47 protein-coding genes and 4 pseudogenes (1 of these 51 only partly in view) are annotated in these 57254 nt (G+C 71.1%); 30 read left to right on the forward strand and 21 right to left on the reverse strand.

Annotated elements, in window-relative coordinates; all coding sequences use genetic code 11:
- The 8 genes from B1L07_00450 to B1L07_00485 all read right to left on the reverse strand — a co-directional run.
- Nucleotides 1-158: the start of a hypothetical protein gene (locus tag B1L07_00450; GenBank protein AUZ53850.1), read on the reverse strand. The gene continues 1975 nt to the left of window position 1, outside the view; only the first 158 of its 2133 coding nucleotides appear in the window; its start codon is at nucleotides 156-158; its stop codon lies beyond the left edge, outside the window.
- Entirely contained in the window at nucleotides 155-1306 is a 1152-nt protein-coding gene (locus tag B1L07_00455; GenBank protein AUZ53851.1) for a hypothetical protein, read from the reverse strand. Before B1L07_00455 ends, B1L07_00450 begins: the two co-directional genes overlap by 4 nt.
- Nucleotides 1303-2205, reverse strand: coding sequence for a hypothetical protein (locus B1L07_00460; protein ID AUZ53852.1), 903 nt, complete (start codon nucleotides 2203-2205; stop codon nucleotides 1303-1305). The genes B1L07_00455 and B1L07_00460 overlap by 4 nt, the downstream gene beginning before the upstream one ends.
- Nucleotides 2206-2239: 34 nt before the next feature.
- Nucleotides 2240-3229: an AAA family ATPase gene (locus tag B1L07_00465; GenBank protein ID AUZ53853.1), complete on the reverse strand. Its 990-nt coding sequence runs from the start codon at nucleotides 3227-3229 to the stop codon at nucleotides 2240-2242.
- Between the two features lie 16 nt (nucleotides 3230-3245).
- A complete protein-coding gene (locus B1L07_00470) occupies nucleotides 3246-3974 on the reverse strand; it encodes a twin-arginine translocation pathway signal (protein ID AUZ53854.1) in 729 nt (242 codons plus the stop codon).
- Between the two features lie 136 nt (nucleotides 3975-4110).
- Nucleotides 4111-5445, reverse strand: coding sequence for a peptidase C69 (locus B1L07_00475; protein ID AUZ53855.1), 1335 nt, complete (start codon nucleotides 5443-5445; stop codon nucleotides 4111-4113).
- Between the two features lie 22 nt (nucleotides 5446-5467).
- Nucleotides 5468-7102, reverse strand: a complete 1635-nt coding sequence (locus B1L07_00480; GenBank protein AUZ53856.1) for a TldD protein — start codon at nucleotides 7100-7102, stop codon at nucleotides 5468-5470.
- Nucleotides 7103-7279: 177 nt separating this feature from the next.
- Nucleotides 7280-8908 (reverse strand): TldD protein, encoded by a 1629-nt coding sequence (locus B1L07_00485; GenBank protein ID AUZ53857.1) that lies wholly within the window; start codon nucleotides 8906-8908, stop codon nucleotides 7280-7282.
- Nucleotides 8909-9061: 153 nt separating this feature from the next.
- Here B1L07_00485 and B1L07_00490 point away from each other — a divergent pair, with 153 nt between their 5' ends.
- The gene (locus B1L07_00490) at nucleotides 9062-9706 is read left to right on the forward strand and encodes a hypothetical protein (GenBank protein AUZ53858.1); all 645 of its coding nucleotides are present in this window, start codon (nucleotides 9062-9064) and stop codon (nucleotides 9704-9706) included.
- Between the two features lie 61 nt (nucleotides 9707-9767).
- A complete protein-coding gene (locus B1L07_00495; protein AUZ56379.1) occupies nucleotides 9768-11639 on the forward strand; it encodes a peptidase M61 in 1872 nt (623 codons plus the stop codon).
- 51 nt (nucleotides 11640-11690) lie between these two features.
- Here B1L07_00495 and B1L07_00500 read toward each other — a convergent pair whose 3' ends face one another.
- From B1L07_00500 to B1L07_00510, 3 genes are all read right to left on the reverse strand, one after another.
- Complete coding sequence (locus B1L07_00500) at nucleotides 11691-13010, reverse strand: toxin HipA (protein ID AUZ53859.1); 1320 nt, start codon at nucleotides 13008-13010, stop codon at nucleotides 11691-11693.
- Between the two features lie 3 nt (nucleotides 13011-13013).
- Nucleotides 13014-13271: a transcriptional regulator gene (locus B1L07_00505; GenBank protein ID AUZ56380.1), complete on the reverse strand. Its 258-nt coding sequence runs from the start codon at nucleotides 13269-13271 to the stop codon at nucleotides 13014-13016.
- Nucleotides 13272-13406: 135 nt separating this feature from the next.
- The gene (locus tag B1L07_00510; GenBank protein AUZ53860.1) at nucleotides 13407-17117 is read right to left on the reverse strand and encodes an indolepyruvate ferredoxin oxidoreductase; all 3711 of its coding nucleotides are present in this window, start codon (nucleotides 17115-17117) and stop codon (nucleotides 13407-13409) included.
- Between the two features lie 223 nt (nucleotides 17118-17340).
- On the opposite strand from B1L07_00510, the gene B1L07_00515 reads away from it, so the two are divergent.
- Together B1L07_00515 and B1L07_00520 are read left to right on the forward strand one after the other, a co-directional pair.
- A complete protein-coding gene (locus B1L07_00515; GenBank protein ID AUZ53861.1) occupies nucleotides 17341-17979 on the forward strand; it encodes a hypothetical protein in 639 nt (212 codons plus the stop codon).
- A gap of 147 nt (nucleotides 17980-18126) precedes the next feature.
- Nucleotides 18127-19248: a hypothetical protein gene (locus tag B1L07_00520; protein ID AUZ53862.1), complete on the forward strand. Its 1122-nt coding sequence runs from the start codon at nucleotides 18127-18129 to the stop codon at nucleotides 19246-19248.
- 12 nt (nucleotides 19249-19260) lie between these two features.
- On the opposite strand, the gene B1L07_00525 is transcribed toward B1L07_00520, so the two are convergent.
- Entirely contained in the window at nucleotides 19261-20742 is a 1482-nt protein-coding gene (locus B1L07_00525; protein AUZ53863.1) for an ATPase, read from the reverse strand.
- 130 nt (nucleotides 20743-20872) lie between these two features.
- Here B1L07_00525 and B1L07_00530 point away from each other — a divergent pair, with 130 nt between their 5' ends.
- The 6 genes from B1L07_00530 to B1L07_00555 all read left to right on the forward strand — a co-directional run bounded on the left by B1L07_00530 (nucleotide 20873) and on the right by B1L07_00555 (nucleotide 25876).
- The gene (locus B1L07_00530; protein ID AUZ53864.1) at nucleotides 20873-21505 is read left to right on the forward strand and encodes a CMP-binding protein; all 633 of its coding nucleotides are present in this window, start codon (nucleotides 20873-20875) and stop codon (nucleotides 21503-21505) included.
- Nucleotides 21506-21525: 20 nt separating this feature from the next.
- Nucleotides 21526-22002, forward strand: a complete 477-nt coding sequence (locus B1L07_00535) for a phosphoglycerate mutase (protein ID AUZ53865.1) — start codon at nucleotides 21526-21528, stop codon at nucleotides 22000-22002.
- Between the two features lie 143 nt (nucleotides 22003-22145).
- Nucleotides 22146-22715: a hypothetical protein gene (locus B1L07_00540; protein ID AUZ53866.1), complete on the forward strand. Its 570-nt coding sequence runs from the start codon at nucleotides 22146-22148 to the stop codon at nucleotides 22713-22715.
- On the forward strand, nucleotides 22712-24670 hold the full coding sequence (locus tag B1L07_00545) for a phospholipase D family protein (GenBank protein ID AUZ53867.1): 1959 nt from the start codon (nucleotides 22712-22714) through the stop codon (nucleotides 24668-24670). Before B1L07_00540 ends, B1L07_00545 begins: the two co-directional genes overlap by 4 nt.
- Nucleotides 24671-24856: 186 nt before the next feature.
- Complete coding sequence (locus B1L07_00550) at nucleotides 24857-25402, forward strand: hypothetical protein (protein AUZ53868.1); 546 nt, start codon at nucleotides 24857-24859, stop codon at nucleotides 25400-25402.
- Between the two features lie 54 nt (nucleotides 25403-25456).
- The gene (locus B1L07_00555) at nucleotides 25457-25876 is read left to right on the forward strand and encodes a thioesterase (GenBank protein ID AUZ53869.1); all 420 of its coding nucleotides are present in this window, start codon (nucleotides 25457-25459) and stop codon (nucleotides 25874-25876) included.
- A 33-nt stretch (nucleotides 25877-25909) separates the two neighbouring features.
- Here B1L07_00555 and B1L07_00560 read toward each other — a convergent pair whose 3' ends face one another.
- Nucleotides 25910-28453, reverse strand: coding sequence for a bifunctional diguanylate cyclase/phosphodiesterase (locus B1L07_00560; protein ID AUZ53870.1), 2544 nt, complete (start codon nucleotides 28451-28453; stop codon nucleotides 25910-25912).
- 156 nt (nucleotides 28454-28609) lie between these two features.
- Between B1L07_00560 and B1L07_00565 the strand changes: the two genes are divergently transcribed.
- From B1L07_00565 to B1L07_00580, 4 genes are all read left to right on the forward strand, one after another.
- The gene (locus B1L07_00565) at nucleotides 28610-29401 is read left to right on the forward strand and encodes a 1-acyl-sn-glycerol-3-phosphate acyltransferase (GenBank protein ID AUZ53871.1); all 792 of its coding nucleotides are present in this window, start codon (nucleotides 28610-28612) and stop codon (nucleotides 29399-29401) included.
- Nucleotides 29402-29511: 110 nt separating this feature from the next.
- Nucleotides 29512-30546: an alpha/beta hydrolase gene (locus B1L07_00570; GenBank protein ID AUZ56381.1), complete on the forward strand. Its 1035-nt coding sequence runs from the start codon at nucleotides 29512-29514 to the stop codon at nucleotides 30544-30546.
- A 75-nt stretch (nucleotides 30547-30621) separates the two neighbouring features.
- Complete coding sequence (locus B1L07_00575) at nucleotides 30622-32691, forward strand: adenylate cyclase (GenBank protein ID AUZ53872.1); 2070 nt, start codon at nucleotides 30622-30624, stop codon at nucleotides 32689-32691.
- Nucleotides 32692-32756: 65 nt separating this feature from the next.
- A complete protein-coding gene (locus B1L07_00580; protein AUZ53873.1) occupies nucleotides 32757-33368 on the forward strand; it encodes a phosphatidylethanolamine-binding protein in 612 nt (203 codons plus the stop codon).
- 69 nt (nucleotides 33369-33437) lie between these two features.
- Here B1L07_00580 and B1L07_00585 read toward each other — a convergent pair whose 3' ends face one another.
- The gene (locus B1L07_00585; protein ID AUZ53874.1) at nucleotides 33438-34259 is read right to left on the reverse strand and encodes a hypothetical protein; all 822 of its coding nucleotides are present in this window, start codon (nucleotides 34257-34259) and stop codon (nucleotides 33438-33440) included.
- An 86-nt stretch (nucleotides 34260-34345) separates the two neighbouring features.
- Nucleotides 34346-35140, reverse strand: a complete 795-nt coding sequence (locus tag B1L07_00590) for an undecaprenyl-diphosphatase (GenBank protein ID AUZ53875.1) — start codon at nucleotides 35138-35140, stop codon at nucleotides 34346-34348.
- Nucleotides 35141-35351: 211 nt separating this feature from the next.
- Between B1L07_00590 and B1L07_00595 the strand changes: the two genes are divergently transcribed.
- The 8 genes and pseudogenes from B1L07_00595 (at nucleotide 35352) to B1L07_00630 (ending at nucleotide 45369) form a co-directional block, all read left to right on the forward strand.
- Nucleotides 35352-36761, forward strand: a complete 1410-nt coding sequence (locus B1L07_00595; protein AUZ53876.1) for a type I glutamate--ammonia ligase — start codon at nucleotides 35352-35354, stop codon at nucleotides 36759-36761.
- Between the two features lie 275 nt (nucleotides 36762-37036).
- Nucleotides 37037-37375 carry a transcriptional regulator gene (locus B1L07_00600; protein ID AUZ53877.1) on the forward strand — a complete coding sequence of 113 codons (339 nt, stop codon included), beginning with the start codon at nucleotides 37037-37039 and terminating at the stop codon, nucleotides 37373-37375.
- An 85-nt stretch (nucleotides 37376-37460) separates the two neighbouring features.
- Nucleotides 37461-38799, forward strand: a pseudogene (locus B1L07_00605) (ammonia channel protein).
- Between the two features lie 79 nt (nucleotides 38800-38878).
- Nucleotides 38879-39940, forward strand: coding sequence for a PAS domain-containing sensor histidine kinase (locus B1L07_00610; protein AUZ53878.1), 1062 nt, complete (start codon nucleotides 38879-38881; stop codon nucleotides 39938-39940).
- 21 nt (nucleotides 39941-39961) lie between these two features.
- The gene (locus tag B1L07_00615; protein ID AUZ53879.1) at nucleotides 39962-41371 is read left to right on the forward strand and encodes a nitrogen regulation protein NR(I); all 1410 of its coding nucleotides are present in this window, start codon (nucleotides 39962-39964) and stop codon (nucleotides 41369-41371) included.
- A 173-nt stretch (nucleotides 41372-41544) separates the two neighbouring features.
- Nucleotides 41545-44006, forward strand: a pseudogene (locus tag B1L07_00620) (hypothetical protein).
- A gap of 137 nt (nucleotides 44007-44143) precedes the next feature.
- Nucleotides 44144-44707: a superoxide dismutase gene (locus B1L07_00625; protein AUZ53880.1), complete on the forward strand. Its 564-nt coding sequence runs from the start codon at nucleotides 44144-44146 to the stop codon at nucleotides 44705-44707.
- Nucleotides 44708-44751: 44 nt separating this feature from the next.
- On the forward strand, nucleotides 44752-45369 hold the full coding sequence (locus B1L07_00630; protein ID AUZ53881.1) for a superoxide dismutase: 618 nt from the start codon (nucleotides 44752-44754) through the stop codon (nucleotides 45367-45369).
- Between the two features lie 74 nt (nucleotides 45370-45443).
- Here the strand turns inward: B1L07_00630 and B1L07_00635 are convergent, their stop codons facing one another.
- Nucleotides 45444-46331 carry a hypothetical protein gene (locus B1L07_00635; GenBank protein ID AUZ53882.1) on the reverse strand — a complete coding sequence of 296 codons (888 nt, stop codon included), beginning with the start codon at nucleotides 46329-46331 and terminating at the stop codon, nucleotides 45444-45446.
- A gap of 106 nt (nucleotides 46332-46437) precedes the next feature.
- Here B1L07_00635 and B1L07_00640 point away from each other — a divergent pair, with 106 nt between their 5' ends.
- The 3 genes from B1L07_00640 (at nucleotide 46438) to B1L07_00650 (ending at nucleotide 49624) form a co-directional block, all read left to right on the forward strand.
- Nucleotides 46438-47718: an acetyl-CoA acetyltransferase gene (locus B1L07_00640; GenBank protein ID AUZ53883.1), complete on the forward strand. Its 1281-nt coding sequence runs from the start codon at nucleotides 46438-46440 to the stop codon at nucleotides 47716-47718.
- A 406-nt stretch (nucleotides 47719-48124) separates the two neighbouring features.
- Nucleotides 48125-49012 carry a hypothetical protein gene (locus B1L07_00645; protein AUZ53884.1) on the forward strand — a complete coding sequence of 296 codons (888 nt, stop codon included), beginning with the start codon at nucleotides 48125-48127 and terminating at the stop codon, nucleotides 49010-49012.
- A gap of 51 nt (nucleotides 49013-49063) precedes the next feature.
- Complete coding sequence (locus tag B1L07_00650; protein AUZ53885.1) at nucleotides 49064-49624, forward strand: hypothetical protein; 561 nt, start codon at nucleotides 49064-49066, stop codon at nucleotides 49622-49624.
- Nucleotides 49625-49643: 19 nt separating this feature from the next.
- Here the strand turns inward: B1L07_00650 and B1L07_00655 are convergent, their stop codons facing one another.
- From B1L07_00655 to B1L07_00670, 4 genes and pseudogenes are all read right to left on the reverse strand, one after another.
- A complete protein-coding gene (locus tag B1L07_00655) occupies nucleotides 49644-50081 on the reverse strand; it encodes a hypothetical protein (protein ID AUZ53886.1) in 438 nt (145 codons plus the stop codon).
- Nucleotides 50082-50123: 42 nt separating this feature from the next.
- Nucleotides 50124-51385 (reverse strand): annotated as a pseudogene (locus B1L07_00660) (porphyrin biosynthesis protein).
- Nucleotides 51382-52362: a hypothetical protein gene (locus B1L07_00665; GenBank protein AUZ53887.1), complete on the reverse strand. Its 981-nt coding sequence runs from the start codon at nucleotides 52360-52362 to the stop codon at nucleotides 51382-51384. The pseudogene B1L07_00660 and the gene B1L07_00665 overlap by 4 nt, the downstream one beginning before the upstream one ends.
- 96 nt (nucleotides 52363-52458) lie before the next feature.
- Entirely contained in the window at nucleotides 52459-53244 is a 786-nt protein-coding gene (locus tag B1L07_00670) for a hypothetical protein (protein ID AUZ53888.1), read from the reverse strand.
- 10 nt (nucleotides 53245-53254) lie between these two features.
- Here B1L07_00670 and B1L07_00675 point away from each other — a divergent pair, with 10 nt between their 5' ends.
- From B1L07_00675 to B1L07_00695, 5 genes are all read left to right on the forward strand, one after another.
- Nucleotides 53255-53749 carry a thioesterase gene (locus B1L07_00675; protein ID AUZ53889.1) on the forward strand — a complete coding sequence of 165 codons (495 nt, stop codon included), beginning with the start codon at nucleotides 53255-53257 and terminating at the stop codon, nucleotides 53747-53749.
- 25 nt (nucleotides 53750-53774) lie between these two features.
- A complete protein-coding gene (locus tag B1L07_00680) occupies nucleotides 53775-54203 on the forward strand; it encodes a hypothetical protein (protein AUZ53890.1) in 429 nt (142 codons plus the stop codon).
- Between the two features lie 64 nt (nucleotides 54204-54267).
- Entirely contained in the window at nucleotides 54268-54705 is a 438-nt protein-coding gene (locus tag B1L07_00685; protein ID AUZ53891.1) for a hypothetical protein, read from the forward strand.
- 104 nt (nucleotides 54706-54809) lie between these two features.
- Nucleotides 54810-55322, forward strand: a complete 513-nt coding sequence (locus B1L07_00690; GenBank protein ID AUZ53892.1) for a protein-export chaperone SecB — start codon at nucleotides 54810-54812, stop codon at nucleotides 55320-55322.
- 19 nt (nucleotides 55323-55341) lie between these two features.
- A complete protein-coding gene (locus B1L07_00695) occupies nucleotides 55342-56370 on the forward strand; it encodes a glycerol-3-phosphate dehydrogenase (protein AUZ53893.1) in 1029 nt (342 codons plus the stop codon).
- Nucleotides 56371-56598: 228 nt separating this feature from the next.
- Here the strand turns inward: B1L07_00695 and B1L07_00700 are convergent.
- Nucleotides 56599-57170: pseudogene (locus B1L07_00700) on the reverse strand (Ax21 family protein).
- Nucleotides 57171-57254 lie beyond the last annotated feature (84 nt).

A 57254-nucleotide genomic window follows, 5' to 3' on the forward strand; every position in this document is an offset into this window, starting at 1 on the left:
ACGGCGAGCAGCGCCAGGGTGAGGGCCACGCTGCCGGCGTCGAAACCGGCCAGGCGCATCGCGAGCGCGCCCGCCGCCAGTGCCAGCGGCACGCCGCCGGCCAGAACGATCAGCAATACCCGGCGCCGCGCGCCATGCAGCAGGGCCTGCGGGTTCATGGCGGCCCCTGGCGCCGGCGCGCGCTGGCGAGCCAGCGTTCCAGCAGGAACAGCAGGGCGATGGCGGCGGCCAGCCACGGCACGGGTTCGTAGGCCGGCTGCGGCCAGGCGGCCGCGCCGCGGCCCGGCGCCATGGCCGCGGCCAGCGCCCGCGTCGGTGCCGGCGGCGCCTGCAGCACGTCGCGCAGGTGCTGCGGGAACCCGGCGTCCAGCAGCACCGGCAGGGTGGCCGGCTGCAGCGGCGCGGCCCAGCGCAGCCAGCGTCCCCCGCCGCCGGCCACCTGTTCGATCACCGGCGCGCCGCTGTCGTCGTGCCAGACCGGCAGGCGCTGGGTGTCGGCCGGCACCGGCGTGCGCGCATCGACCAGCAACCGGCCGCCCGCGCGCGCCCATGCCTGCACGGCGGCGGGAACCGGTCTGGCCGACAGCCAGACGCGCACGCCCGCGTCGTCGGCGAAGGGCTGCTCGTCGCCGTTGATGTCCACCGGCGTGGCGGCGTTCCATGCCTGGCCGACGGCCCGCAGCCACGGCAGGGCGCTGGCGCCGGCGGGGTCATGGCGGATGTGCAGGCGCGGTGGCGGCGCGGCGGTGGCTGCGGCGGCGGGCGGCGCGGCCGCGACGACCTGCCAGCGCACCGCGCGTGACAACCGCGGCAGCTGCGCGTCCAGTCCGTCCAGCACCGACGGCACGACCACGGCGAGCGGCGCGCCGGCCGGCAGCGTCGCATCCAGTTCGCGCAGCAGGCTGGCGAGCGGCTGCGCGGGCGGGGGCGCGGCGCCCGCATCGACCGCGGGGAAGCCCGGCGACAGCCACAGCCAGCGCGCGTCACCGCTGCCCGTCGCGCCGCGCGCGGCGGCGATGTCCACGCCGGGCGCCACGGCGACGCGCGGCGCATCGTCCTCGACACCTTGCAGCGCCGGCCGCGCCAGCAGCACCGCCAGCAGCGCAAGCAGCAGCAGCCGCACCAGCAGCAGCGGCCAGTCGTCGAAGCGGATGCGCCGGCGCGGGCGTGGCCTGGCCGACAGCCAGCGCAGCGCGGCAAAATCGATCAGCCGCTGCTCGTCGCGCCGCGCCAGGTGGATCAGCACCGGCAGCAGCAGCGCCGCCAGTGCGACCAGCCCCGCGGGGAACAGCCACACCAGGCTCATGCGCCGCTGCCTCCGCGGCCACCGGCCAGGCGTTGCAGCGGGGCGTCGATGGGCTCGTCGAGGAAGCCGGTGTCATGGCGGATGCCCGCGGCCTGCAGCCGTGCATCCAGCGTGCGCCGCGCCTCGGCGAAGCGCGCCAGGTAACCGGCACGCAGCAGGGCGCCGTCGCCGAGCAGTTCATCGCCGGTTTCCGGGTCGCGGAAACGATGGCCGTCGCGGAACGGGAAGTCGCGCTCCTCGGCGGTCAGCAGCTGCAGGTGCACGACATCGCGGCCGGCCCGGGCCAGGCGTTCGGCCAGGGCGATGGCGGTGTCGTCGAAGCCGTCGCCGATCATCACCACCAGGTCGTTGCCGGCGATGCGTTCCCACACCGGCGCCAGCGTTGCGTGCGCCGGCCACCGGCCCTGCGCGCGCAGGGCATGCAGCTGCAGGTGCACCCGGTCGCGCTGGCGCAGGCCATGGCCGGCCGGGACCAGGCGCACGCCGTCGCCGCCGATGGCGATCAGGCCGAAGGCGTCGCCCTGCTGCAGCGCCAGTTGCGCCACGCACGCGGCCAGGGCGCAGGCGGCCTGCAGGCGGGTCCAGTCGCGGCGTGCGTGGTCGGCCTGCGCCATCGAGGCGCTGGTATCGAGCAGCAGCCATACCGTGAGCGGGCTTTCGCGTTCGGATTCGCGCACGAAAAAGCGGTCCGAGCGCGCGTAGAGCTTCCAGTCGATCTGGCGCGGCTCGTCGCCGGGCTCATAGGCACGGTACTGCGCGAACTCGAGCCCGGCGCCGCGGCTGCGGCTGGCGTGCACCCCGATACCGCGGCTGCCGCTGGCCCGTTGCGGCAGCAGCCGCAGGCCGCGCAGGCGGCTGCGCACGTCGGCGGGAATCAGCGGGGGCGCGGTGGCGGCCAAGGTGGGTGCGGGCGGGGGTTCGGGCCGGTCCGGATCAGGTGGACAACGGCACCGCGCGCAGCAGCGCGGCGATCACGTCGTCGGCGCTCTTCTGCTCGGCCTCGGCGGCGAAGGACAGCAGCAGGCGGTGGCGCATCACCGGCGCGGCCAGTGCCTGCACGTCCTCGCGGGTGGCGGCGAAGCGCCCATGCAGCAGCGCGCGCGCCTTGGACGCCAGCACCAGCGACTGCCCGGCGCGCGGGCCGGCGCCCCATTTGATCCAGTTGTTCACTTCGGCCGGCGCGCCGTCGCCCGGGCGGCTGGCGCGCACCAGCCGGGTGATCCAGGTCAGCAGGTCGGCGCCGACATGCACGTCGCGCACCGCCGACTGCAGCGCCAGCACCGCGTCGGCATCCATCACCTTGGGCACCGCGCCGCCACCGCGGCCGGTGGTCTGCGCCAGGATGTCGCGCTCCTCGGCCTCGCTCGGGTAATCCACGCGCACGTGCAGCAGGAAGCGGTCCAGCTGCGCTTCCGGCAGCGGATAGGTGCCGGCCTGCTCGATCGGGTTCTGGGTGGCCAGCACGAAGAACGGCGCGGGCAACGCGTAGGTGGTGCCGGCGTAACTGACGGTGTGCTCCTGCATCGCCTCCAGCAGTGCGGCCTGGGTCTTGGGCGGCGTGCGGTTGAGCTCGTCGGCCAGCAGCAGGTTGGTGAACACCGGCCCGCGCTGGAAGCGGAACGCACGCTTGCCGGTGCCGTGGTCTTCCTCCAGCAGTTCGGTGCCGAGGATGTCGCTGGGCATCAGGTCGGGGGTGAACTGCACGCGCCGGAACTGCAGTTCCAGGGCCTGGCCGAGCGAGCGCACCAGCAGCGTCTTGCCCAGCCCGGGCGCGCCCTCGAGCAGGCAATGGCCGCCGGCGAGCAGGCCGATCAGCAGCTGCTCGACCACTTCCTGCTGGCCGACCACCGCCTGCGCCAGCGCGCCGCGCAGTTCGCCCAGGCGGGGCAGCAGGGAGTCGAGATCGTGGACGGGGGTGTTCATGCGGTCACCAATGGAGTCAGTGCGTCAGTGCGTACATCACGATGTTCACGCCGAATTTGGTGTTGTCTTCGGCCAGGAAGCGTTTGTTGCGCCAGTCGTAGTCCCATTCGCAGCCGTAGTCCTTGTTGCTGTAGAGCACGCCCAGGCGGCCGTCGATCTCGATGCCCTTCAGGTAGTCGTGCACCAGGTCGTCGCCCCAGCCGTTCAGTTCGAACGTGGTCGCCGGCGGGCCGTCGGGAAAGCGGAAGAAGCTGCGGTACAGCGGGTGGCTGTTGGGCAGCTTGGCCAGCGCGCCGGTACCGAAGATGGCGCGCATCTGCGCCTCGAACGAAGTGGCGAACAGGCCGTCGATGTCGTGGTTGCAGTCGTCCACCAGCACGAAGCCGCCGTTGCGCACGTAGCGCTCGAAGTTGCGGCGCTCGTCCGGATTGAACTCGACCAGCTTGTGCCCGGCCAGGTAGCAGAACGGCGCGCGCAGCATCTTCGGGTCGGACAGCGCGATGACATGCTCGACAGGGTCGACGCGCAGCGTGGTGTAGTCGATCAGCGAGGTGATCAGGTTGGACGGCATGCGCGCGTCCACGTCCCAGTCGCCGGAGTCGTACTTGAGCCGCGTGAACCAGAAATCGTAGCGGCTGGCCTGCGCGCGCGCCCTGCCGGGCAACGTGGCCGCCACCGCGCCGCCGAGCAGCAGGTGGAGGAATTGCGCACGCGTTAGCCGGGACGGTGACAAAGGCGGGAACATCTCGGGACAGGGCCCCCCTTCCGGGTAAAGGGGGGCGCGGCGACAGCCGCGGGGGAGCCGGCAGGAGCGGGGCGCGGGACCCCCGGTTTCGCGCCAGCGCGACCGGGGGCGGGCAAGGCCCGCGAAGCGGGCCTGCCTAGACCGCGTCGGACAGCGAGGTGAAGGTGAAATCGCGCAGCCGCATCGGCGGGATCATCATCACGAAGCTGGACTCGTCGCCGGCCACGCGCACCGGCTTGCCCAGCTCGTCGATGTTGTTGAGCATGATCACCGGCGATTCGTTGAAGCGGAAATTCTTCACCGGGTGCTTGATCTGGCCGTTCTCGATGTAGAACGTGCCGTCGCGGGTCAGGCCGGTCAGCAGCACGGTCTGCGGGTCGACCAGGCGGATGTACCAGGTGCGGGTGAGCAGGATGCCCTTCTGCGTGCCCTTGACCAGCTCGGCGATCGACTTGCTGCCGCCGCTCATCAGCAGGTTGCCCGGCCGCGCGTTGGCGGTCTTGCCCTGCTTCTGCGCCCAGTAGCGCGAGTAGTTCAGATTGGCGACCTTGCCGTTCTCGATGATCGCCATGCGCTCGCGCGGCATGCCTTCGCCGTCCCACGGCAGCACCGGCGCGTCCGGGTGCCACGGGTCGGCGAACATGTTCACCTGCGGGTCGTAGACCTGCTCGCCGAGCTTGTTGCCGCCGCCCTTCCTGGACAGGAAGCTGCGGCCCTCGTCGGCCGAACGCGCGTCGAAGAAGTTCATCATGAAGCTGATCAGGCCGGCGGCCGCGGCCGGCTCCAGGATCACCGTGTACTTGCCCGGTTCCAGCGCCTTGGCTTCGGCCGATTCGATCGCCTTGCGCTTGGCGATCTCGATCTCCTGGTCGGCGTGGAAGTCGGCCGCGTCCTTCAGGTTGCGCCCGACCCAGCCCGAGCCGCGGCCGTCCTCGGTGCGCACCGTGCAGGTGTAGTCGAACGAGGTGGTGCGCTGGTAGCCGAAGTTGCCCTTGCTGTTGGCGATGGCGACGAAGCCGCGGCTGTCCTCGAGGAAGCCGGCGGCGACCAGGCCGTGGCCGCGGCACGGCGCGATGGAATCGGCGGCAACCCTGGCGCGGAACTCCGGGTCGATGGCGGCGGTGGACTCGCTGAAGGTCGGGCTCGGCCTGTAGTCCTGCCTGTCGATGATGGGCATGAACTCCGGGTTCTCCGGCGCCAGCCGCGCCAGGTCCTCGGCGCGGCGCACCACGCGCTCCAGCGAGGCGTCGTCGAACTCATTGATCGAAGCGGTGCCCACGCGCTTGCCGAAGGCCACCTGCACGGCCAGCTCGGCGTTGGTGACCATGCCGCTGGTGGAGACATTGTTCAGCGCGAAGCGGATGTTGCCGTCGATGGAGCCGGCCAGGGTCGCGGTGCATTCGTCGGCCTTGGACAGCGCGATGACCTTGTCCAGGATGGCCTTGGCCTGCTGTTCGGTGAAGATGCTCATTGCTCAGGAACTCCTTGGACGGTCAGCCGAGGCTGCGCGCGGTATTGATGACGTTGATGCCGTCGAAACGGGCGGTGGACGAGCCGTGCGACACCGCCGAGACCTGTCCCGGCTGGCCCTTGCCGTCGAAGAACGAACCGCCCAGGCGGTAGTCGCGCTCGTCGGCCACCGCGCTGCAGGCGTTCCAGAACTCCGGCGTGCGGATCTGGTAGGCCACGTCCTCCAACATGCGGGTGATCTGGCCGTTCTTGATCTCGTAGAACAGCTGGCCACCGAACTGCGCGTTGTAGCGCTGCTGGTCGATCGAGAACGAGCCGTCGCCGATGATGTAGATGCCGTTCTCCACGTCCTTGATCAGGTCGGCCACGCTCAGCGGCGTCTTGCCCGGCGCCAGCGACACGTTGGCCATGCGCTGGAACTGCACGCTCGACCACGAATCGGCGTAGCAGCAGCCGTCGGACTCGGTCTTGCCGAGGATGTGCGCCTGGTCGCGGATGGTCTGGTAGTCGACCAGCTTGCCCTCGCGGATCAGGTCCCACTTCTTGCACTTCACGCCTTCGTCGTCGTAACCGACCGCGCCGAGGCTGCCGGGCTGGGTCTTGTCGGCGAAGATGTCGACCTTGTCGCTGCCGTACTGGAAATGCTGTTCGCGCTTGTCCAGGGTGGCGAAGCTGGTGCCGGCGTAGTTGGCCTCGTAGCCGAGCACGCGGTCCAGTTCCAGCGGGTGGCCGACCGACTCGTGGATGGTCAGCCAGGTGTGCGACGGGTCCAGCACCAGGTCGTACTTGCCCGGCTTGACCGACGGCGCCTTGAGCTTCTCCTGCGCCTGGCGGGCGGCCGCGACCGCGTCTTCGCGCATGTCGTAGGACAGCCCGTAGTTGACCACGCCGTTGGGCGACACGAACTTCTGGCCGGCGTCGCCGTCCAGGTACTCGAAGCCCATGCCCATCGGCGAGGACAGGCCGTCGCGGGTGCGGAACTTGCCGGTGGACTTGTCGATGGCGGTCACCGACATCGGCGCCCAGATGCGGTGCACGTCCTGGTCGATGTAGGAGCCGTCGGTGGAGGCGAAGTACTTCTGTTCGTTGACCAGGAACAGCATCGAGTTGACGAAGCTGGCGCCGGCGGCAAGCGCGGCGGCGTTGACCCCCAGCAGCAGGTCGGCCTTGTCCTTGATCGGCACTTCCATCGCGTTCTTGCGGATCGGCGTGCGCCAGCTCACCTCGCCGAAGCCCGGCGCCTTGGCGAACTGCACCGGCGCGGTCTGTACCCGGGCGTTGGCCTTGGCGATGGCGGCGGCCTGCTGCGCGGCCTTGACCACGCCGGCCGGGCTTAGGTCGTTGGTCGCGGCGAAACCCCAGGCGCCGTTGGCGATCACGCGGATGCCGGCGCCGGTGGATTCGGTGTTGACCACGTTCTGCACCTTGTCCTCGCGGGTGATCACGAACTGGCGCAGGTAGCGGCCGATGCGCACGTCGCAGTAGCTGGCGCCGGCGGCGCGCGCCGCGTTCATGGCATCGTCGGCCAGGCGCTTCTTCAACGCCGGGTCGATCGCGGTGAGCAGTTGTTCGGCGGCGATCGCCTTGCCGAAGAACGACGGCACCAGCAGGCCGCCGGCGGTGAGCCCGGTCAGGGCGAGGAAGTCACGTCTTTGCAAGGCAGTTCTCCGGTTGCGGTACGGCAACGAACGACAGTGGCTCCGCGGTGCTCTGCGAACCGTTTGATTCTTGCGGGACGCGGCTGGCCGCGGTAGTGACTTTAGACATAGGAACCAGTACCGCCTTCACCGCTGTGGCCGCCGCCCCCGGGCCCCCGCAAGCCAGCGCGCCGGGGCTCAGCCCAGGCTGCGCGCGGTATTGATGATGTTGATGCCGTCGAAGCGGGTCGTCGCCGAACCGTGCGATACCGCCGAGACCTGGCCCGGCTGGCCCTTGCCGTCGAAGAACGAGCCGCCGAGGCGGAAATCGCGCGCATCGCAGATCGCCGAGCAGGCGTTCCAGAACTCCGGCGTGCGGATCTGGTAGGCCGCATCCTCGACCATGCCGGTGATCTCGCCGTTGCGGATCTGGTAGCAGAGCTGGCCGCCGAACTGCGCGTTGTAGCGCTGCTGGTCGATGGAATAGGAGCCACGGCCGTGGATGTAGATGCCGTTCTCCACGTCCTTGACCATCTGCGCCGGGGTCAGCGGCACCTTGCCCGGCGCCAGCGAGACATTGGCCATGCGCTGGAACTGCACGCTCTTCCACGAATCGGCATAGCTGCAGCCGTGCGAGGCGTTCTCGCCAAGGATATGCACCTCGTCGCGGGTGGCCTGGTAGTTGACCAGGATGCCGTCCTTCACCAGGTCCCAGCGCCGGCACTTCACGCCCTCGTCGTCGTAGCCCACCGCGCCCAGGCTGTAGGGCTCGGTCTTGTCGGCGGTGAAGTTGACGATGTCGCTGCCCCAGCGGAAGCCGGCCTCGCGCTTGTCCAGGGTGGCGAAGCTGGTGCCGGCGTAGTTGGCTTCGTAGCCGAGCACGCGGTCCAGCTCCAGCGGGTGGCCGACGTTCTCATGGATGGTCAGGAACAGGTTGGACGGGTCCAGCACCAGGTCGTACTTGCCCGGCTTCACCGACGGCGCGGTCAGCTTCTGGCGCGCCTGCCTGGCCGCGGCGATGGCGTCCTCCACCGGGTCGTAGGAGTGGCCATAGCCGATCACGCCGCCCGGCAGGTGGTACTTGCCGGTGGCGTCGCCGTCGAGGAACTCCCAGCCCATCCCGGCCGGCGCCGACAGCCCGTTGCGGGTGCGGAACCTGCCGCTGGCCTTGTCGATCGCGGTGGCGGTGAACGGCAGCCAGATGCGGTGCACGTCCTGGTCGATCCACGAGCCGTCGCTGGAAGCGAAGTACTTCTGCTCGTTGACCAGGAACAGCTGCGAGTTGATGAAACTGGCGCCGGCGTTGAGCGCGGCGGCGTTCACCGCCAGCAGCAGCTCCACCTTGTCCTTGACCGGCACCGCCATCGCGTTGCGGCGGATCGGCGTCTGCCAGCGCACCTCGCCCACCCCGGGGGTGGGCGCCAGCTGCACCGGCCGGGTCTGGATTTTCGCGTTGGCGCGGGCAATCGCCAGTGCCTGCGCCACCGCCGCAGCCACGCCCTGTTCGCTGGACTGGTTGCTGGCGGCGAAGCCCCAGGCACCGTCGACGATCACCCGGATGCCGACACCCGCCGACTCACTGTTGGTGACGTTCTGGACCTTGTCCTCGCGGGTGATGATGGCCTGGTTGAGGTAGCGGCCGATGCGCACGTCGCAGTAACTGGCGCCGCCCCTGCGCGCCAGTGCCAGCACAGTGTCGGCCAGTGCCTTCTTGCGCGCCACATCGGCCGGCGCGAGCAGTTCCTCGGCGGCGATCAGGCGCGCATTGGGCAGCATCATGCCGGCGAGGCCGAGGCCGGAAAGCGCGAGGAACTGGCGGCGTTGCATGCGGGACTCCCTGGGTGATGCGATGCGGGCGCACCGCGCGTAACCACCGAATCTCGGCCGCGACACGGTGCGCGCACAAGTGACCATGGTCATGCGCGGCGTCGATGCGCGCTCCGGCACAATCGCCCGGGTCCCCTGCCCGCCGCTGCCGCGATGACCGCCAAACCCCATGCCGCGTCCTGCGACCGCAACCGCGAGCCGATCCTCGCAGTGCTGCGCCGCCACCTGGGCGAGGCCCGCAACGTGCTGGAGATCGGCAGCGGCAGCGGCCAGCACGCGGTGTATTTCGCCGCGGCCATGCCGTGGCTGCGCTGGCAGGCCAGCGACCACCGCGACCACCTGCCCGGCATCGGCCTGTGGCTGGACGAGGCCGCGCTGGCCAATACCCCGGCCGCGCTGGAACTGCAGGCGGTGGCCGGCGCCGGGCTGCAGCCGGCACCGGCGCTGCCGGTGGCCGCCGGCGTGGCCGGTTTCGATGCGGTGTTCACCGCCAACACGCTGCACATCATGGGCTGGGAGCAGGTGCAGGCACTGTTCGCCGGGTTGCCCGCGCTGATGGCGCCCGGCGCGCGGTTCATCGCCTATGGGCCGTTCAACTACGGTGGCGGCTTCAGCAGCGACAGCAACCGCGTCTTCGACGGCTGGCTGAAGGCGCGCGACCCGCGTTCGGGCATCCGCGATTTCGAGGCGGTCGACGCGCTGGCGCGCGCGCACGGGCTGCAGCTGCTCGAGGACGCGGCGATGCCGGCCAACAACCGCACCTTGGTGTGGCAGCAGGCACCGCTGCGGAACGGCTAGGATGCGTAAACTTCAACACGGGGCAGGGGAACGGATGTACGCGCACAAGTGGTGGTTGGCGATGGTGCTGGGGCTGGCGCCGCTGGCGTGCGCGCACGCGCAGGGCGGCCAGGCGCGGCAGGCGGCGATGCAGGTGCAGGCAAGCTACCCGGGCGTGATCGAACTGGAGGTGGATGCCAGCGACCTGGAACGGCGCATCCAGCGCGTGCGCCAGCGCATTCCGGTGTCGCCCGGTCCGTTGACCCTGTGGTACCCGCAGTGGATACCCGGCAACCATGCGCCGACCGGGCCGATCAACCAGATGGCCGGGCTGGTGATCCGCGGCAATGGCCAGCCGCTGCCGTGGACCCGCGACTCCGGCGACATGTACGCCTTCCGGCTGCAGGTGCCGGAAGGCGTGGACGCGCTCGACGTCCAGTTCCAGTACCTGTCGCCCACCGCCGCCGACCAGGGCCGGGTGGCGATGACGCCCAACCTGCTCGACCTGCAGTGGCACCGCGTGGTGCTGTACCCGGCCGGTTTCGATGCGCGCGGCATCCAGGTCAAGCCGGCCCTGCGCCTGCCCGAGGGCTGGCGCAGCGGCACCGCGCTGGACGTGGCCCGGCGCGACGGCGCGGTCGAGCATTACGCGCCGGTGTCGCTGATGACCCTGATCGATTCGCCGGTATTTGCCGGGCGCTGGTTCAGGCGCTTCGCGCTGGACGACAAGGCCGCCCGGCCGGTGTGGCTGGACGTGGTCGCCGAGAACCCGCAGGGACTGCAGGCCGAGCCGAAGGTGCTCGATGCGCACCGCGCGCTGGTGCACGAAGCGGACAAGGTGTTCGGCGCGCGCCCGTACACGCGCTACGACTTCCTGCTGGCGGTGTCGGACGTGTTCAGCGGCATCGGCCTGGAGCATGCGCAGTCCAGCGAGAACGGCATGCACGACGGCTACCTGCGCGGCGAGCGTCCCTACACCGACAACGACCTGCTGCCGCACGAATACGCGCATGCGTGGATCGGCAAGGCGTGGCGGCCGCGCCCGACCTGGGTGCCGCACTACAACGCGCCCATGCACAACGACGAGCTGTGGATGTACGAAGGCCAGACCCAGTACTGGGCGGTGGTGCTGGCCGCGCGTTCGGGCCTGTGGGCGCCGGACTACGCCATGGCGATGCTGGCGCAGTTGCAGGCCAACTACGCCACCCAGCCCGGGCGGCAGTGGCGCGACCTGCACGACACCGTCCACCAGGGCATCCTCGATTTCAATTCCAGGCCGCAGGCATGGGCCGACTGGCAGCGCGCCTTCGAGTTCTACAACGAGAGCACGCTGCTGTGGCTGGGCGTGGACGCGCGTCTGCGCACCCTGTCCAAGGGCAGGGTGGCGCTGGACGACTTCGCCCGCCGCTTCCACCAGGGCGGTGCGCAGGGCGAGATCCGCCTGTACGACCGCAGCGATGTGATGCAGGCGCTGGAAGCGCTGCAGCCCGGCGCGTGGGACGCCTTCATCGGCCAGCGCCTGGAGGCGCGTGACGGCAGCGCGCCGGACGGCCTGGAAGCCGCGGGCTGGGAGCTGTACTACAGCGAGACCGCGAACCCGGTGATCGCCGACGGCGAGGCCGGTGGCCTGGTTGACCTGCAGTACTCGCTGGGGCTGAAGGCCGGCAGCGACGGCGTGCTGCAATGGGTGGGCTGGGACAGCCCGGCATTCAAGGCCGGGCTGGCGAAAGACGCCACCGTGGTGGCGGTCAACGGCCTGGCCTACACCGGCGCGCGCTTGAAGCAGGCGGTGAGTGATGCGAAGGGCGGCACCCCGCTCGAACTGATCGTGCGCCAGGCCGACAGCTTCCGCACGGTGCGCATCGACTACCGCGACGGCCTGCGCTACCCGCACCTGCGCCGCATCGCCGGCCGCATCGACCTGCTGACGAAGATTCTTGCGCCGCGGCGTTGATGGCGTTGGCCCGGTTGCGCGGCGCGCGCGCCGAAGCGCTGCGCGCCGCGGTCAGTCGTCCGGGGCCATCTGCGCCAGGCGCGCGGCGGCGTGGCGCAGGCCCTCGAAGACCGGGGTGGCGACCCGATCCGGGAAGTCGGCCGGCAGCGTTGCCTGAACCGTCTGGATGGCCGGCTCGACGCGCTCCAGCAGGTCACCGATCCACGGTTCGGCGCCGTTGGCGACACCACAGACACGTGCGGTCTGGTTCCAGTCCCTGCGACGGATGTGCAGGAGCTGGCGATGCCGGTTCCGGCCGCTCACCGCCATTGCCAGCGCCGCCTTGTGCGGGGAAAGATGGTTCGGCCCGTTGCCGAAGATCGGATACGTCGAGATGACGTCGTAGATCGGCGTCAGCCGGAAGCGTCCCGCCGCCTCGATGTGGAGACTGAAATTCTTGGCGTGCCCGTCGGTGGCGGCCAGCATCCAGAACAGCAGCTGGGTCTTGAAGAAGGTGGCACGGTCCTGCGGCTGTTCCGATTGGCGCAGCAGTTCCATGATCGGCACGATGCCCGGGCCGCCGTCGCTTTCGTACTTGCGCGAGGAGGGCAGGCCGAAGGCCTGGCACATGTCCTCCTGCGGCAACCGCAGCCACCCGCGGCCGTTGCGGGCAAGCCGGCGGTCGAAGCGCTCCACGATCAAGGCGCGCTGGTCGCCGAACCGGCCGATCGAGGTGGTGGCGACAGGCATGCCGAACGCCGCCAGCAGCTGCATGCACAGCCACTCGTTCTCCACCGATGCGTGCATGTCGGCCCGCATGTTGCCGACCAGCCCCATCGGTAACTTGAAGATGTGCGTGCTGGGCGTGCTGCCGGTGGGAACGCACCAGCGGTCGTGATGGTGCAGGAAGGCGGTCTTTTCCTGCGCGCCGGCAATGGAGATGCGGAACTCGTCATCCACGTGCCGGCCCGGCAGCACGCCGCTGGTGACCGCCTGCAGACGGTCCGCCACCTGGGCATCGCTCAACGGCGTGCAATCGATACGGTGGATGTCTTCCGGCACCACGCCGGGAGGAAGCAGCTGCACGGCGCCCACGCAGTCGCGGCCGATTTCCTGCAGCAGGTCGAACGTGCCGGATGAGCGGATGCCGAAGCGGTCGCGGATGCGGTTGCGGATGGCGCTGTTGTCGGGCAGCAGGTTGTCGAAGTAGTCCGTGACCCGCGGGCCATGGTGGCTTTCACCGGCCGGCAGCAGCGGCAACGACAGCGACAACGGGCGCGGCTGTTCGGATTCGAGCCACGTGGGGAGATAGGTGAGCCGTGCCCCGGTGCGTGCGCCCTCCTGCCACGAAGCGACTTCCAGGCCGTTCATCCAGACCCGCAGTTCGCCCATGGCTCACCACTCCAGGCCGGTGTCTGGCGTTTCCTGCCCGCGTGGTTGCAGCGAGACCTCCACACCGAGCTCGGCCCATACCCGCATCAGCCGCTCGAAGGTGGCCGCCTCGGGCTCGCGCTCCAGCGCGGTGATGGCTTGCCGGGAAATACCGAGGCGCTCGCCCAACTGGGCCTGGCTGAGCCCGGCCTGCCTGCGGAATGCGCGCATCAACGGGCCCAGCTGATGGGCGGCACGGATGGCGTGGCGTTTGTCGGTCATGGCAGGCGCCCCGAGGACGAACGGTGGGGGCAACATATGCCTTGCCTGCGCGGAAGGCAAGCGATAGGTTTCATTTGCGTTATGCAACCCATAGATTGCATAACGCAACCGCAAGGTCTGGGTTGCCTTGCGCGGTCAAGCCGCCTGCACGATATGCAGCGCCTTCGGGTTGCGCCACGTCGCCAGCAGCGCCGCTTCGCGTGCCTTGGCTTCGTGCAGGTGCGCTTCCTTGACGTGGCCGTAGCCGCGGATGTGCTCGGGAATGCTGGCGATCTCCACCGCCAGCGCCAGCCGGCGCGCGTCCAGCGAACCCAGCAGTTCGTGCAGGGTCTGCTCGTAATCGGCGATCAGCTGGCGTTCGCCGCGGCGCTCGGCGGTATGGCCGAAGACGTCGAAGCGGCCGCCGCGCAGGAATTTCAGCTTGGCCAGCAGGCCGAAGGCCTTGAACATCCACGGCCCGTATTCCTTCTTCTGCAGGCGGCCGTGCTCGTCGCGCTTGGCCAGCAGCGGCGGTGCCAGGTGGAAACGCACCTGGTAGTCGCCCTCGAACTGCTGTGCCACGCGCTTGAGGAAATCGCCGCCGGTGTACAGGCGGGCCACCTCGTATTCGTCCTTGTAGGCCATCAGCTTGAAGAAGTAGCGCGCCACCGCCTCGGTCAGCGCGGTGCTGCCCGGCGCCACGCGCTGCTCGGCCTGGCGCACCGCGTCCACCAGCTGGCGGTAGCGGTTGGCGTAGGCCGCATCCTGGTAATCGACGAGGAACCCGCTGCGGCGCGCGATCAGTTCATCCAGCGAGCGCGACAGGCGGGTGTCGTCCAGGGTCGCGAACGGGGCGTCGCCGGGGTGCGGGTCGCTGGCGGGCAGGCCGCGGACTTCCGGCTCGTTGCCCGGGTTGCGCGGCGCCGACGGCGCGCCGGCCTCGCTGCCTTCCCACTCGCCCGGCGGCAGCTCGCGCAGCGTGCCCGGGGTGCGCTCGGCTTCGGTGGGTGCGTTGCGTACCAGCCCGGCGGCCTGCTGCACCGCCTGCGGGTCGATCGCGGCCAGGCGGCCCCAGGCGAAGGCGCGCTGGTTCATCTCGATGGCGGCGCCGTTGAGTTCGATCGCGCGCATCAGCGCTTCCAGCGACAGCGGCACCAGCCCCTGCTGCCAGGCGAAGCCGAGGATGAACAGGTTCGAGGCGATGGCGTCGCCCAGCAGCGCGGTGGCCAGCTGGGTGGCGTCGAGCAGGATCGGGTCGCGTCCGCCCAGCGCCACCTTCACCCCGGCGATGATGTCGGCGGCCGGGAACTGCATGTCCGGGTGGGTGGTGAAGGTGCCGGGCATCGCTTCGTAGGTGTTGAGCACCACCTGCGAGCGTTCGCCGCGCACCTTGGACAGCGCCCAGTAGTCGTTGACCACCACCATGTCGCAGCCCAGCACCAGGTCGGCCTCGCCGGCGGCGATGCGCACGGCGTGGATGTCCGCCGGCGCGCGGGCGATGCGGATGTGGGTGGTGACCGCGCCGCCCTTCTGCGCCAGGCCGGTCTGGTCGAGCACGGTCGCGCCCTTGCCCTCCAGGTGCCCGGCCACGCCCAGCAGCGCGCCGATGGTGACCACCCCGGTGCCGCCGACACCGGTGATCAGGATGTTCCACGGCTGCGACAGGTCGCTGCGGAACACCGGCTCGGGCAGGTTGTCGAGCAGGCTGGCCGCACCGCTCTTCCTGCCCTTGCGCAGCTGGCCGCCATGGATGGTGACGAAGCTCGGGCAGAAGCCGGTGGTGCAGGAGAAATCCTTGTTGCAGTTGGACTGGTCGATGTCGCGCTTGCGCCCGAACTCGGTTTCCTTCGGCAGCACCGACACGCAGAAGCTCTTCTGGCCGCAGTCGCCGCAGCCCTCGCAGACCAGCGAGTTGATCATCGTGCGCTTGGGCGGATCGACCAGCTTGCCGCGCTTGCGGCGGCGGCGCTTCTCGGTGGCGCAGGTCTGTTCGTAGATCAGGATGCTGGTGCCCTTCACCGTGCGCAGGTGCTTCTGCACCGCGTCCAGTTCGGCGCGGTCATGGAACTCGACGTCGTGCGGGAACTCGTGCCGGCGCAGCTTCCACCTGGCGATGTCGTCGGACAGCAGCACGATGGTGTGCACGCCCTCGGCGCGCATCTGCTGGGCGATCTGCGGCACGCTGAGGGTGCCGTCCACCGGCTGCCCGCCGGTCATCGCCACCGCGTCGTTGTAGAGGATCTTGTAGGTGATGTTGACGCCGGCGGCGATCGCCTGGCGGATCGCCAGCGAGCCGCTGTGGAAATAGGTGCCGTCGCCCAGGTTCTGGAACACGTGCGGGGTGTCGGTGAACGCCGCCTGCCCGGCCCAGGTGACGCCTTCGCCGCCCATGTGGGTGAAGGTGTCGGTGTCGCGGTCCATCCACGTCACCATGTAGTGGCAGCCGATGCCGGCCATCGCCCGCGAGCCTTCCGGCACGTTGGTGGAGGTGTTGTGCGGACAGCCGGAGCAGTAGTGCGGAACGCGCGGGAACTGCGCCCGCGGCAACGCCATCTCCGCTTCCTTCTCGTCCATCCAGCGCAGCCGCTGTTCGATCGATTCGGTGTTGAAGAAACGCTGGATGCGGCGGCCGATGACGCCGGCGATGGTCGCCGGGGTGAGTTCGCCGGTGGACGGCAGGATCCACTCGCCCTGTTCGTCGTACTTGCCGACGATGGACGGGCGCGCACCCCAGGCGGCGGGCCAGTTGTAGAAGTACTCCTTCATCTGCCGCTCGATGAAGGCCTTCTTCTCCTCCACCACGACGATGTCTTCGAGCCCGCGCGCGAACGCGGCGATGCCCTGCGGTTCCAGCGGCCAGGTCATGCCGACCTTGTAGACGCGGATGCCGATGTCGGCGCAGGCCTTCTCGTCCAGGCCCAGGTACTCCAGCGCCTGCAGCACGTCCAGGTAGCTCTTGCCGGTGGTGACGATGCCCAGCCGCGCGCGCGGCGAATCCATCACCACCCTGTCGATGCCGTTGGCGCGGGCGAAGGCCTGCGCGGCCTTCACCGCGTAGCGGTGCAGGCGCATTTCCTGCTCCAGCGGCGGGTCCGGCCAGCGGATGTTGAGCCCGGCCGGCGGCATCTCGAAGTCTTCCGGCAGCACGATGCGGCGCGCGAACGGGTCGACGTCCACCGAGGCCGAGGATTCCACCGTCTCGGCGATGGTCTTGAAGCCGATCCAGCGCCCGGTGTAGCGGCTCATCGCCCAACCGACCAGGCCCAGGTCGAGGATGTCCTGCACCCCGGCCGGGTTGAGCACCGGCATCATCGCGCTGACGAATTCGTCCTCGCTGCCGTGCGGCAGGGTCGAGCTGCGGCAGGCATGGTCGTCGGCGGCCAGCGCCAGCACGCCGCCGTGCCGGGAAGTGCCGGCGGCGTTGGCGTGCTTGAACACGTCGCCGCAGCGGTCCACGCCCGGCCCCTTGCCGTACCACATGCCGAACACGCCATCGACGTTGGCGCCGGGGAACAGATTGGCCTGCTGGGTACCCCAGACCATGGTGGCGCCCAGGTCCTCGTTGAGCCCGGGTACGAACTTCACCTTCGCCGCGTCCAGGTGCCGGCGCGCGCGCCACAGCTCCAGGTCGAAGCCGCCCAGCGGCGAGCCGCGGTAGCCGCTGACGAAGCCGCCGGTGTTCAGTCCCGCCGCGGTGTCGCGCTGCTGCTGCATCAGCGGCAGCCGCACCAGCGCCTGCACGCCGCTCAGGTAGATGCGCCCGTCGGTGCGGGTGTACTTGTGCTCGAGCGTGTAATCGCGGTCGCGCACCCCGGTCAGCGGCGTGTTGGCGGAGGCGGGGGAGGTGAGTTCGGCGGTACTGGTCATGGCTGGCCCATTGCAGGAACGGCTGGCGTCGGCTGCCGCGCCAGGGCGGCGCGCACGCGGCCGGCGATTGTAACAGCGCGGGTTTTGGCGCCCTGCCGGGCACCCGGGCCGTACCCCTGCGGCGCGTCCACGGCCGCACCGGGGCGCGGGCCCGGGGTCGCGGAGCGCCCGCCGAGCGGTTAGGATCGGACCTTGCTGGAACATGAATGATGGGGATTGAAACATGCAGGTGATAAGGGGCGTGGCCGGTGGCCTGATGCTGCTGGCCGGCCTGTTCTGTTCGACGGCGTGGGCACAGGGGTTGCCGAAAATCGCCGAGTTCTATTTCGATGACGACGTCGCCGCGCGGCCGGTGCAGGCGCTGCCGCCGGAGCAGCCGGACCTGGTGGAGCAGCTGATGAAGCTGCGCGAGCGCGGCCGCAAGGGCGTGGAAGCCACGGTGCAGCTGGCCACCATCGCCTACGCCGAGAGCCGCGTGGAACTGGGCGACAAGCTCTACCAGGAAGCCCTGGCCGCCGTCTCGGAGAACTCCTCGCAGGCCCGGGGGATCCGCTGGAACCAGGGCTGGAGCCTGTATCGCCACGGCAACGCCGAAGGGGCGCTGCAGCAGTGGAGCGCCGCCGCCCAGGCCGCGCGCGGCAACGGTGCCTGGGTGCCGCCGACGCTGGCGCTGGCGCTGTGGACGCTGGGACGCCGCGACGAAGCCGTGCAGTGGTATGCAGCGGCGGTACGTACCGAGCCGCAGCTGTGGAACGACCCGTCGCGCTTGGCGCAGCTGCTGCCGGCATGGAAGGACGAGGAACGGGCGCGCCTGGCCGAGGTGCAGCAGGCCTGGGCCGCCAATCCGCCGGCCTGGCCCTGAGCCAGGCCGGGAGGGTACGCGGCGCCGGCGCGATGTCGCCCCGCTCCCCGTCCCTCGAATGGCCCGGCGTCCCTGCCATTGCAGGAGGCCCAGGGGCCGGAGCGAGGGTGGTTGGATCGACCAGGGAGTGGGGCGATGAGATACACGATGGCGTTGTGGTTCCTGCCGGTCCTGCTGGCGGCCTACGTGGCGGACATCCGGCCGGAATTCACCCAGTCGTTCGTGGACGCCAACCGCGGGCTGGACGATGACGCATGGTCGGCGGCGTATTCGCCGCAGATGGGGCTGTTGGCGGTCGGCCGCGCGTCGGGGCGGCTGGAACTGTGGGACGCGCGCAGGAAGGATGCGCGCATCGCGCTGCAGGCCCATGAACTGCGTACCCAGGACATCACTTTCGGTCCTGCCGACGGGATCGTGATCAGCCGCTCCAGCAGCGGCAACGTCGAAGCCGGCGACATTGTCCAGCACGAGAACGGACCGAAGGTCTGGGACGCCCGCAGCGGCGAACTGCTGCATGCCTTCCGCGAAGGGCACTGGAAGCCCGGCGCGACCTCGGCCACGCCGCTGCGCGGCCTGTACCTGCTGGCCAGCGGCGACGAGCTGTACCTCTATGACCATGCCCGGCGCGCGCTGGCCGGTGCGCCGTTACGGCTGCCGGGCGACGGCGGCGTGACCTGCCTGGACTGGGACGAGGCCTCGGGCCTGATCGTCGCCGGCACCGACAAGGGCGTGGTACTGCTGTTGCGCCTGCTGCGCGACGCGGCCATCCCGCGGCTGGAGATCATGGATCGCCACGCCCCTTCCGGCCGGGGGCCACGCAACGACATGCTGGCGGTGATGCTGCTCGACAAGGGCACCCGGCTGGTGACGGTGCAGCGCTCACCCGCGCGGGCGAAGGTGCTGCAGCACGATGTGCCGCCGCTGTACCGCGGCCTGCAGCACGAGACCGTGCGCTGGAACCTGGCCGGCTGGCAGCGCGAACATGTCTATTCCAGTTCGCTGGTCGGCGTGCACCAGGCCGGCTTCACCCGTGGCGAGGACTGGCTGGTACTGGCCGGCGTCGCCGGTGGCAACGCGCGTATGGAGGGCAAGATCGAACTGCTGGATGTGCGCGGTGGCGTGGCCTGGCTCTACCGCGCCAATACCACCCACGCCACCGGCGTGCTGCTGCCGTCGGCGCGCGAGGCGTTGCTGCTGCAGCATGGTCGCGCCACGCGCGTGAGGTATCTGGACCAGGCCCAATCGGTGCCCTGGTCGCCGCCGCGCTGAGCACGGCCGCCTTTACTCCGCTGGAACCGTGCGCCCGCGTGCCCAGTCGCGCAACGCCTGCACCTGCTCGGCCATCAGCACCGACAGCGGTCGCGTGCTGCGGATCTCGGCCATCAGCAGGTCGGTGTCCAGCGGCCTGCGTTCGGCATGCGCCGCATACAGGCCGGCGACCACCGCCTGTTCGATCTCGGCGCCGGAAAAGCCCTCGGCGGCGGCGGCCAGCGCGGGCAGGGCGAAGCTCCCGACGTCGAGTCCGCGCTTGCCCAGGTGCAGGCGCAGCAGCTCCACCCGGGTGTCGGGCGTGGGCAGGTCGACGAAGAAGATCTCGTCGAAGCGGCCCTTGCGCAGCAGTTCGGCCGGCAGCTCGTGCACCTGGTTGGCGGTGGCGACGATGAACACCGGCGCCTTGCGCTCGGCCATCCAGGTCAGCAGGTAGCCGAGCACCCGGCGCGAGACGCCGCCGTCCTCGCCGCTGCTGGCCAGGCCCTTTTCGACCTCGTCGATCCACAGCACGCACGGCGCCAGTTGCTCGGCCGAGGCCAGCGCATCGCGCAGGTTCTTCTCGGTCTCGCCGTGGTACTTGTTGTACAGCGTGGCGAAATCCAGCCGCAGCAGCGGCACGCCGAAGCCGGCGGCGGTGGCCTTGGCCAGCATCGACTTGCCGCAGCCCTGCACGCCCAGCAACAGCATGCCGCGCGGCGGGTCCAGCCCGGGCGGCGCGTCGCCGGCCACGAACACCGCCCTGCGCTGTTCGATCCAGCGCTTGAGCCGGGTGGCGCCGGCCACGTCGCCGAAGCGCGCGCTGTCGTATTCGTAGTGCAGGTGGCCGCTGCGGTTGAGCAGTTCGAACTTCAGCCTGGCCAGTTGCGGCAGGTCGTCGGCGCGCAGTGCGCCGTCGGCGTAGATCAGCTGGCGGGCGATGCGGCGTGCGTCGGGCAGGCTCAGCCCCTGCAGGTTGCGCAGGATCTGCCGCACCGCGTCCTGGTCCACTTCCACGCGGCGGCCGCCGTTGTCGCCGGCGTAGGCGGCCGCTTCCTCGCGCAGCATCTTCAGCAGCGCGTTGGCGTCGGGCAGGCGCGGATTGAAGCGGGTGGCCAGCGCTTCCAGTTCGGCCGGCAGTTCGACCTTGGCGCCGACCAGCACCAGAACGTGCGGCTGGCTGTGCCGGCGCTGCACGATGTCGCGCAGCAGGCGCTGGTGGCTGGCATAGCCCAGGTACGGGTGGAAATCGAGCAGCAGGTAGATGCCGCGCTGCTCCGCCTCCTGGATCATCCGCAGCGCCGAGCTGGCGTCGGGCGGCCCGACGGCGTCGTCCTCGCGGTCCATGTCGATGCGGCGCAGGCCTTCGGTGATCGACCAGCGGTACAGCGCCCGCCACACGTGCATCAGCGCCTGCCGGAACAGGTCCACCACGCGGGCCTCGTCCGCGGTCTCGATGACGATCAGCGGGGTATTGGCGCGGATCAGCGCGGTCAGGTCCTGCAGTTCGCTCATGGTGGCTCCGGTGTGGGCCGCCACGATAGCAAAGCCTCCCGCCCCGGCAGGGGTGTCCTCACGCGCCGACTACCGCGGCCGTCGCGCGCCGGTGTACGCTGCGGGCAGTCCCGCGCAAAACGAGGCGTGCATGAAGACGATCCTGGTGGCCGGTTCCAAGGGCGGGGTGGGCAAGAGCACCATCGCCACGCACCTGGCCGCGCATGCGGCGCTGCAGGGCAGGGCGACGGTGATCGCCGATGCCGACCCGCAGGGCTCCAGCACGCGCTGGGCGGAGCGCCGCGCCGGCCTGGACAGTGCCGTGCTGCCGGTGGACGTCCAGCGCAGGAAGGGCTGGCAGAAACACATTCCCGATGGCGCCGAAGAGGTGATCATCGATGCCCCGGCCGGTGCGCTCGCGGACGATCTCGAACATTTCCTGGACGTGGCCGACGCGGTGGTGGTGCCGGTGTTGCCGTCGGCGCTGGACATCGAGGCCATCGTCGGGTTCCTGAACAGTCTGGCCAGGGTCAAGCGCGTGCACTCGCGCGCGCTGCCGGTGGGCTTGGTGCTCAACCGCACCAAGCCGTGGACGCAGACCTCGCAGCAGGCGCGGCAGATGCTGGCGCAATGGCCCTACGAGGTGGTCGCGCAGCTGCGCGACAGCCAGAGCTACGTGGTCATGGTCGGCCTGGGCCGCAGCCTGTTCGACTATCACTCCGCCCAGGTCCGCGAGCACCAGCAGGACTGGGAGCCGCTTCTGCAATGGTTGAACAAGGTCTGACCCGGAGCTAATGAACCCTCATGCGTGAACTGATCCTGCTGCGACATGCCCATGCCGAGCCGGCCGACAACGGCCTGGCCGATATCGACCGCCCGCTTTCCCCGCATGGCCTGGCCGAGGCCGAGGCGGCCGGTCGCTGGCTGCTGGAGCAGCGGCTGGTGCCGGACCGGGTGCTGTGCTCGCCGGCACGGCGCGCGCGCGAGACGCTGGAGGCGGTGCTGTCGCTGACCGGCTACGTCGAGCAGCGCCTGGAGGAGCGGATCTACGACGCCACCCCCGGCACCCTGGCCGGGCTGGTGGACGAGCACCGCGAGGTCGAACGCCTGCTGCTGGTCGGCCACAACCCCGGCCTGGAGCGGCTGGTGGCGCTGATGCACAGCGGCCAGTCCGGCGACTACCGCGGCATGCCCACCGCGTCGGTGGCGGTGCTGTCGCTGCCGATGGCCGCGGCCATCGAGCCGGGCATCGCCCGTCTGGCCGCATTCTGGTGGCCGTGAGCCGATGATCCGGTTCCGTCGTCCGTACCGGTGCAGCCCCCGCGCCTGGGCACGCTGCGTGCCCGGCGGCACAGGCCGGAAGCCGGCTGGGCGTGCGTGCATGGCCGCACGCTGGCCCGGGGCCGTGGACAGGGACTGAACACATGCGGTGGGTGCGTTGCGGACTGCTGCTGAGCTGGCTGGCGGCGACGGGCACGGCGGCCGCCGCGCAGCCGCTGCAGTTCGATACCGACCACTCGCGCTTCGGCTTCGAGATCCGCACCCGCTTCGGGCAGCGGATCGAGGGCCAGTTCCCGCGTTTCGATGGCTGGATCACGGTGCTGCCCGACGGCCGCCACCAGGTGCGCCTGCGCATGTTCACCCAGTACGTCGAGATTCCCGGCAAGCCGCGCTACACCGGCTGGATGCGCGGCGAGGAATTCTTCGACGCGCAGCGGCACCCGCTGGTCGAGTTCGAGTCCGATCCCTACGAACCGGACATCGTCGAGCGCGGCGGCAGCGTGCAGGGGCGGCTGACCATCCGTGGTGTCAGCCGGCGCGAGGTGCTGCGCCTGGAGGCGCCGGAATGCGCCCGCCCGGGCTATGATTGCGACCTGGTAAGCCGGGGTACCGTGCAGCGCGGTCGTTACGGCATGGACAGCTGGCAGTTTGCCATCGGTGACCGTGTGACCTTCATATTGCGTACGCGCCTGCTGGGCGCTTCCCGGCCGTGAACCTGCTGCTGCGACTGGTGCTGCTCGGCGCGGCCGTGCTGGCCGGCGGCTGCGCGTCGCTGTCGCCGCAGCAGCGCGACCGTGCGCAGGGCATCGCCGTGTCCGCTCGCCCCACCGCGCTGGACTGCGACCGCGCCGATCGCTGCGCGCTGGATTCGCCGCTGCGCGCGCTTGGCGCCCAGGCCATGGCCGATTCGGCGGCCGCCGGCGCGCCGCGGCACTACGCCACGATCCTCGACGAGGGCGAGTTGTCGCTGGTGGCGCGGCTCAACCTGATCCACAGCGCCGCCCGCAGCATCGACCTGCAGACCTATATCTTCGATACCGACGACAGCGCGCGCATGATCATCGACGCGCTGCTGGACGCCGCCCGCCGCGGGGTCCGGGTGCGGGTGCTGATCGACCAGCTCTCGGCCATATCGGACGTGCAGATGCTCGCCGCGCTGTCCGGCGCGCACGCCAACTTCGAGCTGCGCATCTACAACCCCACGTTCGGCAAGGCCAAGCTCAACTACTTCGATTACGCCGGCAGCGTGCTGTGCTGCTTCCGCCGCTTCAATCAGCGCATGCACAACAAGCTGCTGGTGGTGGACGGGGTGGTCGGCGTGGTCGGCGGCCGCAACTACCAGGACGACTATTACGACTGGGACCGCGAGTACAACTTCCGCGACCGCGACGTGGTGGTGGCCGGGCCCGAGGCGCGCGAGATGGCCGCCAACTTCCAGTCCTTCTGGGACGCGCCGCGCAGCGTGCCGGCCGAGCGCCTGAACGATGTCGGCCGCACCCTGCTGCGGCATGGCGTGCCGGACATGCCGGCGGCGCATTTCATGCGCCCGGAGCGGGTGGCGCGCGCCGCGGCGGAGGCGGCCGACCCGGCGTTCGTCACCGAGGCGTTCGTCGATACCGCGCTGCCGGTGCGCGCGGTGGCCTATGTCGCCGACCTGCCGCGCAAGCACCGCCGCGACCCGCTGCCCAACCCCAGCGAACCGCGGCTGGACACGTTGATCTCCGGCGCCCGGTCCGAAGTCCTGCTGCAGACGCCGTACCTGGTGCTGTCCGAACCGGCGCAGCAGCTGTTCAAGGACCTGCGCGCGCGCCCGCAACCACCACGGGTGGTGGTGTCGACCAACAGCCTGGCGGCGACCGACAACCCGATCGTGTATGCGATGGCCTACAAGTACAAGCGCCGCAACCTGCGCGTGCTGGGCTTCGATATCTACGAGTACAAGCCGTTCCCGCTGGATCCGCCGGTGGCCCCGGACAACCTGCTGTCCTCGGCACTGGACGGGACCGGGCTGCCACCGCCGCCGCACCGCCTGATCGGGGCGAGCGCGGCCGGCAGCAACGTGCGCGGCAGCGGTTCCGGGCGTCGCGCCGGCGCCGACGGCAGCGAGGTCGAGCGCGAGGTGCTGCGCACCGAGACCCGGCCCTCGTTCCTCGGCAGCAAGGCGGCCAACCGCCCGCTGCCGGTCACCCGCCGCGGCGCGCGCATGGGCCTGCATGCCAAATCGCTGGTGGTGGACCGCCGCATCGGCGTGGTCGGTACCCACAACTTCGACCCGCGCAGCGAGAACTACAACACCGAGGGCGCGGTGATCATCGACGACCCGGTGTTCGCCGAGCGGCTGGCGCAGAGCATCCTGCGCGACATCGCGCCGGACAATGCCTGGGTGGTGGCGCCGCGCGAGAAGGCGCCGGTGCTGTCGGGCCTGAACTACAGCCTGGGCAAGGCGTCCGAGGCACTGCCCGTGCTCGACGTGTGGCCGTGGCGCTACGCCACCAACTACGCCTTCCAGCCCGGGCCGGAGTGCCCGCTGCCGCTGTCCCGGCACGACCCGGATTTCCGCCGCTGCTACGCGCCGGTGGGCGACTTCCCCGAGGTCGACGTCGGCCCCAAGTGGTTGCTGGTGCGCATGCTGACCGCGTTCGGCGCGGGGCTGGTACCGATCCTGTAGCGCGCACACGGCGCGTGGACGTGGCCTCGGTTGCAATGGCCGTCGCCCTGCCTGCACCGAGGATGCCGATGGGCAGCGCCTTCCAGCTCGGCGACCCCGTGCGCTGGAACTCCGAAGCCGGCCGCGTCGCCGGCCGTGTCGTCCGGGCGCATGCCCGCGGCATGACACCGGAGAAGATCGGCTGACATGGAAGGCGCCGTGACGCTCTGGACCATCGGCCATTCCACCCGCAGCCGGGAGGATTTCCTCGCGCTGCTGGGCGGGCACGGCATCCAGGCCGTGGCCGACGTGCGCCGCTTCCCGGGTTCGCGGCGCCATCCCTGGTTTGCCGGCGGGACGCTGGCGCACGCGCTTCCGGCGGCGGGGATCGATTACCTGTGGCTGCCGCAGCTGGGCGGGCGTCGCCGTGCGCGACCCGGCTCGCCCAACGGGGCCTGGCGCAACGCCGCCTTCCAGGGCTACGCCGACCACCTGGACAGCACCGAGTTCGCCGACGGGCTGGCGCGGCTGCTGGAACTGGCCGCGCGCCGCCGCACCGCGCTGATGTGCGCCGAAGCACCGTGGTGGCGCTGCCACCGCCGGTTGATCGCCGATCTGCTCAGCGTGCGCGGCATCCCGGTGCGGCACATCCTCGATGCCGGCCCGGCGCGAGCGCACGTGCTCACCGCCAGCGCACGCGTGGTCGATGGCCGCTTGCGCTATCCGCCGCCGCAGGACGATCTGTTCGCCTGAGCCCGGCCCGCGCGCGGCACCGTAAACTGGCCTGCCCCCACACCGGTCATCGCCATGGCTTTCCGCGCCCCCGTTTCACTGGACGAACTCAATCGCCTCAGCCGGGGCACGCTGATCGAGCACCTCGGCATCGTCTTCACCGCGGCCGGCGACGACTGGCTGCAGGCGACCATGCCGGTGGACGAACGCACCCGCCAGCCCTACGGACTGCTGCACGGCGGCGCCTCGGTGGTGCTGGCCGAAACCCTGGGCAGCAGCGCCGGCAACCTGTGCGTGGATACCGCCAGCCAGGTCTGCGTGGGGCTGGAGATCAACGCCAACCACCTGCGTGCTGCGCGCAGTGGCATGGTCACCGGCACCGCGCGCGCGCTGCATGTCGGGCGCACCACCCAGGTCTGGGAGATCCGCATCGACAACGAGGCCGGCAAGCCGGTGTGCGTCTCGCGCCTGACCCTGGCGGTGGTACCGGCCTGAGCGCAGGCATGCCGGGCCCCGGCGCGCCCCGGCTCAAGCGTGCGCGAACGCGGCGGCCGGCAGATGCTCGCGGATCCAGCTGTCCAGCTCGTGCGCGGGCAGCGCCGGGGTGAAGTGGTAGCCCTGGGCGATGCCGTAGCCCTGTTCGCCGAGCAGGCGCAGCTGTTCGCCGCTTTCCACGCCTTCGGCGACCACCGTCAGCCGCAGGCTCTGGCCGATGTGGGCGATGGCGCGGGTCAGGGCGCTGGCCACTTCGTCGTTCTCGATGCCGCGCACGAAGCTGCGGTCCAGCTTGAGTTCGCTGATCGGCAGCAGGCGCAGGTAGCTCAGGCTGGAATAGCCGGTGCCGAAATCGTCCATCGACAGGCGCACGCCCAGTGCATGCACCGCGTGCAGCGTGCGCAGGGTGCTGGGGTCGGTATCCAGCAGCACGTCCTCGGTGATCTCCACCTTCAGGTCGCCCGGCAGCAGTCCTTCGCGCCGCAGCACCTGTTCGATCCGCAGCGGCAGGTCCAGGTCGTGGAAGTCGGTCGGCGACAGGTTCACCGCCACCGACGGCACCTCCAGCCCGGTGCGCCGCCAGTGCGCCAGCTGCGCGCAGGCTTGTTCCAGCACCCAGTGGCCGATGTCGCCGATCAGCCCGCATTCCTCGGCCAGCGGGATGAACTGCATCGGCGGCACGTCGCCCAGGCGCGGGTGCCGCCAGCGCGCCAGCGCCTCCACCCCGCGCAGGCGGCCGTCGCCGATGCCCACCTGCGGCTGGTAATGCAGGTGCAGCTGGCGCTGCTCGACCGCTTCGCGCAGCGCGGTCTCTAGCGCCAGCCGCTCCTGCGCGTTGTGGTCCATCTCGCGCGAGTAGAACCGCGCGCCGTTGCGGCCGCTGTTCTTGGCCTGGTACATGGCCACGTCGGCATGGTGCAGCAGGGTTTCGGTGTCGTGGCCGTCGTGCGGGAACATACTGATGCCGACGCTGGCCGACGGCCGGATCTGCACGTCGTCCAGCGGCAGCGGCAGCGACAGCCGGCGCAGGATGCGTTCGGTGCGCTCGCCGGCGGAGTGCGCGTCGCACAGGGTGAGCACCATCACGAACTCGTCGCCGGACAGGCGGCCGACGATGTCCCCCGGCCCGGCCTCTTCCTGCAGCCGGCGCGAGACCACGCGCAACAGCTGGTCGCCGCCGGGGTGGCCGAACGAGTCGTTGATCTGCTTGAAGCGGTCCAGGTCGATGAACAGCACCGCCAGCGCCTGCTCGGCGGCGGCCGCCGCGGCGATCGCCTGGTCGGCCTGGGCATGCAGCAGGTTGCGGTTGGGCAGGCCGGTGAGATCGTCGTAGAACGCCAGCCGGCGGATGCGGTTGCGCGCCTCCTCGCGCTCCAGCGCCAGCGCGCACAGGTGCACGATGACGTCCACCAGCCGCCGGTGGAAGGCATCCGGGTCGTGCGGGCGGCGGTAGTAGAAGGCGAACGTACCCAGCACGCGGCCGTCGCTGGCCTTGATCGGGGTGGACCAGCAGGCCGCCAGCCCGTGCTCCAGCGCCATGTGGCTGATGCCCTGCCAGTTGGGGTCCAGCGCGATGTCGCGCGCCACCACCATCTGCCCGGTATGCGCGGCGGTACCGCAGCAGCCGACCCCCGGACCGACCGGGATGCCGTCCACCTGCCGGGTGTAGGCCTCGGGCAGGCTCGGCGCGGCCAGCGTGCGCAGGCGCCCGTCCTCTACCCGCAGCACCGAGCACAGCACCTGCGGTGCGATCTGCTCGACGTCGCGGCACATCATCTGCATCACTTCGCTGGTGGGAACCTCGCGCACCAGCGCGTCCAGCATCCGGTGCTGCAGCACCTCGTGCACCTTGGTGTGGGTGATGTCCATCAGCACGATGACCAGGTTGGCCAGGGTGCCGTAGTCGTCGAAGATCGGGTTGATGCTGATCGCGCACCACAGCGGACGGCCGTCGTGGCAGGCCACGCGTTCGTCGCAGCACACCGGCTCGCCGGCCAGCAGGCGCGCGGCCTGGGCCAGGGTGGTGCGGCGCCGGGCGCGGTCGGGCACCAGCAGCGTGGCGACGTGGCGACGCAGCACCTGGCTGGCATCGAACCCGAACAGCCGGCAGAAGCCCTTGTTCAGATGCACCACGCGGCCGCGGGCGTCGGTGATCAGCACCGCGCTCTGGGTCTCGTCGAACCCCAGCGACAGCAGCCGCTCGCGCTCCTGGCGCTGGCGCCGCGTGGTCACGTCGCGGACGAATGCCATGTGCAGCTGGCCCTCGACCGCGGGGGTACGGGCCAGCGACACGCTGATCCAGCGGGTCTGACCGTCCTTGCGCACCATCTGTACGTCGCGCGGCTGGCTGGCCAGTTCGCGCACGCGGTTGGCCGCGCCCGGATGCAGTCCGCTGTCGTAGCGCTCGCGCATGGCCGCCGGTGCCAGGAAGCCCAGGTTGCGCCCCGCCACTTCGTCGCGCGACCAGCCGGACAGGGCTTCCATGGCCTTGTTGAAGTACACGATGCGGTTCTGGCCATCGAACACGATCACGCCGCTGTCGACCTGCTCCAGCGCCGCCGACAACAGCGGCAGCATGTCCCCGGCCAGCGACCGCGATAACCGCTCCATGTCCACGCTCCCCTGTAGGCGTGAGCGGATTTATACCGCGTTGCCCGGGCCCCGGGGTGAGGAGCCGGGCAGGCGGTCGCCATGTGCTGGCGGAAGCCGGACCGCATCCGGTATCTTGCGCGGATGACTTCCCCCCGTCCCGCCCGCCCGGGCAGCGTGGCGCGTGCGTTCCGCTATCTGTACCGCGTGCCGTTGCTGCTGATCCACGTCGTGATCTTCCTGCCGCTGATCCTGCTGCTGATGGCGCCGCCGTTCGGCCGCCTCGGCGCAGCCACCGATCCGCTGGAACACAAGGTGGTGCGCTGGTGGTCAGGCGGCCTGATGTGGATCTTCGGCTTCCGCCTGCAGCGCACCGGCCAGCCGTTGCCGGGGGCGGTGCTGTTCGTCGCCAACCATGTCGGCTGGGTCGACATCAGCATGATCCACAGCCAGAAAATGGTCGGTTTCGTGGCCAAGCGCGAGATCGCCGGCTGGCCGCTGGTGGGCTGGCTCGCCAGCCGCGGCCACACCATCTACCATCAGCGCGGCAACACCGAGTCGCTGGGCGGGGTGATGGAGGAAATGGCCAAGCGGCTGCGCGAGGGCCGGCCGGTGGCGGTGTTCCCGGAAGGGCGCACCCGCGGCGGCCACGAGGTCGGCCCGTTCCATGCGCGCATCTTCCAGGCGGCGGTGGAAACCGGCGTGCCGGTGCAGCCGGTGGCCCTGCGCTACGGCGTGCACGGCGATGCCCAGACCCGGGTCGCGTTCGCGCCGGGCGAGAGTTTCTTCGGCAACTTCCTGCGCCTGCTCGGCGAACCGGCGCGCCGCGCCGAAGTGCACTTCCTGGAGCCGGTCGCCAGCCATGACCTGGAAGGGCGCCGGCGCATCGCCGAGACCTCGCGCGCGCGCATCATCGCGGCGATGGAAGGCCCGTAACGACGTGTTGCGGTGGCACGCCTCCCGCAGCGCCGGACAGCCGTGAGCGGCGGCCGGCCGCCGGCGCGGGTTCACGCGCTCTACCGGCGCACGGGCGCAGCATGGCCGCCATGTTGAGCGTCGCCCACTACCAACCGCCGCCGTGGCTGCGCAATCCGCACCTGCAGTCGATGCTGGCGTCCAGCGGGGTGCGCCTGCGCCGCGGCCAGCAGCTGCTGGCGGCCAGTGGCGCGCTTACCCGCGAACTGATCCTCGACGGCGGCGACGGCGTGCGCCTGCAGGCCTGGCACAGCCGCCTGCCGGGCAGGGCGGCGCCGGTCGGCCTGGCGCTGCTGCTGCACGGCTGGGAGGGCAGCGCCGAGTCCAGCTACATGCGCATGACCGCCGCGCGGATGCTCGAGCAGGGCTTCGAGGTGGTGCGGCTGAACTTCCGCGACCACGGCAACACCCACCACCTCAACCCGGGGATCTTCCATTCCTGCCGCATCGGCGAGGTGGTGCATGCCACCGGCGACGTGGCCCGCCGCTTTCCCGGCCTGCCGCTGGTCGCGGCGGGGTATTCGCTGGGCGGCAACTTCGCATTGCGCTTGGCCCTGCACGCGCCCGCCGCCGGCGTGCCGCTGCGCCACGTGGCCTCGGTGTGCCCGGTGCTGGACCCGGCGCAGACCATGGACAGCATCGAACGCGGCCCGGCGATGTACGACTGGTACTTCCGCCGCAAGTGGACCGGCTCGCTGCGGCGCAAGCGCGCTCTGTTCCCGGAGCTGGCCGATTGCGACGACGCGGTGCTGAAGCTGGGGATCCGCGCGCTGACCGGCTGGCTGGTGGAGCGGCATACCGGCTTCGCCACGCTGCAGGACTATTTCGACGGCTACTCCATCGCCGGCCCGCGCCTGTCCGCGCTGGAGGTGCCGGCCGACATCCTGATGGCGCGCGATGATCCGGTGATTCCGTTCACCTCCTTCCGCCACTGGCGCCTGCCGGCGCACGCACGGCTGGAGATCGCGCGCTGGGGTGGCCACTGCGGCTTCATCGAGAACCTGCGTGGCGATGGCTTTTCCGAGCGCTGGGTGGCGCAACGGCTGGCCGCCGCGGTGGGCGTACGCCCGGCAGCGCAGGGGGCGGTGCCCGCGCTCGGCGCCTGAGCCGCCGCTGGCGCTGCCGGCGGGGGCGCGCCACGGCCCGGCTACAATGGCGTTTTGCGCTTACGCCGGACCGCCATGCAAGACACGATCATCAACGCCCTGCGCCGCAACGCCACCGACGAAGCCGTGGCCACGGCCCGCGAATGGGTCGCCGCCGAACCGCAGCAACCGCAGGCCCACCGCTGGCTGGCGCTGGCCCTCCAGCAGCGCGGCGATGCCGACGCCGCCCAGGCCAGCCTGGAGCAGGCCCTGGCCCTGGCGCCGGACGATGCCGACCTGCACCTGCAGCATGCCGGCCTGTTGCTGGCCCAGCGCCGCATCGATGACGCCGGGCAGGCGCTGGAGCGCACCACCGCGCTCAATCCCAACGAATTTTCCGCCTACCTGATGCAGGCGCACCTGGCGCTGGCGCGCGAGGACATCGACGAGGCCGAGCGCCTGGGCCGCATGGCCGCGCGGGTCGAGCCGGACAGCCCGGAGCTGGGCGCGATCGAAGGCATGGTCGCGCTGCGCCGCGGTGACGCCGACCGCGCGCTGGCGGTCCTGTCGGCCGCCAGCCAGCGCCTGCCCGACGACCCGCGCGTGCTCTACGCGTTGGGCTTCGCCTATCTGGCCAAGGACCTGCTGGCCTTCGCCGAGCAGGCGTTCCGGCGCGTGCTGGAGCTGAACCCGTCCAACCACGCCCTGCGCGGCCTGCTGGTGCAGCTGGCGCTGCGCCAGGGCCATGCCGACCGTGCCGCCGAGGTGATGCGCCAGGTGCTGGCCACCGCGGAAGGCGACAGCCCGGGCATGCGCCGCCTGGCCGGCGAGCTGGAACTGGCCTCGGGCCAGCCGCTGCAGGCGCTGGAGTACCTGCGCCCGCTGCTGGCGGAACTGCCCGGCGACCGCGCCACCCTGCAGATGCTGCTGGTGGCCTGGCAGCGGCTCGGCCGCGAGGACGAGGCGCGCGCCGACCTGGACGCGACGCTGGACGTGCACCCGCAGCTGCACGACCTGTGGCTGGCGCGGCTGGCGGTGGCACCGGTCGGCAGCCCGGAAGCGGTGGAGGTGGTCGAACGCTGGCTGGCGGCGATGCCCGACCACCTGCCGGCGCTGGAAGCGCGCATGCGCCTGCACGACATGAACGGGGAGGCGGACGCCGCCGAGGCAGTGGCGCGGCGCATCGTCGCGCTGGAGCCGGGCCGCGTCAGCGGCGAACAGCGCATCGTCGAGGCGTTGCTGGCGCGCGAGCCGGCCGCGGCCATCGCCCACGTCCAGGCGTTGATCGACAACGCCCCGGAAGCCGCGCGTCCGGAACTGCGGGTCTGGCTGGGCGCGGTGCAGGACCGGGCCAACGAGCCGGCCGCGGCACTGGCCACCTGGCTGCGCCTGCACGCTGAACTGGCGCCGTCGCGCCTGCCGCTGCCGCCGCAGGCCAAGGCCCCGGCGCAATGGCCGGCGCTGGGCGAAGTCGCCCAGGACAACCCGCTGCGCCCGCTGTTCGTGTGGGGCGCCCCGGGGTCGGGCGTGGAGCGCGTGGTGTCGGTGATGGCCGCCGGCAGCCAGGTGCTGCGTGGCGACCGCTTCGGCCCGAACCCGCCGGACGATGCCTTCCAGAACTTCCATACCCTGCAGCACCTGGCCGACGACACCCTGAGCCCGGCGCAGTTCGTGCAGCAGTGGCGCGACGCCCTGCCGGCGCGCGGCATTGCCGATGGCAACGTGATCGACTGGCTGCTGTGGTGGGACAACGCCCTGCTGTGGGCGCTGCGCCCGCAGCTGCCGGAGGGCCGCCTGGTGATCGCGGTGCGTGACCCGCGCGACATGCTGGTCGAATGGCTGGCGCTGGGCGCGCCGGCGCCGCTCGCGCTGACCTCGGCCGACGAGGCCGCGCGCTGGCTGGCGCGGGTGCTGGAACAGGTGGCCGACCTCAACGAACAGGACCTGTATACCCATCTGATCCTGCGCATCGACGCCGCGGTCAACGACCCGGCGGCGATGGGCGCGCTGCTGGAGCAGGCCTTCGGGCTGCGCTTCCCGCCGGTGCGCAGCCTTGGCCCGGCCACCATCGAGGCCGGCCACTGGCGCCGGTATGCGCAGGTGCTGGCGGCCGAGTTCGCACACCTGGCCCCGGTCGCCGCGCGCCTGGGCTACCCCGAGGCCTAAGCATCCGGTTCCCCCGTAGCGGCAGGCGCCGGCATGGCCGGCGCCCCACCCCAGAGGAGAAGACAATGAAACTGAGCAGCCAGAGTTTCGACAACGGCCGGCCGATCCCGGCCGCATTCGCCGCCGGCGACGCCAGCGGCTTCGCCGGCAACCGCAACCCACAGCTGGCGTGGAGCGAGGTGCCGGCAGGCACGCGCTCGTTCGCGCTGGTATGCGTGGACCCGGATGTCCCGACCGTGCCGGAACTGGTCGGCCGCGACGACGTGAGCATTCCGCTGGCGCAGCCGCGCGGCGACTTCATCCACTGGGTGATGGTGGACATTCCCGCGTCGCTGCGCGAGATCGCCGCGGGCAGCTGCAGCGATGGTTTCAGCGCGCGCGGCAAGCAGCCACCACCGGGGCCGGAAGGCGCGCGCCAGGGCGTGAACGACTACACCGCCTGGTTCGCCGGCAATCCGGAGCTGGCCGGGGTCTACCGTGGTTACGACGGCCCGTACCCGCCGTTCAACGACGAGCGCGTGCACCGTTATTTCTTCCGCCTGTTCGCGCTGGACGTGGAACGGCTGCCGGTGCAAGGCGATTTCAGCGCCGCCGACGTGTACCGCGCCATGCACGGCCACGTGCTGGCCGAAGCGGCGCTGCATGGCACCTACACGCTCAACCCGGCCCTGGCGTGACCCCGCGGGACCAGGAAGAAGGGCGCCGCGCGGCGCCCTTCGTCGTTTCCGGGGTGTGGCGCAGCGCGGTTACTTCGTCACCGTTTCCGAGCTGACCACCATGTCCAGCACGTAGGCCTGCGAAGACGCGTCGGCCGGCGGGTTCTTCACCGCATAGCGCTTGACCCGCAGCACGTTGCGCACGCCCTCCTGGTGGCTGTAGCCCTCGATGCCGTCGTAGAAGTTGGCGAACGCGCCGCGCTTGCCCTGCTCCAGGCCCTTGTCGTCGTACTGCACCTCGCGCACCTGCAGGCACTGCTTGTCGCGGATCAACGGGTGCGGGCACGGCTGGGTATGCGCGTCCACTTCGAGGAACACGGTTTCACCGGGGCCGCCGTAACGGGTCTCGGCGGTCGGTTCGCCGCGGAAGCGCAGCACGTCGCCGGCGGCGTTGGTCAGCACCAGGGTGGAGGCGTCGGGCTGGCCGATCTTCAGCGTGCCTTCCAGGCGGCTGCCCACGGCCTGGTCCAGCGCCATCAGTGCCGGGTCGGCGCAGGCCATCATCGTCGATGCCAGGCGCGCGACGCTGAGCTGGTCGCCGGCCAAGGTGTAGCCCCCGCCCATGCGGTTGCAGGTGTTGTCCACCGCCAGGCGGCCATCGGCGAAGTCCAGGGTGACCGGCTTGTCGGCGCGCGCGAACAAGGCATCGATGCGCTTGCCGGCCCTGTCAGTAGCGGTGTCGAGCACCCAGTGGTTGGCGCCTAGCTGCTTGCCGTCCACCGGGGCAGGGGCAGCGGCCGCTGCGGTGCTGGCCGCGGGCGGGTTGGCAGCGGCCGGGGCGTCGCTGGAGGCGGGTTTGTTGCAGGCGGCCATCAGGGCGACGGGCAGGGCCAGCAGCAGGATGCGCTTCATCGGGAACTCCTTCGGGAAGCAGGTGGAAAGGACGGAGGGCAGAACGCATGACGCTGGCCGCCGGGGTTATCGGCGGCTATCCGCATTCAGTGTCCAGCAGGCAGGAACAGCAGCAATGCGGCGCCCAAGGCCAACCTGTATACCGCGAAGCCCGTGAAGCGATGGTGCTTGATGTAGCCCAGCAGCCACTTCACCACGACGAAACCGGTCACCACCGCGGCGGCGAAGGCGATGCCGACGTCGCTCCACGCCTCGTGCGCGAGCTGGCCATGGCGGGCCAGCTCGAAGAACGCGTAGCCGCTGGCGGCGAACATGGTCGGGATCCCGACCAGGAACACGAACTCGGCGGCGGCCGCGCGCCGGCTCAGGCCCAGCAGCATGGCCAGGAAGATCGCCGCGGCCGAGCGCGAGGTGCCGGGGAATACACCGGCCACCACCTGCGCCAGGCCGACGCCGACGGCGACCTTCCAGGTGACGCTGTCGCGGTCGGGCAGGCGCGCGGCGAAGCCTTCGGCCAGCAGCATCCACACGCCGCCGAACACCAGCGCCCAAGCCACCGGGGTGACGGTCTCAGGCAACTGCCAGCCGGCCAGCCGCACCGGCAGGCCGACCAGCGCGGTCACCAGGAACGCGGTGGCCAGCTTCAGCACGTAATCGCGGTTGCCGGGGTCACCCAGGCCGGTGGCCAGCGACCACAGCCGCTGCCGGAACACCAGGGCGACGGAGAGGATGGCGCCGGCCTGGATGACGATGTTGAAGAAGTCCGAGCGGGCGCCCAGCCAGCGTTCGGCGATCAGCAGGTGGCCGGTACTGGAAACGGGGAGGAATTCGGTGAGGCCTTCGAGGATGCCAAGCAGCAGAGCGGAAATCGGGTCGGACATGAGCGTGGACGGGCGAATGACCGGCAAAGGATAGAGCATCGCCGGCCATGCACTTGTCTGGTGCGTGACTGGCTGAAATGCACCATATTGGTGCATCACGACCAGGCGCAGCCCAACGCAATGCTTTGAAAACAAGGAGTTGCCTGCCTGCGGAAGTTGGCACGCGAGTTGCTGTAGACAGCGCACGCCACTTCCACCGAGGTTTTGCCCGATGTCCCTGGAAAATATCGAGAAGCTCATCAAGGACAACCAGATCGAGTTCGTCGATCTGCGTTTCGTCGACATGCGCGGCATCGAGCAGCACGTGACCTTCCCGGTCTCCATCGTCGAGCCGTCGCTGTTCGAGGAAGGCAAGATGTTCGACGGCAGCTCGATCGCCGGCTGGAAGGGCATCGCCGAATCGGACATGGTGCTGATGCCGGACCCGGCCAGCGCCTACGTCGACCCGTTCTACGCCGACCCGACCCTGGTGCTGACCTGCGACGTGCTCGACCCGGCCACCATGCAGGGCTATGGCCGTTGCCCGCGCGGCATCGCCAAGCGCGCCGAGGCCTACCTGAAGTCCTCGGGCATCGCCGACCTGGCGTTCTTCGGCCCGGAACCGGAGTTCTTCATCTTCGACTCGGTCCAGTTCGCCAACGACATGGGCCACACCTTCTTCAAGATCAACTCCGAGGAAGGCGCCTGGAACACCGGCAAGCACTATGACGGCGCCAACAGCGGCTACCGTCCGACCGTCAAGGGCGGTTACTTCCCGGTGCCGCCGACCGATTCGCTGCACGACATCCGCGCCGAGATGTGCAAGGTGCTGACCCAGGTCGGCATCGAGGTCGAGGTGCACCACCACGAGGTGGCCAACGCCGGCCAGTGCGAGATCGGTGCCAAGTTCAACACGCTGGTGACCAAGGCCGACGAACTGCAGCGCATGAAGCACGTCATCAAGAACGTGGCGCACCGCAACGGCAAGACCGTGACCTTCATGCCCAAGCCGCTGGTCGGCGACAACGGCAGCGGCATGCACGTGCACCAGTCGCTGGCCAAGGAGGGCAAGAACCTGTTCTCCGGCGACGGCTACGGCGGCCTGTCGCAGATGGCGCTGTGGTACATCGGCGGCATCTTCAAGCACGCCCGCGCCATCAACGCCTTCAGCAACTCGGGCACCAACAGCTACAAGCGCCTGGTGCCCGGCTTCGAGGCACCGGTGATGCTGGCCTACTCGGCGCGCAACCGCTCGGCATCGTGCCGCATCCCGTGGGTGTCCAACCCGAAGGCGCGGCGCATCGAGATGCGTTTCCCCGACCCGATCCAGTCCGGCTACCTGACCTTCACCGCGCTGATGATGGCCGGCCTGGACGGCATCCGTAACCAGATCGACCCCGGTGCTCCTTCGGACAAGGACCTGTACGACCTGCCGCCGGAGGAAGAGAAGCTGATCCCGCAGGTCTGCTCCTCGCTGGACCAGGCACTGGAAGCGCTGGACAAGGACCGCGAGTTCCTCAAGGCCGGCGGGGTGATGAGCGACGACTTCATCGACGCCTACATCGCGCTGAAGATGAAGGAAGTGACCGCGTTCCGCGCCGCCACCCATCCGCTGGAATACCAGCTGTACTACGCCAGCTGATGCCGGGCGGCCGCCTGCGCGCGGCCGCCGCACCCCCTTGCTGCCGGCAACGGCGGCGATGGCAAAGTCCCTCCCCTCCCGCTTTCGCCATCGCCGCCCCCGGCGGCAAACCCGGCACTACCAGGCAGTGGCAAGAGAACCCGGAAACGCGTCGCGCGGGCCAGGCCTCACCGCCGCGCGGCGCATCCGGCGCACCGCCAGCGGCCGTTGCATGGCCGCTGGATGACACGATGCCGGCCCGCGGCGGCCGGTCTCCTCCACATCGGGACCTGCGCATGAAACTGATCTCCGCCATCATCCGCCCGTTCAAGCTCGACGAGGTCCGCGAGGCCCTCGGCGCGGCCGGCGTGTCCGGCATCACCGTCACCGAGGTCAAGGGCTTCGGCCGCCAGAAGGGCCACACCGAGCTGTACCGCGGTGCCGAGTACGTGGTCGATTTCCTGCCCAAGATCCGCATCGAAACCGCGGTCACCGACGACAACGTCGAGGCGGTGATCGAAACCCTGCAGGCGGCCGCCGGCACCGGCAAGATCGGCGACGGCAAGATCTTCGTCACCCCGCTCGAGCAGGTGGTGCGCATCCGCACCGGCGAGACAGGCGCCGACGCGCTCTGAAGACCCGCTGACGCCCGGCTCCGTGGCGGCCAGCCGCCAGCACGGGCCCGGTCGCCGGCTGCTTCCCCCACAACCGGAGTCGACAATGCGAACGCAATTTTTCACCGGGCCCAGGGCCCGGCTCGGTGGTCTGTGCCCGTCGCCCACGCTCGCCGGCCTGGCCCTGGCGCTGCTTCCGCTCGCAGCCAGCGCGCAGCCGGCCGCGCCGGCGTTCGACCGCGGCGACGTGGCCTGGATGCTCACCTCCACGCTGCTGGTGCTGATGATGGTGGTGCCCGGGCTGGCGCTGTTCTACGGCGGCCTGGTGCGCGCCAAGAACGTGCTGTCGGTGCTGAGCCAGGTGCTGGTGGTGTTCTCGCTGGTACTGCTGCTGTGGGTCGGCTACGGCTACAGCGCGGTGTTCAGCGAGGGCAACGCGCTGTTCGGCTCGTTCACCCGGTTCGCCTTCCTGCAGGGCTTCACCCCGGACTCGGTGGGGGTACCCCCATCGCCGGCCTGCCGGATTACCTGTTCGTGGCGTTCCAGTCCACCTTCGCCGGCATCACCACCGCGCTGATCGTCGGCGCCTTCGCCGAACGCATCCGCTTCCGCGCGGTGCTGCTGTTCTCGGCGCTGTGGTTCACCCTGGGCTACCTGCCGATGGCGCACAGCGTCTGGGGGGGCGGCTGGGGGCGATGGGCGCCATCGACTTCGCCGGCGGCACCGTGGTCCACATCAATGCCGGCGTCGCCGGGCTGGTGGCGGCGTGGTTCGTCGGCAAGCGCCTGGGCTACGGGCACGTGGCGTTGAAGCCGCACAACCTGCCACTGACCTGGCTCGGCGCGATGCTGCTGTGGGTGGGCTGGTTCGGCTTCAACGCCGGTTCGGCGGCGGCGGCCGACAGCGTGGCGTCGCTGGCGTTCATCAACACCCTGCTGGCCACCGCCGCCGCGGTACTGGGCTGGACGCTGGTGGAGGCGGTGACCAAGGGCCACCCCTCGGCACTGGGCGCGGCCTCGGGCGCGGTCGCCGGCCTGGTCGGGGTGACGCCGGCCTGCGGCACGGTGGGGCCGCTGGGCGCGATCGTGATCGGCCTGGTCACCGGCATGCTCTGCGTATGGGGCGTCACCGGCCTGAAACGCCTGCTGCGGGCGGACGACACCGCCGACGTCTTCGGCGTGCACGGTGTCGGCGGCATCGTCGGCGCGCTGCTGACCGGCGTGTTCAGTGCGCAGTCGCTGGGCGGCACCAAGGCGGGCCTGGATATTGCCCACCAGCTGTGGGTGCAGGCGGTCAGTGTCGGCTTCACCGTGCTGTGGAGCGCGGCGGTCACCGCGGCGGTCCTGCTGGTGGTGCGCGCGCTGGTCGGCCTGCGCGTGAGCGAGGAAGCCGAGCGCACCGGCCTGGACATCAGTACCCATGGCGAATCGGCCTACGAGGCCTGAGCGCGACGGGCCGGACGGCTGCACGCCGCCGGCCCCGTCGCAGTCGGCACGGCAGGCGCCTTTGCACTACATTGGTGCAATGCACGACACCGCCCTCCCGCCCCCCGCCGAGCTGTTGGCCACGCCGCTGGTGTGGACCGCGGCGGACGGCCGCATCGCCGGCGCGAACCCGGCGTTCTGCCGCTGGCTGGGGGTCAGCGTGCGGCGCCTGCTGGGGCAGCCGCTGGCATCGCTGGAGAGCCAGGGCGACGACCTCGCCGAGCGCCTGGCACAGGGCTGGGACGGCGTCGACGCCGTGCGCCTGCCGCGGCTGGCGCTGGCCCTGCCGGGCGAGCGCTCGCGGTTCGCCGAGGGCTGGCTGACCGCGCTGGATGCCGGCGGCTGGCTGCTGGAAGCGCACCCGGTGGACGAGTTCGCCGCGCCCGATCCGGCGCAGGTGCTGCCCGGCGCCTTCAGCGCGGCGCTCAAGGGCCTGGCCCACGAGCTGCGCAACCCACTGGCCGGGCTCAAGGGCGCGGCGCAGCTGCTGGCGCGCCGCGCCGGCAACCGCGATGCGGCGGAGGGCGAGCTGATCGAACTGATCGGCGCGGAGATCGAACGCCTCAACACCCTGCTCGAACAATTGCTGTCACCGGCACCGCAGCGGCCGCACGCGCCGCTCAACATCCATGCCGCGCTCGAGCGGGTGCTGCGCCTGGCCGAGAACGAGGCCGGCTGGACCCTGCAGCTGCAGCGCGATTACGACCCCAGCATTCCCGAGTTCGCCGGCGACGCCGACCGCCTGACCCAGGCCCTGCTCAACCTGGTGCGCAATGCGATCCAGGCCGGCGCCACCCGCATCGTGCTGCGCACCCGGGTCGAGCACGGCGTGCGCACCGCCGAATACGCCTCGCCGCTGGCGCTGCGGCTGGAAGTGGCCGACGACGGGCGCGGCGTGCCCGAAGACCTGGCCGAACACCTGTTCCTGCCGCTGGTCAGCGGCCGCGCCGAAGGCACCGGGCTCGGCCTGGCACTGGCCCAGCAGGTGGCGCGCGAGCACCGCGGCACCCTGAGCTTCCGCTCGCGCCCCGGGCACACCGTGTTCACCCTGCTGCTGCCGTTGCCGGTCGCCAGCGAGGAAAAGGAGGCGGCCGATGGCTGACGTGTCCCCCCGGCGGCGACGATCTGGGTGGTCGACGACGACCGCGCGGTACGCTTCGTCCTGAGTACCGCATTGCGCGACGCCGGCTACGCGGTGGAGGGCTTCGACAGCGCCGCCACGGCACTGGCCGCGCTGGCGCGGCAGCCGGCGCCCGACCTGCTGTTCACCGACGTGCGCATGCCCGGCGACGACGGGCTGGTGCTGCTGGAAAAGCTCAAGGCCGCGCACCCGCAGTTGCCGGTGATCGTGATGTCGGCCTACACCGACGTGGCCAGCACCGCCGGTGCGTTCCGTGGCGGCGCGCATGAGTTCCTGTCCAAGCCGTTCGACCTGGATGACGCGGTGGAGCTGGCGCGGCGCGCGCTGCCCGAACCGGAGCCGCGCGTGGACGCGGCACCGGTGCCGGCGCCGGCGGCGGGCGACGACGCGCCGCAGCTGATCGGCGACACCCCGGCCATGCGCGCGCTGTTCCGCGCCATCGGGCGACTGGCGCAGGCGCCACTGTCGGTGCTGATCAACGGCGAGACCGGCACCGGCAAGGAGCTGGTGGCCAACGCGCTGCACCGTGAATCGCCGCGCGCGCGCGGCCCGTTCGTCGCGCTCAACACCGCCGCCATTCCCGCCGAGCTGCTGGAGAGCGAACTGTTCGGCCACGAGGCCGGTGCCTTCACCGGCGCGGCCAGGCGCCACATCGGCCGCTTCGAGCAGGCCCATGGCGGCACCCTGTTCCTGGACGAGATCGGCGACATGCCGCTGCCGCTGCAGACGCGGCTGCTGCGGGTACTGGCCGAAGGCGAGTTCTTCCGCGTCGGCGGGCGCGAACTGATCCATGTCGACGTGCGCGTGGTCGCCGCCACCCACCAGGACCTGGAGGCACTGGTCGAGCAGGGCCGCTTCCGCGCCGACCTGCTGCACCGGTTGGACATGGTGCGGCTGTGGCTGCCGCCGCTGCGCGAACGCCTGGACGACGTGGCCACGCTCACCGCGACGTTCCTGGGCAACGCCGCGCGGCGGCTGGACATGCCGCCCAAGCGCCTGTCCGCCGCCGCCCTGCAGGCCCTGCGCCAGCACGACTGGCCCGGCAACGTGCGCGAACTGGAAAACGTGTGCTGGCGGCTGGCGGCACTGGCGGTGGCCGACACCATTTCCGCGGCCGACGTGCAGGCGGCGCTGGCCCGTGGCGGCCGTGCCCGCCCCGGCGCGGCCGCGGCGGCGCCCGGGCAATGGGACCAGGCGCTGGCGCAGTGGGCGCGGCAACGCCTGGCCGAGGGCGCCAGCGGCCTGCACGCCGAAGTGCGCGAGCGCATGGAGGCGGTGCTGCTCGACGCGGCGTTGGCCGCCACCGACGGCCACCGCGGCGATGCCGCGGCGCGGCTCGGCGTCGGCCGCAACACGCTGACGCGCAAGCTGGGGCCGGGCCGCAAGCGCTGAAGAACCCGTGCGGCGCGCCCGCCGCGACCCGGCGGATCGGCGCCGGGTGGGCGTGTATCATCGGCCCCCATGGAGATGCGGGCGCCACGTCAGGACACGGCCACCCAGGCACGACGCCGGGGCCGCGCGCCGTCCGCGATAGCGACGGCAGCCCGCCGCCGGCATGCGAGGCGCTGTTGAACACCGACGCCTGGCAGCGCCTGACCGATCTGTTCCACCGCGCCACCGAACTGCCCGAGGCCGAACGGATCACTTTCATCCACGCGCAGACCGGTGACGATCCGGAGCTGCAGCGCGAACTGCTGGCGCTGCTGGCCGCCGATACCGATCCCACGCGCCTGCACGCGCCGCTGCGCGAGGCGGTCAAGGTGGCGGCCCAGGCCAGCGAGGCCGAGGTGATGCCGGGCACGCGGTTCGGGCCATGGGCGGTGGAACGGATGATCGGCGCCGGCGGCATGGGCCGGGTGTACCTGGCGCGGCGCGCCGATGGCGCTTACGAGCGCCAGGTTGCGCTCAAGCTGGTGCGCGCCACCGCGCTGGACGAACGCCGCCACCGGCATTTCGAATACGAGTGCCGCCTGCTGGCGCAGATGCAGCACCCGGCCATCGCCCAGATCCACGACGCCGGCATCGATGCCGACGGCCGCGCCTGGCTGGTGATGGAGTACATCCACGGGCAGCCGATCTCCGCCTGGTGCGACCAGCACCGGGTCGACCTGCGCCAGCGCGTCGAGCTGCTGGCCAAGGCCGCCGAAGGCGTGCAGCACGCGCACCAGAAGGGCGTCATCCATCGCGACCTGAAGCCGGGCAACATCCTGGTCGCCGCGGTCGACGGCCAGCCGCTGCCCAAGATCATCGACTTCGGCATCGCCATGGATGCCGCCGCCGCTGACGACGCCCCGGGGGCGGCACCCCCGGCTACATGAGCCCGGAGCAGGCCCGCCCCGGCAACGACACCGATGCCCGCAGCGACGTTTACTCGCTGGGGGCGCTGCTGTACGAGCTGGCCTGCGGCGCGCCGCCGGAAGCGTCCCCCGTGCCGCCGTCGCGGTATCTGCGCGAGCAGCCGCCGGCCCGGCGCGCCGAGCTGGCGGCCGAGCGCGGCAGCACCCCGGCCCGGCTGCGGCGCGCCCTGCGCGACGGCATCGACGCGATCGCGCTCAAGGCCCTGCAGCCCGAGCGCGCCGCGCGCTACGCCTCGGTGTCGTCGCTGCTGGACGACCTGCGGCGCTGGCTGGCGCACTATCCACCGCATGCGGCCGGACCGGCGCGATGGCTGGGCGTGCGTACCTTCGTGCGCCGCAACCGGCTGGCGGTGGCGGCCGCGGCCGCGGTGGCGGTGGCGCTGGTCGCCGGCCTGGCCGCGACCACCTGGTCGCTGCGCGAGGCGCGCCAGGAGGCGGCGCGGGCCAGGGTGACGTCCGAGTTCCTGGCCTCGGTGCTGGACAGCGTCGATCCGGCGGTTTCGCAGGACATGGACAAGACGCTGATGCTGCGGGTGCTCGACGACGCCTCGCAGCGTGCAGTGCGGGAGCTGGCGGCCTATCCGGACATCCTGGCCGACGTGGAACTGATCATCGCGGTCAACCAGGTCGGCCTGGAAGAGTACGACCGCGCCATCGCGCACCTGCAGTCGATCCGCTCGCTGGCTGCGGCCCACCCCGGCCGGCTGCAGTTCCAGGAGCTGCGCGCGATGCAGGTGCTGGGCCAGGCCTACCTGTTGTCGGACCGCCTCAAGCAGGCGGACGCGACATTCGTCGAGGGCATCGCCCGGGCCCAGCGTGGCCCCGCCGCGCATCGATGGCTGGCGCTGGACATGCAGTCGCGCCGGGCCTGGGTGCTGTTCGTGCAGGGCCAGGCGGACGCGGCGACGCGGCTGGCGCGCGAGGCGTTCGACGGGCTCTCGCGGCAGCGGCCGGCCGATGACCCGCAGCGGCTCGACGCCGCCAAGCGCTATGCCGAGATCCTGTCCACCAGCGGTGACTACGCGCGCGCCATGGCGCTGCTGGATGAGGTGATCCGGCAGCGGACCCGGGTCCATGGCCGCGAACACCCCCAGACCCTGGCGGCACGCCGTGACCTGGCGGTCGCGCGCCTGCAGCAGCGCGATTTCGCCGGCGCCGAGCCGGAACTGCGGCAGCTGGCCGCCATCTACGAGCGCCTGTACGGCGCCGACAACGGCTTTACCGTCAGCACCCTGGGCATGCTCGGCAGCGCCCTGCGCGAGCAGGGCAAGGTGAGGGAGGCCGGCCCCTACTACCGCGCGACCATGGAGTGGAATGCCGCGCGCTACGGTACCGATTCCTTTTCCGCGGTGATCACCCGCCACAACCACGCCAACTGGCTGCTGGCCGACGGCCAGGCGGAGGCGTCGGAACGGGAACAGCGCGCGCTGCTGGAGATCGCCGGGCGTACCCTGGGGCGCGACAACCACGTCACCGCGGAAATCCTGCGCGGGCTGGCCGAAGCGGAGCTGGCGCAGGGCCGGACCCAGGCCGCCCGCGTCCATGCCAACGAGTCGCTGCGGGCCATGCGCAAGGTCTACGGCGACCAGAACCAGGCGGTGCTGCGCGACGTGCGCGACACCCTGGCCAAGGTGGAGGCGGCCGCGCTGGCGGAAGCGGGCACGCGGTGACTGCCGCCTGCGCTGGCCCCGCTCGACCCGGGCGCGGCGAACGGGCATCTTTGCCCCGTTGCATACACCGGGCCACGCCGGCATGCCTGCGTGGGCATGCGCAGGCCGCCCGGCCCGCACCCTGCAAGGAGTGACACATGCGTCTTCGTCTTCCCGCCATCACCGCCACCGCCCTGCTCGCCGCCTGCGGCACGCGCCCGCCGGCGCGCCCGGAAGCGCCACCGGCCCCGCCGGCCATGGGCACCGCGCAGCTGGCCGAGGCCAACCTGGCGCCGGCATCGGCCAGCCTGGTCAGTGGCCGCATGGCGCTGGTGCCTGAAGCCGGCGGCGTGCACATCAGCGGCGTGATCGGCGGCCTGCCGCGTGGCGGCCAGGCCGGGTTCCACGTGCACGAAAAGGGCGACTGCAGCGCGGTCGATGCCAGCAGCGCCGGCGGCCACTTCAATCCCGCCGCACAGCCGCACGGGCGGGCCGGTGGCGGCGCGCACCATGCCGGCGACATGGACAACCTGCAGGCCAATGCCGAAGGCGTCGTACACGTGGACGTACGCCTGCGCGGGGTTACCCTTGGTGGCGGCGCGGCCAACGACATCGCCGGCCGTGCCCTGGTGGTCCATGCCAACGCCGACGACTACCACAGCCAGCCGGCGGGCAACGCCGGCGCCCGGGTCGCCTGCGGCGTGGTCCGCGTCACCCGCTGAATGCGGTGGTCCGGCCGATCCAGTTCAACCAAGGGAGTACGACGATGCGTTTGATCCACACCAGCCTGTTCCTTGCCAGCGCCCTGGTGCTGAGCGCCTGCAAGCAGGACGCCGAGCCGGCCGCCACGCCGGCTGATACCGCAACCCCGGCGCCGGCGCCCGCCGCCGATCCGGCCGCGCCGCCGCCGATGGCGCCCACCGCCGCGGCCGTCGCCACCGCCGACCTGCAGCCGACCAAGGACAGCACGGTCAAGGGCAGCATCCGCTTCACCGTGGTCGACGGCAAGCTGCACGCAAGCGGCGACATCAGCGGGCTCAAGCCGGGCAGCGAGCACGGCTTCCACATCCACGAGAAGGGCGACTGCAGTGCGCCGGACGGCAGCAGCGCCGGCGGCCACTTCAACCCGGGCAATGCCGAACACGGCAGCATCGATGCGGCCGCGCACCATGGCGGCGACATGCCCAACATCGTCGCCGACGCGCAGGGCAATGCGCATGTCGATGGCCCGGTGTCGAGCAACGTCAATGCCGGCAAGGGCGACGGCTTCGACATCATCGGCCGCGGCCTGATCGTCCATGCCGACCCGGACGACTACCACAGCCAGCCCACCGGCAACGCCGGCGCGCGCCTGGCCTGCGCGGTGATCGCCAAGGCCCAGTAACGCCATCGGCGGCACGAACGCAGAACGCCGGCATCAGCCGGCGTTCTGCGTTGCGGACCGGCGGTTGCCGGCGATCAGTGCGCCATCACCTCGCGTGCGTCCTGGCCGGCTTCGACGTGCACGTACAGCACGTCCAGCCCGTGCGCCTCGAGCACCGCGGCCATCTGCCGCTGGCGCATCAGGTACTGCTCGTAGATGCGCTGCAGGCGGTCGCAGTCGTTCTTGTCCTGCGCATAGTGCGCGCACCAGCCGGCCGGGTCGAACAGCGCCATGCGTACCTCGCTGCCGGTATAACGCAGCAGCGGCTCGGGCGCGGCGTCCAGCCACTGCTCGCGTTGCGGCGAGAACATCGCCGTCTCCAGCAGCGGCCACAATCCGGCCAGGCCCTGGTTGTCGTACTGCATGGCCATCATCGCGGCCAGGTCGTTGACGGTGAAATAGCGCGCGTGCTCGATCTGCGCGCCGAAGGCGTCCTGCGCCAGCAGGGCGGTATCGGCCTGGGCCATGCCGTTGGCCAGCAGCACGTCTTCCAGCGCGTCGCGGGTCTCGGCCAGCAGGGTGGCGTCGCTGCCGGTCAGCACGAACGGCAGTACCCGCAGGCCGCCACCGGTCAGCGCCGGGTCGGCCTGCAGCGGCAGCGGCACGTCGCCGGACGCATCGGCGCCGAACGCCAGCAGGCGCGGCCCCCGGTTGCGCCCGGGCGCGCGCATCTGCAGTTCCTCCAGGCGCCGGTGCACCGGCCAGCCCGGGCGCAGCACCTCGGCCGGATCGAAATGCGCCGCGGCCAGCACCAGGTCCAGCCCGCTGGCCTGCGGCACCAGCTTCTGCAGGTCGCGGCCGACCAGCGCGGCCAGTTCGCCGGCCTGGCTGGAGGGCAGCGCGGCGAGCCGCGGTTGCTGGCCACCGGCCAGCTCCAGCGCCATCACGCCCAGTGCGTTCATGTCGGGGTTGGGATTGCTCATGGTTCGCGGTTGGCCCGTCACAGGCTCGAAGCTACACTCAATGTCCATTATGCCTGCTGCCGCAGGCAGGTCCGCGTCGCCTTCCCCCACCAGCCAAGGTAACCGCATGTCCAGCGCCCGTCCCGTCGCCATTCTCGGTGGTGTCCGCATCCCGTTCTGCCGCCAGAACACCGCCTATGCGGACGTCGGCAATCTCGGCATGTCGGTGCGCACCCTCGGCGCGCTGGTCGAGCGCTTCGGCCTGCACGGGCAGCAGCTGGGCGAAGTGGCGATGGGCGCGGTGATCAAACATCCCAGCGACTGGAACCTCGGCCGCGAGGCCGCGCTGTCCTCCGGACTGTCGCCGCTGACCCCGGGCATCACCCTGCAGCGCGCCTGCGGCACCTCGCTGGACAGCATCATCACCGTGGCCAACAAGATCGCCCTGGGCCAGATCGACTCCGGCATCGGCGGCGGCTCGGACACCACCTCCGACGTGCCGATCGTCTACGGCAAGAAGCTGCGCGGGCGCCTGCTGGCCGCCAACCGCGCCAAGACCACCGGTGACAAGCTCAAGGCGCTGCTGTCCGGGTTCCGCCTGTCCGAGCTCAAGCCCGAGTTCCCCGGCGTGGCCGAGCCGCGCACCGGCAAGAGCATGGGCGACCACTGCGAGGACATGGCCAAGGAGTGGAACATCTCGCGCGATTCGCAGGACGAGTGGGCGGTGGCTTCGCACCGCAAGCTCGCCGCCGCCTACGAGCGCGGCTTCTTCAGCGACCTGATCGCCCCGTTCCGCGGGGTCGAGCGCGACAACATCCTGCGCCCGGACACCTCGCTGGAGAAACTGGCCACGCTGAAGCCGGCGTTCGACAAGACCTCCGGCCGCGGCACCCTGACCGCGGCCAACTCCACGCCGCTGACCGACGGCGCCGCCGCGGTGCTGCTGGCCAGCGAGGAATGGGCGCGCGCCCACGGCCACGAACCGCTGGCGTACCTGCGCGACGCGCAGGTGGCGGCGGTGGATTTCGTGCATGGCGAGGGCCTGCTGATGGCGCCGACCATCGCCGTGCCGGAGATGCTCCGCCGCAACGGCCTGACCCTGCAGGACTTCGACATCTACGAAATCCACGAGGCCTTCGCCGCGCAGGTGCTGTGCACGCTGCGTGCGTGGGAGAGCGAGGACTACTGCCGCAACCGCCTGGGCCTGGACGCGCCGCTGGGCCGCATCGACCCGGAGAAGATCAATCCGCTGGGTTCGTCGCTGGCCACCGGCCACCCGTTCGCCGCCACCGGCGCGCGCATCGTCGCCACCGTGTCCAAGGAGCTGGCCGAACGCGGCGGCGGCCGCGCGCTGGTGTCGATCTGCACCGCCGGCGGCATGGGCGTGGTGGCGATCATCGAGCGCTGATCCGCCGCCGGCGCTCCACGGCGACGCGGTCGAAGCGCTGCTCGCCCGGGAAGCCCCCATGCCGTGCCGGCGACCGCTCCGGTTTCCGCGCGCTGCATGCCGCGGCCATGGCCTGTTCCGATCCGTTCCACGCCGGCCGCCGCGACCGGCCGGTGGCGTTGTCGTCGCCCGGGTGCGCCGGGAGCCGGGCAACCCCCGGGCAGCGGGGCGCCGCCAGTCCAGCGCGTGACCGGCGGTGGCAGCCATGCGCGTCTCGCCGGGGACGCACCGGCGCGTCCGGCCACGCCGCCGCGCGCCGCTGATCCGCGCCCCCTGCCCCCTGCCGGGATACCTGACCGACTGCTATCGTCGGCGCTTCGGCGGAGACCAGGGACGGGACATGAAACGCATCACGAGGGGGCTGGGCGTGCTGTTGGCGGCGCTGGCCGCGCCGGCGGCGGCGATGACGTTCATGACGGTGGACTATGTGTGCCCGATTGGTGGCGAGCGCTTCAGCGCCAGCACCATGGGCTCGGGCACCTCGTTCGGCCATTTCCTGGACGGGCGCGCCCATGGCGCCATCCAGTCGCCGTGGCCGCTGGTGGAGTGCCCGGGCAACGGCTTCCTGCTGTTCCGCGAGGCCTTCGACAAGACCGAGCTTGAGGCGCTGGGCACCTACGTGCAGAGCGCCGACTACCAGCGCCTGCGCGGCACGGAAACCAGTTACTGGCGGCTGGCGCAGCTGCTGCGGGTGATCGGTGCGCCGGCCGCCGAGCAGGCCGGTGCGCTGCAGCGGGCGAGCTGGCAGGCCTCACCGGCGCAGTACCCGCGCTACGTGGCCGCCGCGTCGGCCGCGTTCGCCCGGCAATGCCCGGATGGCCAGGCCGCGCGCGATGGCCAGTGGCTGTACTGCCAGATGCTGCTGGGCGAATGGGAGCGGCGCCTGTCACGGTTCGAACCGGCGCGGGCGCGCTTCAACGGCCTGCTGCCGCAGGTGCAAGCCCTGGTGACCGGGCCGGACCGCGAGCGGGTGGCCAGGCAGTTCGCCGCCGAGATCGCGCAACAGCTGCAGCTCATCGACGCCGGCGACAGCCGGTCGACGATGGCGGTGGATGCCAATGCGCCGGCGGCTGCCGCGGCCGGCCCGGCGCCCGGTTCCGTGGAAGACGCGGCCTCGGCGGCCGATGCTTCCGCAGCGCCGGTGGGAATGGCGGCCGCAACCACTGCGGATGTGGCGGCGATGGCGGCCGCCGCGGCTGCCGAAGCGGCCCGCGAGGCCGATGCCGATGCGCGCGCCGGGGAAGGCGATCGCTGAGCGTTCGGGCGGGGCGTGCCTGCGCCCTGATCCATCATGGAGAGAGGGAATATGCCTGAAACGAACGCGTTCAATCCGTACGCGGCACCGCAAAGCGCGGTGCTGCCGCCAGCACTGGAGCGCAGCGGCGGCACGGAAGACTGCTGGCGTGACGGACCCGACCTGCTGGCGCGGCCGCAGGCCGAGCTGCCACGCTACTGCGTCAAATGCGGCGAGCCGGCCGTGGATTACCGCAAGCGCAGCTTCTACTGGCATTCGCCCTGGCTGTACCTGCTGATCCTGCTGCAGATGATCATTTACCTGATCGTCGCGTTGATCGTGCGCAGGCAGGGCCAGCACCAGGTCGGGCTGTGCGCCGCGCACCAGCGCCAGCGCCGGCATTTCATGCTGATGGCCTGGCTGTCGCCGCTGCCGCTGATCGCCGGCTTCGTGCCGGAAACCGGCACCACGGTGCTGCTGGGCAGCCTGGCGTTCTTCGTGATGCTGTTCTGGGGCCTGATCGGAATGCGCCTCCTCAAGCCGCGGCGGATCACCCGCGAGCTGGCGGTCTATGGCGGCGTCTCGCCGCGGCTGCTGGCACGGCTGCCGCGCTACCCGTACCGGCGCGACTGAACGCGCCCGTCGCGGCCGCTCAGGGCGTGTCCGCCGCCGGCGAGTGGTCGAGCAGGAACTGGCTGATCTGCCGCCGCAGCGGCAGGTCGTCGGTGGTGCGGGCGAAGCTATCGGCCTGGAGCGCGTGGTCGCGCGCCGCATCCGCTTGGTCCAGGTTGGAATGGCGTTCGGCCAGTGCCAGGCAGATCGAGGCGGCGTAGCCGGCGGCCCCGGCGGCGGTGGCCAGTGGCAGCGCGCGCAGGTACAGGGCGATGGCCAGGCGGTCATCGCCGGTGAAATCGCCCAGGGTTTCCCACAGGAACGGATGGTCGCGGCCGGCGGCGGCCAGCGATTCGCAGTAACCGCGCAGTTCGGCGTAGGCGAGTTCGGCGGCGTCGGTCGCGCCGGACTGGCCGGCGTCGATGATGCGGTCGGTCAGTTCCACGACGCGGGCGTGGATATCGGCAGGAATGTTCATTGCAACCGGGCGGCGCGGGGCGGGCGGCGGATTCTACCCGTGTCAGTCCGGCAGCCGCGGGAAGCCGTGCGCGTCGCGGGCCTCGGCCACGGCCTGGTCCTGGATCCGCTGGCGCAGGTCGCGCCGCTGCAGCGGCTGCGCCGCGTGGCCGTGGCGGTGGTGCACCGCATTGAGCAGGCACTGCCGCGCCAGCACGTCATCGCCGGCGGCGGCGAAGCCTTCGCCCAGTTCCTCCCAGGCGTCGGCGCCGGCGCCCTGGGCGATGGCGCGGTGCAGGAACTCCTCGGCCTGGGTCCATTGCCCCTGGCCGCGCGCCAGCCGCCCCAGGATCAGCAGCAGCGCCGGGCTGGCCGCATGCGACTGCAGCCAGCGCTGCGCACTGGCGCGGCGCGAGTCGAGCTTGTCCACCGGCAGTTCGCCGTAGAGCAGGATCAGGCCGTCGTCCCAGTGGTTGTCCAGGGCCTGTTCGATGCTGTGCAGGGCGGTGTCGTTCCAGTTCAGCGCCACCGCACGCCGGGCGTAGCGCGCCACCGCCTCGGGGTGGCGCGCAGCGCCTTGGGCAGCACTTCCCAGCGGGCGGCCAGTGCGTTGACGTTGTCTGCTTCGTCGAGCATCTGCAGGGCCAGGCGGGTTTCCAGCGCGGCCAGCGCGTCGGCGGGCAGCGCCTGCTGCTGGCGCAGCGCGCCAAGCTGGCCGTAGGCCTCCTCGGCACGGCCGGCGCGCGCCAGCGCATCGGTGCGCAGCCACAGCCCGCGCGGCGGCAGCGGCTGGATCGCCGACAAGTCCAGCGCTTCGATGGCCTGCTGCGGGTTGCCGCGCTGCAGCCAGCGCTCGGCGCTGTGCAACGCGTGCAGGGTGGCGTTCTGCACGCCCAACTGCTGCAGGTACTGGCCGGCGCTGGCGCTGTCGCCGCGCGCCTCGGCCGCGCGCATCGCCGCCGCCAGCGCGACCGCGCGCACTTCCTTCTCGCTGGCGGCGCTGGCCAGCAGCTTCTCGGCGCGCTGCCACTGGCCGCCGTCCAGCGCCTGCAGGCCGTCGATCAGGCGTGCGCGTCCCTGCCGGCGGCGGTAGCGCGCCCAGCTGCGGAACGGCGCACTGAGCAGCGTCCACAGCAGCCACAGCAGCAGGCCGGCGATCAGCAGCGCCAGCAGTGCCTGCGGCAGCGTGGCGATGTAATCGTTGCCGCCGGCGCGCACGATCACTTCGCCGATCCCGCGTACCGATTCCTGCCCCAGCCATTGCGCACCGAGGATGCCGATGGCGGCCACCAGCAGCAGGACCAACAACGAACGGAATGCATTCATGGCGCCACCTTCCCCTCGCGCATGGCGCGCAGTTGTTGCAGGGTGCTGCCCAGTTCGGGCAGCGCGATGCGCAGGTCGATGCCGCGCAGTTCGGCCAGTGCGTGGCGCTGGCTGCGCCGTTGCGGTGAATCCGGCCACAGCCGCAGCAGCCAGCCGTCAACCCGCTGCAGCGCCAGCTGCCAGCCCTGGGTGTCGCCGCGTTCCAGCGCCGCGCGCGCCAGGCTCAGTTCGATCTGCAGTGCGTCGGTGGCGGCCACACGCTCGGAGCGCGCCATCAGTACCTGCGGGTCGGCCGGGCGGATCTGCACCAGCGGCGAGAGCATCTGCTGCCACCATGCGGGTTCGGCGTCGGCCAGCTCCGCGTTCTGTTCCGGCAGCGCGTCCAGGGCCGTGGTCCACTGCGCGAGCTGGCCGGCGGCGCGCACCCGCACGCCGGGGCCGAGCGCATCGACCGCAGCGCGTTCCTGCACCAGTGCCTGGCGCAGGTTCAGGTAGCCCGGGCTGTCCATGCTTTCCAGCACGCCGGCGGCCAGCGCATACAGGCGGCGGGCGCCGTCCAGGTCGCCGGCGTACACCAGCCGCTGCTGCGCCTGGCTGAGCAGCAGTTCGGCGTCCTCGCGGCGCGCGGCCTGCGCGCCCTGGTGCGAATGGTCGGCCAGGCGTGCCACGTTCTCCTCCAGCAGCGCGTTGCGCTGGCCCAGGCCGAGCACTTCGTCGCGCAGGACGCGGTTGGTGGCGGCCACGTCCTGCAGGCCGCGCGCATTGGCGCGCTGGTCGCGGCGCAGTGCGTCCACCATCTGCTGCAGCGCCTCCACCTGCTGGCTGGCGGCGGCCCGTGCGTGCGCGGCCGCGCGCTGGCCGGCCTGCCAGCTGCGCCAGCCGAACCCGGCGGCCGCGGCCAGCGCGAGCAACAGCAGGAGGGCGATGATCCAGCGCGCCAGCCGGCGCCGCGAAGAAGGTGAGGAATCGTCGTTCATGGGGGTACGGCATCCTTGGCAGGCCGCCCGGCGGGCAGCGGCGGTGCGCTTCAAGCATCACCCGCGATGCAGCGCGGCTGCAAGCCGCGCAGGCGTTCAGGGCGCGCCGGGCGGGAACAGGGCGTCGCGCGCGGCGGCGGCGAGCTGGCCCGGCAGCGGGCCCGCGGCCACGCCTGCATGGGCGAAACCGAGCGTCGTCGCCAGCGCCGCCAGCCGCGTGCTGGCGGCGACCAGCGGCTGTTCCTGCCAGCGGCGGCGCAAGCCCGGCGGCACCTGCGGCAGCACCCGTTCCAGCGCCTCACCGCTGCTGACCACCAGCACCGCGGGGGCATCGAGCGCCTGCAGGCGCGCCCACTGCGCGGCCGGGACCTGCAGCGGTACGCGTTCGTACACATCCACGCGCAGCAGCTGCGCGCCGCGTGCCTGCACCTGCGCGGCGATCACGCCGCGGCCGCCGGGGGCGGTGACCAGCGCCACCCGCTTGCCATGCAGGTCGGCCATGGCCGGCAGCGCCAGCAGGCCTTCGCTGTCCATGCGCGTGGGCGCCGCCACGACGCCGGCGCCATGGCGGCGCAGCGCGCGGGCGGTGCCCTGGCCGACCGCGACCAGGCTGCCGGCCTTCAATTGCCCCAGCGGCAGCAACCGCGCCGCGGCTGCGGCCGCGGCCGGGCTGGTGAACACCAGTAGGTCGCAGGCCTGCGCCTGCCGCAGCTGGTCGCGGGTGCTGGCGTCGTCGCGCGGCTGCAGCCGCCACGGCGATACCGCCACGGTGCGTGCGCCGTGGCGCGCGGCGGCGCGGCGCAGCCCATCGTGCTGCCCGGAAGGACGCAGGGAGATCAGGTACCAGGCCGTGTCGGCCGGCACATAGGCGCGGCTGTTCATTCCATGCATTATGCGGGCGCTTTCCGTTTCCCGTTCCCGCACGCCCCATGCCCGATACCCCGACCGCGACGCCCTGCTGCTCCGCCTGCAGGCCACCCTCGATGCAATGCCGCCGGTCGCGGCCATGGGCATCCGCATCGCCGGCTATGCCGATGGCACCCTGCGCCTGCGCGCGCCACTGGCCGCCAACGTCAACGACAAGGGCAACGCCTTCGGCGGCAGCCTGGCCTCGGTGATGACCCTGGCCGGCTGGGCGCTGGTGAGCCTGCGCCTGTCGCAGGCCGGCCACGACGCCGAGGTGTACGTGGCCGACAGCAGCATCCGCTACCGCGCGCCGGTGTACGCCGACCTGGACGCCAGTGCATGCGCGGCCCCGGACCAGGACTGGGACGGCTTCCTGGCCCTGTTCGACAAGCGCGGCCGGGCGCGCATCACGGTCTGCGCGCAGGTCGAGGACGGCGCGGCCGCGCTGGAGGGGCGCTTCGTGGCCCTGGCCAAAGGGTAGGATGGTCCGGTCCCGGGGAGGTGCCATGCAACGACGACTGATCCTGACCGCCATCGCCGCGCTGCTGGGCATGGCCGTGACCGCCCAGGCCGCCGGCCCCGGCCGCAGCCAGCGCAACAAGCTCACCCAGACCCAGGAAGCCTATGTCGCGGCGGTGCGCTGGAGCGATTTCGAAGGCGCCGAGCGGTTCATCGACCCGGCCTACTGGCAGGCGCACCCGCTGACCGACCTGCAGCGCGAGCGTTACCGCCAGGTGCAGGTCTCCAATTACCGGGAGCGCTCCACCAGCGTGGCAGCGGACGGCGCCATTGAGCGCCGGGTGGAGATGGGCGTGATCAACCGCAACACCCTGGCCGAACGCACGCTGATGGTCACCGAGCGCTGGCGCTGGGACCCGGAAGCCAAGCGCTGGTGGCAGGTCCAGGGGCTGCCGGACCTGTGGCAGGGCCAATAGGGGCTGGCCGTCCGGCGGCCGGCTTGTGCGACAATCGCCGCCCGCTTGTCTACCCGTGACCCGAGTGAATTACGAAGAGCTGCTGGCCTTCGCTGGCCGAAACCCGATGCTGTCGCTGGCCTTCGCCGGCCTGACCATCGCCATCATCGTCACCGAGATCGCACGGCTGTTCCGCGGCTTCAAATCGATCAAGCCGGCCGAACTGACCCGCCTGATCAACGCCGGCAACGCGGTGGTCATTGATCTGTCGGCGGGCAGCGACTTCGAAAAGGGCCACATCACCGGCAGCCGCAACGTGCAGCCGGCCCAGCTGACCCCCGCGCACAAGCTGCTGGCCGCGGCCAGGCAGTCGCCGGTGGTGCTGGTGTGCCGCACCGGCAATGCCTCGTCCAATGCCGCCAAGGTGCTGAAGAAGGCCGGTTTCGAGCAGGTGTTCGTGCTCGACGGCGGCCTGCCGGCCTGGCAGGCGGCGGACCTGCCGCTGGTCAAGGGCCGCGGCTGAGCCTTCATTTGAGGTTAAGCCCTTGTATGGGGGCCGCAGCGCCCCCATCGCAGGTCTGGTAACAATCCCATTCAACGAACGAACCGTTCTGGAGTCCTAGAGAAATGTCCGAAGAGCACAACAACGCCGTCGCCGCCGAAGCCAACAACGGCCCGGCGTTCACCGTCGAGAAGATCTACGTCAAGGACGTTTCCTTCGAATCCCCGAATTCGCCGACCATCTTCAACGAGAACGTGCAGCCGGACCTGCAGCTGAACCTGAACCAGAAGGTGCAGCGCCTGTCCGAGAACGCCTTCGAGGTGGTGCTGGGCGTGACCCTGACCTGCAAGGCCGGCGACAAGACCGCCTACGTGGCCGAAGTGGAGCAGGCCGGCGTGTTCGGCCTGATCGGCCTGGAGCCGCAGGCGATCGACGTGCTGCTCGGCACACAGTGCCCGAATATCCTGTTCCCGTACGTGCGCTCGATGGTGTCGGACCTGATCCAGGCCGGCGGCTTCCCGCCGTTCTACCTGCAGCCGATCAACTTCGAAGGCCTGTACGCCGAAACCCTGCGCCAGCGCCAGCAGCAGGCCGACGGCGCGTCGCTGGCCGACTCCGAGCCGGCCGGCAACGCCTGACCGGCGCCCATCCCTGCGGATGAGTACCAACGACGCGGAAAAGATCGCCGTCCTCGGCGCGGGCTCCTGGGGCACCGCGCTGGCCAGCCTGCTGGCACGGCATGGTCACCCGACCGTGCTGTGGGGACGCGACGCGAACGTGGTCGAGGCGATCGACCGTCGTCACGAGAATCCCCGGTACCTGCCGGGGATTCCGCTGCCTGATTCCCTGCGTGCCAGCACCGACCTGGCCGGTACCGTCGCCGGTGCCCGCTGGATCCTGGTGGTGGTGCCGTCGCACGCCTTCGGCGAAACCGTGCGCGCGCTGGCGCCGCTGCTGCCCGCCGGTGCCGGCGTGGCCTGGGCGACCAAGGGCTTCGAACCCGGCTCCGGCCGTTTCCTGCACGAGGTCGCGCGCGAGGTGCTGGGCCCGGACGTGCCGCTGGCGGTGGTCACCGGCCCGTCCTTCGCCAAGGAAGTGACCCTGGGCCTGCCCACGGCGATCACCGTCCATGGCGACGATGCCGGGTTCACCCAGCAGGTGGCCGATGCCATGCACGGCCCGGCATTCCGCGCCTACACCGGCGAGGACATGGTCGGCGCCGAACTGGGCGGGGCCATGAAGAACGTGCTGGCGGTGGCCACCGGCGTGGCCGACGGCATGCAGCTGGGCCTGAATGCCCGCGCCGGCCTGATCACCCGTGGCCTGAACGAGATGCTGCGGCTGGCCGCGGCCATCGGCGGCAAGCCCGAGACCCTGATGGGCCTGGCCGGGCTGGGCGACCTGGTGCTGACCAGCACCGGCGACCTGTCGCGCAATCGGCGGCTGGGACTGGCGCTGGGCCGCGGCCAGAGCCTGGCCGAGGCGGTGAAGGAGATCGGCCAGGTGGTCGAGTCGGTGCAGACCGCCGACGAGGTCATGCGCCAGGCCGGCCGCCACGGCATCGACCTGCCGATTTCCAAGGCGGTGCAGTCGGTGCTGCACGGCGAACTGAGTCCTTCCGAGGGCCTCAAGCAGCTGCTGGCACGCGAACAGAAGCCGGAGTATCCGGAAACGCTGTTCAAGTAGTAATCGGCGAAGATCAGGCAAAAAGCCCGGCGATGCCGGGCTTTTTGTTGCCCTGCATCGGACGGTCCGCTGGCCCGGCGGCGGCCGCGGGGGCGCGTTGCCGTGGGCCTCGCCGGGTTGGCGCGCTGGCTGGCGGGGGCGCAAAAGAAAGAGCCCGGTCGGGGAAGACCGGGCTCCGGAGGCGCGGGGGAGAGAGCGCGCGCGCCTTTGAAACGAGGTAGCGAGCGCTTACCAGGTGAAGCGCGGGCCGACGAACCACTCCTTGTCGCCGCCCTTGCCCAGCTTCACTTCGCCGCTCACGCCCCAGTTGGCATTGAACTTGGCGGCGGCGCCGACGCGGCCGTAGAACTCGCCGTCCGGGTTGTAGCCGGCCTTCTTGCTGTAGTCCTCGTAACCGGCCAGGGCATAGCCCTCGATCATCGGGGTGAAGGCGGTACGCACGCCGACTTCGGCGCTGTAGCCGTTGAGGGTCGGGGCGTTCTGCAGATCGAAGCGCTGGTAGGCCACGCGGGCCAGCAGGTCGGTGTTCGGGCCACGCCGTAGTTGTAGCCCACGCCGACGCGCCACTGGTCGACGTCATTCTTGAACTTGTCGGTCTCCTGGGCGCTGTAGTCGCCGAAGACATGGAAGTTCGGGTGCACCGCCACCGAACCCTTCACCTTCCAGCCATCGGCGTCGCCGCCCTTGGCATCGGTGTTCACGTAACCACCTTCCACGTAGTTGTAGGACAGGCCATCGGTCGCCGATGCAGCGAACGGCAGGGCGGCCAGCAGGCCCAGAGCGATCAGGGAAGTCTTCATTACGGATTACCTTTTTTATTTTGGTCTGATCGACCCGGCGGATGCGGCTTGCCGGTCGACAGGTGTGAATTATCCGTTAGCCAG

Origin of the sequence: Stenotrophomonas acidaminiphila (genome assembly GCA_002951995.1) — a bacterium.
Classification (GTDB): domain Bacteria; phylum Pseudomonadota; class Gammaproteobacteria; order Xanthomonadales; family Xanthomonadaceae; genus Stenotrophomonas; species Stenotrophomonas acidaminiphila_A.

Excerpts from the sequence above, each read along its gene's own strand:
- B1L07_00665 (AUZ53887.1), bottom strand. The coding sequence starts at position 52,362 with ATGAACGACGATTCCTCACCTTCTTCGCGGCGCCGGCTGGCGCGCTGG.
- B1L07_00470 (AUZ53854.1), bottom strand. The coding sequence starts at position 3,974 with ATGTTCCCGCCTTTGTCACCGTCCCGGCTAACGCGTGCGCAATTCCTC.
- B1L07_00640 (AUZ53883.1), top strand. The coding sequence starts at position 46,438 with ATGTCCAGCGCCCGTCCCGTCGCCATTCTCGGTGGTGTCCGCATCCCG.
- B1L07_00565 (AUZ53871.1), top strand. The coding sequence starts at position 28,610 with ATGACTTCCCCCCGTCCCGCCCGCCCGGGCAGCGTGGCGCGTGCGTTC.
- B1L07_00475 (AUZ53855.1), bottom strand. The coding sequence starts at position 5,445 with ATGAGCATCTTCACCGAACAGCAGGCCAAGGCCATCCTGGACAAGGTC.
- B1L07_00590 (AUZ53875.1), bottom strand. The coding sequence starts at position 35,140 with ATGTCCGACCCGATTTCCGCTCTGCTGCTTGGCATCCTCGAAGGCCTC.
- B1L07_00495 (AUZ56379.1), top strand. The coding sequence starts at position 9,768 with ATGGTGCTGGGGCTGGCGCCGCTGGCGTGCGCGCACGCGCAGGGCGGC.
- B1L07_00625 (AUZ53880.1), top strand. The coding sequence starts at position 44,144 with ATGCGTCTTCGTCTTCCCGCCATCACCGCCACCGCCCTGCTCGCCGCC.
- B1L07_00550 (AUZ53868.1), top strand. The coding sequence starts at position 24,857 with ATGGAAGGCGCCGTGACGCTCTGGACCATCGGCCATTCCACCCGCAGC.
- B1L07_00505 (AUZ56380.1), bottom strand. The coding sequence starts at position 13,271 with ATGACCGACAAACGCCACGCCATCCGTGCCGCCCATCAGCTGGGCCCG.
- B1L07_00560 (AUZ53870.1), bottom strand. The coding sequence starts at position 28,453 with ATGCTGCCGCTGTTGTCGGCGGCGCTGGAGCAGGTCGACAGCGGCGTG.
- B1L07_00675 (AUZ53889.1), top strand. The coding sequence starts at position 53,255 with ATGCGGGCGCTTTCCGTTTCCCGTTCCCGCACGCCCCATGCCCGATAC.
- B1L07_00610 (AUZ53878.1), top strand. The coding sequence starts at position 38,879 with ATGCACGACACCGCCCTCCCGCCCCCCGCCGAGCTGTTGGCCACGCCG.
- B1L07_00455 (AUZ53851.1), bottom strand. The coding sequence starts at position 1,306 with ATGAGCCTGGTGTGGCTGTTCCCCGCGGGGCTGGTCGCACTGGCGGCG.
- B1L07_00600 (AUZ53877.1), top strand. The coding sequence starts at position 37,037 with ATGAAACTGATCTCCGCCATCATCCGCCCGTTCAAGCTCGACGAGGTC.
- B1L07_00595 (AUZ53876.1), top strand. The coding sequence starts at position 35,352 with ATGTCCCTGGAAAATATCGAGAAGCTCATCAAGGACAACCAGATCGAG.
- B1L07_00530 (AUZ53864.1), top strand. The coding sequence starts at position 20,873 with ATGAAGACGATCCTGGTGGCCGGTTCCAAGGGCGGGGTGGGCAAGAGC.
- B1L07_00570 (AUZ56381.1), top strand. The coding sequence starts at position 29,512 with ATGTTGAGCGTCGCCCACTACCAACCGCCGCCGTGGCTGCGCAATCCG.
- B1L07_00535 (AUZ53865.1), top strand. The coding sequence starts at position 21,526 with ATGCGTGAACTGATCCTGCTGCGACATGCCCATGCCGAGCCGGCCGAC.
- B1L07_00490 (AUZ53858.1), top strand. The coding sequence starts at position 9,062 with ATGACCGCCAAACCCCATGCCGCGTCCTGCGACCGCAACCGCGAGCCG.
- B1L07_00580 (AUZ53873.1), top strand. The coding sequence starts at position 32,757 with ATGAAACTGAGCAGCCAGAGTTTCGACAACGGCCGGCCGATCCCGGCC.
- B1L07_00695 (AUZ53893.1), top strand. The coding sequence starts at position 55,342 with ATGAGTACCAACGACGCGGAAAAGATCGCCGTCCTCGGCGCGGGCTCC.
- B1L07_00555 (AUZ53869.1), top strand. The coding sequence starts at position 25,457 with ATGGCTTTCCGCGCCCCCGTTTCACTGGACGAACTCAATCGCCTCAGC.
- B1L07_00500 (AUZ53859.1), bottom strand. The coding sequence starts at position 13,010 with ATGGGCGAACTGCGGGTCTGGATGAACGGCCTGGAAGTCGCTTCGTGG.
- B1L07_00540 (AUZ53866.1), top strand. The coding sequence starts at position 22,146 with ATGCGGTGGGTGCGTTGCGGACTGCTGCTGAGCTGGCTGGCGGCGACG.
- B1L07_00670 (AUZ53888.1), bottom strand. The coding sequence starts at position 53,244 with ATGAACAGCCGCGCCTATGTGCCGGCCGACACGGCCTGGTACCTGATC.
- B1L07_00520 (AUZ53862.1), top strand. The coding sequence starts at position 18,127 with ATGGCGTTGTGGTTCCTGCCGGTCCTGCTGGCGGCCTACGTGGCGGAC.
- B1L07_00650 (AUZ53885.1), top strand. The coding sequence starts at position 49,064 with ATGCCTGAAACGAACGCGTTCAATCCGTACGCGGCACCGCAAAGCGCG.
- B1L07_00655 (AUZ53886.1), bottom strand. The coding sequence starts at position 50,081 with ATGAACATTCCTGCCGATATCCACGCCCGCGTCGTGGAACTGACCGAC.
- B1L07_00525 (AUZ53863.1), bottom strand. The coding sequence starts at position 20,742 with ATGAGCGAACTGCAGGACCTGACCGCGCTGATCCGCGCCAATACCCCG.
- B1L07_00510 (AUZ53860.1), bottom strand. The coding sequence starts at position 17,117 with ATGACCAGTACCGCCGAACTCACCTCCCCCGCCTCCGCCAACACGCCG.
- B1L07_00680 (AUZ53890.1), top strand. The coding sequence starts at position 53,775 with ATGCAACGACGACTGATCCTGACCGCCATCGCCGCGCTGCTGGGCATG.
- B1L07_00690 (AUZ53892.1), top strand. The coding sequence starts at position 54,810 with ATGTCCGAAGAGCACAACAACGCCGTCGCCGCCGAAGCCAACAACGGC.
- B1L07_00630 (AUZ53881.1), top strand. The coding sequence starts at position 44,752 with ATGCGTTTGATCCACACCAGCCTGTTCCTTGCCAGCGCCCTGGTGCTG.
- B1L07_00485 (AUZ53857.1), bottom strand. The coding sequence starts at position 8,908 with ATGCAACGCCGCCAGTTCCTCGCGCTTTCCGGCCTCGGCCTCGCCGGC.
- B1L07_00635 (AUZ53882.1), bottom strand. The coding sequence starts at position 46,331 with ATGAGCAATCCCAACCCCGACATGAACGCACTGGGCGTGATGGCGCTG.
- B1L07_00515 (AUZ53861.1), top strand. The coding sequence starts at position 17,341 with ATGCAGGTGATAAGGGGCGTGGCCGGTGGCCTGATGCTGCTGGCCGGC.
- B1L07_00575 (AUZ53872.1), top strand. The coding sequence starts at position 30,622 with ATGCAAGACACGATCATCAACGCCCTGCGCCGCAACGCCACCGACGAA.
- B1L07_00585 (AUZ53874.1), bottom strand. The coding sequence starts at position 34,259 with ATGAAGCGCATCCTGCTGCTGGCCCTGCCCGTCGCCCTGATGGCCGCC.
- B1L07_00465 (AUZ53853.1), bottom strand. The coding sequence starts at position 3,229 with ATGAACACCCCCGTCCACGATCTCGACTCCCTGCTGCCCCGCCTGGGC.